The sequence below is a fragment of the Streptomyces sp. NPDC002690 genome (assembly GCF_053592415.1).
Genome location: NZ_JBSFVR010000026.1, coordinates 1 through 42393, shown reverse-complemented (window position 1 = coordinate 42393; position 42393 = coordinate 1). Strand labels below are relative to the sequence as shown.

The window sequence follows — 42393 nt, the reverse complement described above, 5'->3', positions numbered from 1 at the left end:
GCCGTCCCCAACGCCGTCTTCTACGACGACGAGGAAGCCGGCCGCACCCAGGTCCGGTTCGCGTTCTGCAAGCGGACGAGCGTGCTCGAAGCGGCGATCGACAACCTGTCCCGCCTGCGGAAACGCTGACAGCTCCGAGGGCCGTCCTGCTGCCCACAAGGCAGTCGGACGGCCCGCAAGGCTGTCGTCGGGCGACTCGCAGGACTGTCAGGCGGCCCGCAGGAACGCCGAGTGCGCCGCCTTGCCGAGGTAGGTGAAGCGGGTGGTGCCGGCGAGGTGCTCGTCCAGCGCTTCCTTGATGCCCGGCCACTTGTCGTCGCCGAAGTCGTCGAGGACGACGATCGCGCCCGGGGCGGCGATCTCCTCCGCCCATTCCAGGTCCTTGGCCACGCCCTCGGCCGAGTGGTCCCCGTCCACGATGATCACGCCGTAGCTGCGGTCCGAGACGGCCGCGCGGGTGTCGGGGTCCTCGGAGTAGCCCCGCTGGATGCGGGCGGCCACGCCCGCCGGTCCGGCCAGGGCGAGGTTGGTGCGGACGGCCTGCTCGTCGACCGGGGCGCCGGACGGGTCGGGGCGCTCCTTGGTGCCGGGCTGGAGCTGCACGCCGGCGAACGGGTCGACGATGGTCACGCTGGGGCTGCGCCCGTCACGCTCCATCATCCGGATCAGCCCCGCGGAGAACATGCCGTACAGCGTGCCGATCTCCAGGATCTCGTCGTTCGGCGGGTCGAGCAGGGGAATCGTCCCGAGCTTGGCGCAGATGTTCATGGTGCCGCCGGCGATCCGGCCGACCCCGAGCGACTCCAGCGCCACCAGCAGCCGGAACGCGGTGGCGACATTGCGGGCGGCGGCCTTCCGGTCGCCGGCGAGTGCCGCCACCTCCGACTGCATGTGGTTCAGCGGGCCGGGGCTCACCATCCGCGAGGCGCCGCGGCTGCGGTCGTCGAGCAGCAGGTCGAGAGTGAGCTGCTGGCGCTTCACCAGGTCCGCCGTCTCACCGAACTTGTCCCGCCACGCGGCCTCTCCGACGGCCGAGGAGCGGATACGCCGGTCGATGCGCTGGTCGATGAGGTCCGCGATCGGACGCAGCAACCGCCGGGAGGCCGAACTGGTAAGCAGGGACTTGCTGTTCATGACCGGAAGACCTCAATTCGTCGTAAACCTGATGAGCGTGACGCGGCCCGGGGGAAGACAGGCTAGGTCGGCACATGCGGTACGGGAGTGAAACGAGGCCGAAGGGAACGAGAACAGGCAACGAACCCGGCATGGCGGAATCGGGCGGTCCCGGGCTTCGGCACCCGGCACCCGGCACCCGGCCGGCCTCGCGGTGCGGCGGAAGGTGCGGCGGAACCAGTGGCGGTCGCGCGGCGCTCGTACGGCGCCGGGTGCGGCACTCGCGCGGGTCCTGCCGGACAGGTGATGCCGGACAGGTGACGCCGGACAGGTGATGCCGGGCCGGGGAGAAGCTCACCCGCCCCGGCCGGGCGTCGTGCGTGACGCGTGGGAGCGTCGTGCGGGTGCGTCCCGCGAGCGGAGCCGAAGCCGGTCAGCCCTCGGGCGTCTCGTCCGCGGACTCGTCGGCCCCGTCGGACTTCTCCTCGGCCGGCGCGAGGCCGAGGTGCTCGACGAGCCACTTGTCGAACTCGATGGAGGCGCGGACCCAGCTCACCGTGGAGGAGACGAAGTGCTCCAGGCTGACGCCGGTACCGATGAGCATCTGCGCCTCACCGATCAGGCGGACCGAACCGGCCTCGCCCTCCTCGCCCTCGTGGGAGTGCGTGTAGACCTTGGGCCACAGGGTGCGGCGGTTCCAGTCGTCGATGGCGTCCAGCAGGACGGCCCGCTGGTCCAGGTCGTGCGGGCGGTCGTAGAACGTCCGCACCGAGAAGACCTGCTGCTCGCCCTCGCCCCGGAACATGAAGTACGTGCGGAACTCTTCCCACGGCGCCGCGAGGTCGCCCTCGTCGTCGACGACGAACTTGAGCTCCATCTGCTCCAGGAGCTGCTTGACGAGGTCCTGGTCAGGGACGACGGGGCCCTCCGGTCCTGCCGCCTGCGGTTCGGGCTGGCCCCCGAAATTAGGAATCGAGGACGGATCGATGCTCACCGTTATTTCCCTTCGTGCGGTTGTACGCCATCCTCCCCCATGGCGGGCGGGGAATGGCAACCCCCGGCAGGGTCGATCCGCTCCCGGCGGACAACATGATCCGCCTCTCGCGCGAACGGGGAACGCTTCGCCACCGGCCGGCGTCTTCCAGGGCCGGAGCCGGGACGGACGCACGGGAGACACATCGTGGACGAACCGCAGGAAGCCCGGAAGTCTCACAGCATCCGGGAAACGCCGAAGGACCAGGAATCGCAAGGCCCCCGGAGACAGCAGGAGCGTCACCCGTCCCCTCCGGCGCCCCGGCGGCATCCGTGGATATGGGCGTCGCTGCTGGTTCTGGTGGGCGGCACGGGCGCGGTCATGCTCTGCGCGGTCGGCTGGTTCGTCTTCGCCGCCATGACCGGCGCGTTCTTCGTCGTTACGAACGCGGGGACGGAGGTCTCCTGCGACGAGGCGATGGCGTTCGCCCGGAGGGAGCTCCCCGTCGGCGCGTACGACCGGCGGTGTGAGACCCGGGGAGCCCTGGACACCGAGTACGACGTCCGCTTCCGCACCACCGCGCGGGAACTGACCGGCTGGCTGGACTCTGCCTTCCCCGACGCCGCGGACACCGGACTCCGCGCGAAGTACTGCGACGAGGACGTCGACGCCTGCGCGCATCTGGAGCTGGCCGACCCGCCGCCCGACGGGGCGGTGGCCGCCGACGTGACGGTCGTGTACGAGGACGGCGGATCCGTCCTCGTACACTTCAGCCCCTTCAACGTCTGATCGACGTCCGAGCGACGTTTCAGGGGCACCGGACGATGCCCGTGCCGTACCCGGCGGCACCGGACGATGCCCGCGCCGTCCTCAGCGCGCCCTCCCCACGATCAGGCCGGTGTCCGCGCCGGGTTCGCCGTCCCCGAACACGTCCACGCGTACGGTGTCGCCGTCCGTGATCTCGCCCGCGAGGATCTCCCGTGCGAGCTGGTCGCCGATCGCCGTCTGGATGAGGCGGCGCAGCGGCCGGGCGCCGTAGGCCGGGTCGTTGCCCTTCTCGGCGAGCCAGGCCAGTGCGGCCGGGGTGACGTCGAGGGTGAGCTGCCGGTCGGCGAGCCTCTGGGCGAGGCGGCCGATCTGGAGCCCCGCGATGTGGGCGAGTTCGTCGCCGGTGAGCGCGGAGAAGACGACCAGGTCGTCCAGCCGGTTCAGGAACTCCGGCTTGAACGAGGCCCGTACGACCTCCAGCACCCGCTCCTTCTTCGCCTCGGGCTTGAGCAGCGGGTCGACCAGGAACTGACTGCCGAGGTTGGACGTGAGGATCAGGATGGTGTTGCGGAAGTCCACCGTCCGGCCCTGGCCGTCCGTGAGCCGGCCGTCGTCCAGCACCTGGAGCAGGATGTCGAAGACCTCCGGGTGGGCCTTCTCCACCTCGTCCAGCAGGACGACGCTGTAGGGGCGGCGGCGGACCGCCTCCGTGAGCTGGCCGCCCTCCTCGTAACCGACGTAGCCGGGCGGGGCGCCGACGAGCCGGGCGACGCTGTGCTTCTCGCTGTACTCGCTCATGTCGACGCGGACCATGGCCCGTTCGTCGTCGAAGAGGAAGTCCGCGAGCGCCTTGGCGAGTTCGGTCTTGCCGACGCCGGTGGGGCCGAGGAAGAGGAACGAGCCGGTGGGCCGGTCCGGGTCGGCGATCCCGGCCCGGGTGCGGCGTACCGCGTCGGACACCGCGCGGACCGCCTCGCCCTGGCCGATCAGGCGCTTGCCGAGTTCGTCCTCCATCCGCAGCAGCTTCTGGGTCTCGCCCTCCAGCAGGCGGCCGGCCGGGATGCCCGTCCAGGCGCCGACCACGTCGGCGATGTCGTCGGAGCCGACCTCGTCCTTGACGAGGGTCTCCTTGGGCGTCTCGGCCGCCACCTGCTCAGCCTCGGTAGCGGCCTCCAACTCGCGTTCCAGGCCGGGGATCTCTCCGTAGAGCAGCTTGGACGCGGTGTCGAAGTCGCCGTCACGCTGGGCGCGTTCGGCCTGGCCGCGCAGGTCGTCGAGGCGTTCCTTCAGCTCGCCGACCCGGTTGAGGCCCTGCTTCTCCTTCTCCCAGCGGGCGTTGAGACCGCGCAGCTCCTCCTCCCTGTCCGCGAGGTCGCGGCGGAGCTTCTCCAGCCGCTGCCGGGAGGCGGGGTCGGTCTCGTTCTTGAGCGCGAGTTCCTCCATGTGGAGGCGGTCCACGGCGCGTTGCAGCTCGTCGATCTCGACGGGCGAGGAGTCGATCTCCATGCGCAGCCGGGAGGCGGCCTCGTCCACGAGGTCGATCGCCTTGTCCGGGAGGAAGCGGGAGGTGATGTAGCGGTCGGACAGGGTCGCGGCGGCCACCAGCGCGGCGTCCGCGATGGAGACCTTGTGGTGCGCCTCGTAACGCCCCTTGAGCCCGCGCAGGATCGCGATGGTGTCCTCGACGCTGGGTTCGGCGACCAGGACCTGCTGGAAGCGGCGCTCCAGGGCGGGGTCCTTCTCGATCCGCTCGCGGTACTCGTCGAGCGTGGTCGCGCCGACCATCCGCAGCTCACCGCGGGCCAGCATGGGCTTGAGCATGTTGCCCGCGTCCATGGCGGAGTCCCCGCCGGCTCCGGCGCCGACGACGGTGTGCAGCTCGTCGATGAAGGTGATGACCTTGCCGTCGCTCTCCTTGATCTCGGAGAGGACGGTCTTCAGCCGCTCCTCGAACTCGCCCCGGTACTTGGCGCCCGCGACCATCGCCCCGAGGTCCAGGGAGACGAGCCGCTTGTCGCGCAGCGACTCGGGCACGTCGCCCTTGACGATGCGCTGGGCGAGCCCTTCGACGACGGCGGTCTTGCCGACGCCCGGCTCACCGATGAGGACCGGGTTGTTCTTCGTACGGCGCGACAGCACCTGTACGACGCGGCGGATCTCCTGATCCCGGCCGATGACCGGGTCGAGCTTGCCCTCGCGGGCCGCCGCCGTGAAGTCCGTACCGAACTTCTCCAGGGCCTTGTACTGACCCTCCGGGTCGGGTGTGGTCACCCGTCGCCCTCCCCTGCTCTTCTCGAACGCGTCCAGCAGCTTCTTCGCACTGGCCCCCTGGGCACCGAGGATCTCACCGGTCCGGCCGCCCTTCTCGGCGACCGCGATCAGCAGGTGCTCGGTCGAGACGTACTCGTCACCGAGGTCCTTGGCCCGCCGCGCGGCGTCGCTGACGACGGCGAGCAGCTCACGGTCGGGCTGCGGCGGCGCGACGGTGGAACCGGTGACGCTGGGCAGCGCGCCGAGCAGCCGCTCGGTCTCCCTGCGCACGGCCGCCTGGTCCGCCTCCACGGCGGCCAGCAGATCGGTGATGTTCTCGTTGTCTTCACCCGCGAGCAGCGCGAGCAGCAGGTGTGCGGGGGTGAGATCGGGGTGTCCGTCCTTCACGGCCCTGCTGGTGGCCGCGGTGAGGGCGTCCCTGCTCTTGTTCGTCAGCTCGGCGTCCACGTGCGCTGTCTCCTCCTCGACGATCGCGTCCTGCCCAGGCACGTCACCTGGCCCATGATTCGACCAACGTGCACAAAGTTGAGTCTATTCCACTCAAGGCAAGGATTCGAGAGTACCGGGCCCCGTGAAGGCACTCGCCGGGGCACGCGGAGGCGCGCGGGGGCAGCTCCTACGCTTCACCCCATGGCCCTCGACGTGCGCGACCCCAGCCCCGAGTACCTCGCCTTCTGGCGCGAGTACCACCTCTGCACCCTGACCACTCTCCGCCCGGACGGCACCCCGCACGTCGTACCCGTCTGCGTGACGTACGACCCGGAGGCGGGGCTGGCCCGCATCATCACCGACGGCGGCAGCAGGAAGGTGGCCCACGTCCGGGCTGCGGGCCCCGAGGGGGCGCGGGTCGCGGTCTGCCAGATGCACCGCGCCCGCTGGGCGACCCTGGAGGGTCGCGCGACGATCCGCACGGAGCGGGAGGTCGTCGAGGACGCCGAACGCCGTCACACCGAGCGTTACGGCCGCGAGCCGAGGGTCAATCCGACGCGTGTCGTCATCGAGATCGCCCTGGACCGGGCCCTCGGCCGGGTCTGACGGCGACGAGAGCGCCCCCATCGCGGCCGGGCCGGCGCCGGGCCGGCCAGGAACGCGCCCGCCACAAGCACAGCGGCGCCACCGTGTCAGGTCACGGTGGCGCCGCTGTGTGGGGGACGCGCTTGAGCGATGTGGTGGTTCGGGGGATCGCTCAGGCGCTTCGGGGGGTGGCGGAGATGGTCTCGAGGTCGAACAGTTCATGGTCGCGCTGGTCCAGATTGACGAAGATCATGCCGTACCTCACCGCGCAGCGCACGGGCTGTGGGGCGCCACGTGGCCTGCGCAGACAGCGGTAGGCGCGAATCTCTTCGCCCTCCTCCATCACGACGACTACAGGCTCTCCGAGCAAGGTGACCATCAACGAGTCACCCGGGCCCGGCAGAGCGGTGAGCAGGTCGACGAAGTGCCACCCCGAGCGATAGGCCGAGGCCATCTCGCGCCGGAAGATCCGGTCGTCCGGCGGGGTGGTCATGCGTCTGCGGAAGCCGGGAGCGCGTCCCAGCCGATGTCACCCTGAACCTTGTTCAGCGAATCCCAGCCGATGTCGCCCTGGACCTTGTTCAGCGAGTCCCAGCCGATGTCACCGGGCGCCGCCGCCTGCACGGTCCAACCGATGTCACCCTGAGTCTTGTTCAGCGAGTCCCAGCCGATGTCCGCCTGGACCGCGTCCCAACCGATGTCACCCTGGACCTTGTTGAACGAGTTCCAGCCGATGTCCGCCCGGACCGCGTCCCAGCCGATGTCACCCTGAACCTTGTTCAGCGAATCCCAGCCGATGTCGCCGGGCGTCGCCGAAGCTGCGCTGTTCCAGCCAATGTCCCCCGGGACAGCAGCCGCCTCACTGTCCCAGCCGATGTCGCCCGCGCCCACCAGCCCGAAACCCAGGGCCGCGACGAACGAGGCGGCAAGCACCGAGCGAAGCATTCGCTTATCCATAGTCGGCTTCGTCCTCACTTGTGGATTCATCTCCCCCGCTCCTAAGACGATGTCTCACACGACCCTGTGAACACCACAGACTCGATGCATCATGTTCTTGCATGTTCAGGAACCTGGGGGGTGGAGAAATGATCACAAGAGACACGAAAACGACACATCCTCACGGGATCACCGAACTGTGCGAGGACGGCAAACGTCTCTACTCGGGCGCACTGCGCTCCGGACGGATCGCGCGCGACGAGGTCGAACCGGCCCCGTGCCTGATGGAGTTCGCCCTGCTGCACGCCGACCCCGACGACCCGGACTGGCTGCGCCCCGTACCGCCCTCCACCGCACTCGCGCAGCACGTGAATCCCCTGGAGCGCGAGATACAGGAACGCAGACGCCACTCGGTGCGGCTCGCCCAGTCCTTCGAGCCCTTCATGGACATCAGCGCGCAGGGACCGCCGGCCACCCACGCCATCACCGTGCTGGAAGGCGTGACCCGGATCAACGGCGCCCTGGACATCGCCACCGCAGAATGCCGCACCGAGGTCCTCACCATCCAGCCCGGCGGCGGACGGAACGAGGACCGGCTCGGAAAGGCCCTGGAGCGCGGCCTCTCCGTCGTCCACCGCGGCATCCGCATGCGGACGCTGTACCAGCACACGGTTCGCTACAGCCCCAGCACCCTGGCCTACGCGGAGCGCATCGCCGACGCGAAGGTGGAGATCAGGACGTCCGAGGAACTCATCGAGCGCCTCATCGTCTTCGACCGCACCGTCGCCTTCATCCCGGCCCAGGACGACCGCCAAGTCGCCCTGGAACTACGCCACCCAGGGCTGGTCGCCTACCTTGCTTCGGTCTTCGAGCAGTTCTGGACCCGGGCCACACCGTTGCTGGAGGAGATCCGGTACGAGCCCACGCCGGACGGCATCAGCGCCGTCCAGCGTTCCATCGCCCAACTCCTCGTCGAGGGGCACGTGGACGACTCGATCGCCCGCCGGCTGGGGATGAACGTACGGACCTGCCGGGCGCACATCGCGAAACTCGCCACCACCCTGGGCAGCAGCAGCCGAGCCCAACTCGGCTTCCTGATAGCCCAGTCGGGCATCCTCAGCGAGGACTGACACCCGACGCGCCGCGGACAGGGGCCGCGGACCGCGATCACCCACGCACGGAAAGGGCCCGCCACCGGTATCACCGGGTGACGGGCCCCACGGACCGGACGGGCGGCACACGTCGGTCCGCCGTCAGTCCTTCGGCCGCTTCGGCCGCCAGACGACCAGCGCGCTGGTCTGCTGCACGTCCTGGTACGGCACGAGGTCGCGCCGGTACGAGGCGTGCACCTGGGCCTCGGCCTGCCGCATGGCGACCGCCGCCCCGTCCACCGTGGCGGACAGCTCGGCGACGCGCTGCTGGAGCGCGGCGACCTGGTTCTCCAGCTCGATGATGCGCTTGATGCCGGCCAGGTTGATGCCCTCGTCCTGGGACAACTGCTGCACGTTGCGGAGCAGTTCGATGTCACGGGCCGAGTAACGCCGTCCACGGCCGGCCGTGCGGTCCGGGGAGACCAGACCGAGGCGGTCGTACTGACGGAGTGTCTGCGGGTGCAGGCCCGAGAGCTGGGCCGCGATCGAAATCACGTACACCGGGGTCTCGTCGGTCAGTTCGTACGGGTTACGTCGGCGGCCGTCCATCTCAAGCTCCCTTCGCGGCCTGGAACAGGTCGGCCCGCGGGTCCTGGACCGCGGTCGCCTTGCGGTAGGCCTCCAGCGCTTCTCTGGCTTCGTCGCCCAGCTCCGTGGGCACCGCGACCTCCACGGTGACGAGGAGGTCGCCCCGGGTGCCGTCCTTACGCACGGCGCCCTTGCCACGGGCGCGCATCGTACGCCCGTTCGGGGTACCCGCGGGGATCTTGAGGGTGACCGGAGGGCCACCGAGGGTGGGGACCTTCACCTCGCCGCCGAGTGCCGCCTCCGGGAAGGTGACGGGCACGGTGACGGTGAGGTTGTCGCCCTTGCGGCCGTAGACCGGGTGCGCGTCCACGTGGACGGCGACGTAGAGGTCGCCGGCCGGACCGCCGCGCTCGCCCTGGCCGCCCTTGCCGCGCAGCCGGATGCGCTGCCCGTCCAAGACGCCCGCCGGGATGCGGACCTGCATGGTGCGGGCGGACTTGGCGCGTCCGCTGCCCTTGCAGACCTCACAGGGGTTCTCGGCGATCAGGCCGCGGCCCTTGCAGTCCACGCACGGGTCGGTGAGCGAGAACCCGCCACCGCTGCCGCGCGAGACCTGTCCCGTACCGACGCAGGTCGGGCAGACCCGGGGGGTGCCGTTCTTGTCGCCGGTGCCGGAGCACGCCTTGCAGGGTGCCTGGCTGGACATCCGCAGCGGGACCGTGGCCCCGTCGACGGCCTCGGTGAAGCTGAGCGTCACCTCGGTCTCGATGTCCTGGCCCCGGCGCGGCTGCACGCGCGTACCGGCGCCGCCGCCGCGGTTGAACAGCCCGCCGAACACGTCGCCGAGGCCGCCCCCGCCGCCGAATCCGCCGCCGCCCTGGCCGGCGGGGCCGCCCTGGGCACCTCCGAAGAGGTCCCCGAGGTCGAAGCCTCCGGGGAAACCGCCTCCGGCACCGGGACCGGGCCGGAACCCGCCGTTGCCGAAGAGGGCGCGCGCCTCGTCGTACTCCTTGCGCCGCTTGGCGTCCCCGAGGACGTCATTCGCCTCGGAGATCTCCTTGAAGCGCTCCTCGGCCTTGGCGTCACCCTTGTTGGCGTCCGGGTGGAACTCGCGGGCGAGCTTCCGGTACGCCTTCTTGATCTCGGCGTCGGTGGCGTCCTTCGGGACGCCGAGGACCTTGTAGTAGTCCTTCTCGACGAAGTCCTTCGTGCTCATCGACGTCCCTCCTTCCGGACGATCGGCCGTGGGCCTCTCACCCTGGACATGTCCGGCTCACGGGGAGCGCTGTCGCTCCCCGGTCCGCACCGGTCCCCGCGAAAGGCCCTGGCGGCCGGCCCTGGGGCCGGCCGCCCGGCCGGTCGGTGTGCGACCGAGTGGTCCGACGTGATGTCAGACCTCCTCAGTGCCACCGCTCTCCTCGTCGTCTGCCTTCTCTTCCTTGCCCGCCGCGGGCGTGGCGCCCGGCTGCGGCTCCGCGACGGCGACCCGCGCGGGGCGGATGGTGCGCTCGCCGAAGCGGTACCCCGGCTGCAGGATCGCCACGCAGGTCGTCTCCGTGACGTCCGGCGCGTAGCTGTGCATCAGGGCTTCGTGGATCGTCGGGTCGAAGGGCTCGCCCTCCTCGCCGAACTGCTGGAGACCCAGCTTGGTGACGATCGACTCCAGGGAGTCGGCCACCGACTTGAAGCCGCCGACGAGCTCGCCGTGCTCGCGGGCCCGGCCGACGTCGTCGAGGACGGGGAGGAGCTCGGTCAGGAGGTTCGCCGAGGCGATCTCCTTGACCGTGACCCGGTCCCGCTCGACGCGGCGACGGTAGTTCTGGTACTCGGCCTGCAGCCGCTGGAGGTCCGCGGTGCGCTCGGAGAGCGCCGTGCGTACCTGGTCCAGCTGCGCGGTCAGGCCTGCGGTCTGGTCAGCGTCCCCGGCCGGGGCCGCCTCCTCGGAGGCGGCCTTCGGCTCGGCGTCGTCGGAGGTGGCGCCGGAAGGGACGTCGGGCTTCTCTTCGAAGTCCGGGGTCTCCTCCGTCACACCGCACCGCCCTTGCTGTCCTTCTCGTCGTCCACGATCTCGGCGTCGACGACGTCGTCGTCGGCCGGACGGGCCTGCTCGGCGCCGGGCTCACCGGCGGCCGCACCATCGGCCTGGGCGTTGGCGTACATCGCCTGGCCCAGCTTCTGGGAGACGGCGGCGACCTTCTCGGTGGCCGTGCGGATCTCGGCGGTGTCCTCGCCCTTGAGCTTCTCCTTCAGCTCGCCGAGCGCGGTCTCCACCTCCGTCTTGACGTCGCCGGGGACCTTGTCCTCGTTGTCCTTGAGGAACTTCTCCGTCTGGTAGACGAGCTGCTCGCCCTGGTTGCGCGTCTCGGCGGCCTCACGACGACGGTGGTCCTCGTCGGCGTACTGCTCGGCCTCTTCGCGCATCCGGTTGACCTCGTCCTTCGGCAGCGAGGAGCCACCGGTGACGGTCATCTTCTGCTCCTTGCCGGTGCCGAGGTCCTTGGCTCCGACGTGCATGATGCCGTTGGCGTCGATGTCGAAGGTGACCTCGATCTGCGGCACGCCGCGCGGGGCCGGCGGCAGGCCCGTCAGCTCGAACATCCCGAGCTTCTTGTTGTACGCCGCGATCTCGCGCTCGCCCTGGTAGACCTGGATCTGCACGGAGGGCTGGTTGTCCTCGGCGGTGGTGAAGATCTCGGACCGCTTGGTCGGGATCGTCGTGTTCCGCTCGATGAGCTTGGTCATGATGCCGCCCTTGGTCTCGATACCGAGGGACAGCGGGGTGACGTCGAGGAGCAGGACGTCCTTGACCTCACCCTTGAGGACACCGGCCTGGAGCGAGGCGCCGATGGCGACGACCTCGTCCGGGTTCACGCCCTTGTTGGCGTCCTGGCCACCGGTCAGCTCCTTGACGAGCTCGGCGACGGCCGGCATACGGGTCGAGCCACCGACGAGAACGACGTGGTCGATCTCGGAGAGCGCGATGCCCGCGTCCTTGATGACGTTGTGGAACGGGCTCTTGCACCGGTCCAGCAGGTCGGAGGTCAGCTGCTGGAACTGGGCGCGCGTGAGCTTCTCGTCCAGGTGCAGCGGGCCCTCGGCGGACGCCGTGATGTAGGGCAGGTTGATCGTGGTCTCGGTCGAGGACGAGAGCTCGATCTTCGCCTTCTCCGCGGCCTCGCGGAGACGCTGGAGAGCCATCTTGTCCTTGGACAGGTCCACGCCGTGGCCGTTGGCGAACTGCTTCACCAGGTGGTCGACGACGCGCTGGTCCCAGTCGTCACCACCGAGGTGGTTGTCACCGTTGGTGGCCTTCACCTCGACGACACCGTCGCCGATCTCCAGGAGCGACACGTCGAAGGTGCCGCCACCGAGGTCGAAGACGAGGATCGTCTGGTCGTCCTTGTCGAGGCCGTACGCCAGCGCGGCGGCGGTCGGCTCGTTGACGATGCGCAGGACGTTGAGGCCCGCGATCTCACCGGCCTCCTTCGTCGCCTGACGCTCGGAGTCGTTGAAGTACGCCGGGACGGTGATGACCGCGTCGGTCACCTTCTCGCCCAGGTAGGCCTCGGCGTCGCGCTTCAGCTTCTGCAGGATGAAGGCGCTCATCTGCTGCGGGTTGAAGCTCTTGCCGTCGAGGTCGATCTTCCAGTCAGTGCCCATGTGGCGCTTGACGGAGCGGATGGTCCTGTCGACGTTGGTGACGGCCTGACGCTTGGCCACCTCGCCGACGAGCACCTCGCCGTTCTTCGCGAAGGCGACGACGGACGGCGTGGTCCTGGCGCCTTCGGCGTTGGTGATGACGGTGGGCTCGCCGCCTTCGAGAACGCTGACGACGGAGTTAGTCGTGCCCAGGTCGATGCCGACCGCACGTGCCATTTCGATTCCTCCTGAAGAACTACTTGAGCGGATCTGACTCAAGGATGCATGACACCCGGCGAAGAGTCAACGGACCTGAGTCAAGCCGACTCAACTTAAGTGCCGATCCTTGGCGCCAGGCGATGAATGTGCAGCTCAGCGCAGTGCACGGGCCTCTCGACCACCGGGCGGCCACCCCACGCACCCCACCCGCCGCGCGGCCCCTGCCTTCGGGCGGGCCCCGGGACGCTCCGGCACGGCACCTGGCGCACCACCGGCGAGACACGCGGGGAGCGGCGCGCGCCGCTCCCCCCGTCCCACCATCGCACCGTGGGATTGTTCTGTCACAAAATGCCGAGAGCCGGTCAAAACGCACCGGTCCCGGACTCCACCGAACTCCGAAACCCGGGCGGGCGCGATGCGGAACGCGAGGCAGCGGCGCTACAGACAGAGCGGCGGCGCATGGTGGCAGTCACTCCAGGCGGCCCGGCCGGTCCGACCCCTGGACCCCGCACCGCGCGGGGTCCGGCCTCCGGCCCCCACGCCGGGCGCCAGGCCCGTCCCGCCGCCCGGGGAGGTACGGACACCGGCACGGCAACCCGTACGCCCACCGGCACCGGCCCGGCTCCCCGTACGCCCACCGGCACCGCCCCTGCCCCTCGACGGCGGGGCCAAACGGCTGCTGGACGTGACCCTCGGCTCGGCTCTGCTGCTGCTGGCGGCTCCCGTCCTGCTGGCCGCCGCGCTCGCCCTCGCCGTACGGCACGGCTCCGGCGCGGTGGTCGACCGGAGCACCCGGGCCGGCCTCGGCGGGCGCACCTTCGTCCTGCGGTCGCTGCGTACCCGGCGATTCCGGCTCGACGTGCTCTCCCGGCTGGTGCACGTCGTCCGCGGGGAGTTGTCGCTGGTCGGGCCGGCACCGCTCCCGCCGGACGACCCCCGGCTCCTGGACGGCGGGCCGCGCCGCTGGCGGCTGGAGCTGCGCCCCGGACTGACCGGGCTCGCGCAGGTGCGCGCCCGCTCGGGGATGCCCTGGGACGAGGCGGCCCTGCTCGACCTGCACTACGCCCAGACCCTGACCCGGAGCCGTACCCAAATCCAGCGAATCGGGCTCGATCTGGCAATCCTGGCGGAATCCGTGCACACTCCTGTGCGCGCGACCCTCCGTGGAATGACCCGGCGGGCCAAGGGCGGCCTGAGCGACACAGATCACCGGCTGCCCGGCTACAGCCCACTGGAATAAGTGGATAGGGTCAGCACAGACTGATTAAGTTACTGCTTAGTAGTGTCAAAATCCCACCCTCGCAGGCCCGAGGAGCCCTTACATGCAACTCGCCGCGATCATCGTGTCGCTGGTGCTGACCGTGGTCGGCGTTGCGCTCATTTCCCGAGCCGTCGCGCAGATCTACCGGTTCGTCCGCCTCGGACAGCCGGTCCCCGCGGGCAGCCGCACCGACGACCCCAAGAACCGCACGATCACCCTGGCCAAGGAGTTCGTCGGCCACACCCGGATGAACCGGTGGGGCATCGTCGGCGTCGCGCACTGGTTCGTCGCCGTCGGCTTCCTGACCCTGGGCCTGACCATCGTCACGGCCTACGGACAGCTGTTCAAGGCCGACTGGGTGCTCCCGGTCCTCGGCGGCTGGCTGCCGTACGAGGCGTACACGGAGTTCATCGCCCTCGCGACGACGGTGGGCATCCTCGTCCTCATCGCGATCCGCCAGCTGAACCTGCCGACCCGTCCGGGCCGCAAGTCCCGCTTCGCGGGCTCCAAGATGGGCCAGGCGTACTTCGTCGAGGCGGTCATCCTCGTCATCGGCCTCGCGATCATGACCCTGCGCGGACTCGAAGGCGCGCTGCACCACGTGGACGGTTACGAGGCCGCGTACTTCGCCTCGTATCCGCTGGTCGCCGCGTTCAAGGGCCTGAGCCTGGGCACGCTGCAGAACCTCGTCTACCTCACCGCGATGATCAAGCTCGGCGTCACCATGGGCTGGGCGATCACCGTCGGCCTGAACACCAACATGGGTGTCGCCTGGCACCGCTTCCTCGCCTTCCCGAACATCTGGTTCAAGCGGAACGCGGACGGAGCCGTCGCGCTCGGCGAGCTCAAGCCGATGACCAGCGGCGGCAAGGAGATCGACTTCGAGGACCCGGGCGAGGACGACGTCTTCGGCGTCTCCCAGGTCGAGCAGTTCTCCTGGAAGGGCATCCTCGACTTCTCCACCTGCACCGAGTGCGGTCGCTGCCAGTCGCAGTGCCCCGCCTGGAACACCGGCAAGCCGCTCTCCCCGAAGCTGCTGATCATGTCCCTGCGCGACCACGCGCACGCCAAGGCGCCGTACCTGCTGGCCGGTGGCGGCAAGGACGCCGAGGGCAACGAGAAGGCGACCGAGGAGCAGCTCAAGGACGTCCCGGCCGCGGCTCTCGCCGAGGCCGAGCGCCCGCTGATCGGCACCGCCGAAGAGAACGGTGTCATCGACCCGGACGTCCTCTGGTCCTGCACCACCTGCGGTGCCTGCGTCGAGCAGTGCCCCGTCGACATCGAGCACATCGACCACATCGTCGACATGCGCCGCTACCAGGTGATGATCGAGTCCGCGTTCCCGTCCGAGGCGGGCACGATGCTCAAGAACCTGGAGAAGAAGGGCAACCCCTGGGGGCTCGCCAAGAAGCAGCGCGTCGAGTGGACCAAGGAGGTCGACTTCGAGGTCCCGATCGTCGGCAAGGACGTCGAGGACCTCACCGAGGTCGACTACCTCTACTGGGTCGGCTGCGCCGGCGCCCTGGAGGACCGGGCGAAGAAGACCACCAAGGCCTTCGCCGAGCTGCTCCACATCGCGGGCGTGAAGTTCGCGATCATGGGCGGCGACGAGAAGTGCACCGGTGACTCCGCCCGCCGCCTGGGCAACGAGCCGCTGTTCCAGCAGCTCGGTCAGGAGAACGTCGCGATGCTGAACATGGCGTTCGGCGAGGATGACGACGACGACTCGACCAAGAAGGCGAAGGCGACGAAGAAGATCGTCGCCACCTGCCCGCACTGCTTCAACACCATCGCCAACGAGTACCCGCAGCTCGGCGGCGAGTACGAGGTCATCCACCACACCCAGCTGCTCCAGCACCTGGTGGACGAGGGCAAGCTCGTCCCGGTGACCCCGGTCGAGGGTCTGATCACGTACCACGACCCCTGCTACCTGGGCCGTCACAACAAGGTCTACACACCGCCGCGCGAGATCATCCGAAGCGTTCCGGGCCTGCGGAACGAGGAGATGCACCGCCACAAGGAGCGCGGCTTCTGCTGCGGCGCCGGCGGCGCGCGGATGTGGATGGAGGAGCGGATCGGCAAGCGCATCAACAACGAGCGTGTCGACGAGGCCCTCTCCCTCAACCCGGACATCGTCTCCACCGCCTGCCCGTTCTGCCTCGTCATGCTGACCGACTCGGTCAACGGCAAGAAGAACGACGGCAAGGCCAAGGAGTCGATCCAGGTCGTGGACGTCTCGCAGCTCCTGCTGGAGTCCGTGAAGAAGCCGGTCGAGCCGGAGCCCGAGCCCCAGCCGGAGCCCGAGCCGGAACCGGCCGCGTAACGCACCACCACCCGCACAGCGAGAAGCGGTCGGACCTGCCTCGGGGGCAGGACCGGCCGCTTCTCGCGTACCTGACGCATCTCAGGCACCTCACGCACCAGCACCCGGAATTCACCCGTACGGGGACGGCCCGTATACCCGTACGGGATGTCACAGCTCAGCCGCAAAGCCGTCCCGGTCCCCCCGCTCCCGCACCGGGCGCCCCGGGGACCAGGTACGTTCGATCACGTGGCTGGATTCAGGATCGGACGCGGCCGGGACAACCGCACCCCGCAACAACCGCAGCAAGCGCGGCAACCGCAGCAGCGGCAGTCGTACGGAGGGCAGGCACCACAACCCCCGTACGGCGCCCAGCAGTGGCCGCAGGCAGGCGGCACCCCCGCCCCGCCGCAGTACGGCACGCCCCGCGCGGACCCGTACGGCAACGGCGGCGGCTACACCAGCGCGCCCCGCGGCTACGAGGCCCGCGGCCCGCAACAGCCGGGCGGACAGCGGCCGGGCGGACAGCAGCAGCACGGCGGGCAGCAGCCGGGCGGGCACGGCGAGCCGGAGTACTTCGGCGACCCGTACCAGGAGGCGCCGCGCCACGACCCGTACGCGAACAACCCGGGGCACACGCAGGCGTTCAGCATCGGCGACGACCCGTACACCGCCGGCGGCACCTACCAGGCGGGCACCGCCCCGGCCCAGCCGGCCGGACCGCGCCTGGCCTGGAAGGACCTGCTGTCGGGGATCGTGCTGCGCCCGGGCGCGACGTTCTGGCAGATGCGGGACTACCCCGTCTGGGGCCCCGCCCTGATCGTCACCTTCGTCTACGGACTGCTGGCACTGTTCGGCTTCGACCAGGCCCGCGAAGAGGCCATCAACGCCACCATCTCCACGGCAGTCCCGTACGTCCTCTTCACCGGGCTCGGCTTCGTCGTCGGCGGCCTGGTCCTCGGCGCGGTGACCCACACCCTGGCCCGCCAGCTCGGCGGCGACGGAGCCTGGCAGCCCACCGTGGGCCTCTCCATGCTGATCATGTCGATCACGGACGCGCCCCGGCTGCTCTTCGCCCTCTTCCTGGGCGGCGAGAACTCGTTCGTCCAGATCGTCGGCTGGATCACCCTGCTGGCCGCCGGAGCGCTCTTCACCTCGATGGTGAGCAAGTCCCACGACCTGCCGTGGCCCAAGGCCCTGGGCGCCTCGGCGATCCAGCTGATCGGCCTGCTCTCCATCCTCAAGCTCGGCACGATCTGAGCCGCGTCACGCGTACGACGAAGGGCCCCGACCGCTCCCCTTGGGTACCAGCGGTCGGGGCCCTTCGTCACATCTCCGGGAAGCCGGGGGTCAGGAGTCGAGAACCTGCCCCGTACGCCGCACCACAGGCTTCTCGACGCTCCACGGGAAGTTGATCCAGCGGTCGGTCTTCTTCCACACGTACTCGCACTTCACGAGCGACTGCGGCTTCTCGTAGATCACCGCGCTGCGCACCTCGGCGACGTGGTCCAGGCAGAAGTCGCGGACCAGCTTCAGCGTCTTGCCGGTGTCGGCGACGTCGTCGGCGATCAGGACCTTCTTGCGCGTGAAGTCCACGACGTTCGGGACCGGCGCCAGCATGACCGGCATCTCCAGGGTGGTGCCCACGCCGGTGTAGAACTCCACGTTCACCAGGTGGATGTTCTTGCAGTCCAGCGCGTACGCCAGACCACCGGCCACGAACACACCGCCCCGCGCGATGCTCAGCACCACGTCGGGCTCGTACCCGTCGTCGGCGACCGCCTGGGCGAGCTCGCGCACGGCGCCCCCGAACCCCTCGTAGGTCAGGTTCTCCCGGTCCTCCGCGGCTGCCATGCCCGTCATCTCGGCGTCCTTCGTGTCAGACCTGGGTGCGGTGGAAGTTCAGGTACGAACGCGAGGCCGTCGGACCGCGCTGCCCCTGGTAGCGGGAGCCGTACCGCTCCGAACCGTAGGGGAACTCCGACGGCGAGGTCAGCCGGAACATGCACAGCTGCCCGATCTTCATCCCCGGCCACAGCTTTATCGGCAGCGTCGCCAGATTCGACAGCTCCAGCGTCACGTGCCCCGAGAACCCGGGGTCGATGAACCCGGCGGTGGAGTGCGTCACCAGCCCGAGCCGCCCGAGCGAGCTCTTGCCCTCCAGCCGCGAGGCCAGGTCGTCCGGCAGCGTGATGACCTCGTACGTCGACGCGAGAACGAACTCACCGGGGTGCAGGATGAACGGCTCGTCCCCCTCCGGCTCGACCGTCCGGGTCAGGTCGGGCTGCTCGACGGCGGGGTCGATGTGGGGGTAGCGGTGGTTCTCGAACACCCGGAAGTAGCGGTCCAGCCGCACATCGATGCTCGAAGGCTGAACCATCGACGGATCGAACGGGTCGATACGGACCCGACCGCTGTCGATCTCGTTCCGGAGGTCTTTGTCAGAGAGAAGCACGATCCGAGGATACGCAGAACGCGCGAGCCCGCCCCAACCGGACCGCACCCGCGCGCCTGCCCCACCACCGATGACGGCCTCCGTCGGCCCTTCCGCCGACCTGCCGCCGACCCTTTCACCGGCTCTGTTCACCGGTCTCTGTTCACCGGTCTCTTTTCACCGGTCTCTTTTCACCGGAACGCCGCACCGTCCCCGGAATCCCTCAGGACTACGGCTCCGAACTACGGCTCCGGACTACCGGCTACCCTTTCCTGCTGCCGGGCCCGGCTACCGCCGGCCCGGCATCACCGGGACCGAGCTGCGCAGCCGCGCGCACCGGGGGCACCGGATCAGCCGCCCGGGCCCGATCCGGTCCGACCCGAGCTGCTGCATCGGAAACGTCGAGGTGGCGAACACATGCCCCTCCGCGCAACGGACGACGGTGCGCTCCGCCAATTCCCCCGACCCCACTGCTGCCACTGCCTTCAACGACTCCATCAAGTCCCTTCCCCAACCAACCGGCCTCGAACGAGAAAGCCACACATTAGGGGATGAACAGGACCCGCTCCACACGCCGCTCCGCTCCAACCTACGCCCCCAACTCCCGCCCACCGCACACCCGTCAACCCCACCCCCTCGCTCCCCCCACCCCACACCACGACAAGCCCCCCGAAACGCCGAAAGGGCCCGCGACGGATTCGCCGGGGCCCTGCCATGAGGTACAGTGTGCGAGCATGCACAGCCGATCATCGGCGCTGCTCGCGGGTGTAGTTTAATGGTAGAACATGAGCTTCCCAAGCTCAGAGCGCGAGTTCGATTCTCGTCACCCGCTCCACCAGAAAGCCCCAGACCAACGGTCCGGGGCTTCTTTGCTGTTCTGATGACGCGGATCACGTCCGCGCGGCCACCGCAGGGCCGAGCAGGTCGAGTGCTTCGTCCCAGCGAAAACGGTCCGCCCCGCCACCCGCCTTGGGCCGGTGGGGTTCGTAGGAACCGATCAGGATGCCCATCGCACGCAGCTTCCGCAGGCTCTCGGCGTACGCGGGACGGACGACCTGGGCGGAGTCCCGTCGACCTCTACAGCGGCAAGTACCAGGCGGCCACGGGCCCACAGCCCTCCGCGTACTGGCGCGACCTCCCGCCGGCCGGATCGGCGGAGTCGTGATCCTCACCGGCCCGGCCATCGCCGCCGCACGGGCCGACGGCGCCCTCACCATCGAGCCCTACGATCCCGCGCACCTCTCGCCGAACGCCTACGACTGGCGGCTCGGCGACACCCTGCGCATCTGCGACGGCGACCTCGACGCGGCCTCCCGCACCCCCAGCCGCGAGATCGCCATCCCTCCGGAGGGCTACGTCCTCGTCCCCGGCGTCCTGTACCTCGGCGTCACCCACGAGAGGACCGGATCGGAGACGTACGCGCAGTTCCTCAACGGCAGCCGGAGCATCGGCGCGCGCGGGATATGGGTCCACGTCTCCGCCCCGCTCGGGCACCAGGGTCACGCCATCCGGTGGACCCTGGAGATCCGCGCGGCCCGTCTCGTACGGATCTATCCGCTCATGGTCTTCGGGAAAGTCACCTTCCACCAGACCTTCGGCACGGCGGCGAGCTACCAGCAGCTCGGCCTCAAGTACCGCTCCAGCGCGGGGATCGAGACCTCCCGTCTCTACGAAGAGATGCAGGGAGGCCAGTCGTGAATCCCATGGTCGCCACAGCCCTCGACCTGCCCGCCGGCAGCCCCGGCGGAAGCGTGGAGCTCTTCCTGGACCTCTACACCGGCAACCGCCCCGGCATCCCGGCCCAAGCGTTCATGCTCGCCCCCGAAGGCGCCACTCCGCACCGCCGACCCGGCCTGGAGCTGCTGTCCGTACGAGGAAAGTGTCTGGACGGCCCCGCCTTCGGCAGATACGTGGCCGAACTCCGTACGGCCCTCCGGCAGGCGATCGACCCGTCCAGGATCGACATCCTGCACCTGCAACACCCCGCCTTCAGAGCAACCCCAGCACTGATGCGGGCCCTGCCGGCCCACGCGAGGATCGCCCTGGTCCACGGCACCGACCTGCTCTTCGCCGAAGGCCACCGCGACCAGCTCCGTGTCCTGCGCGAGACCGCGCGGGCATCCGACGCGATCGTGGTCCCCACCCACGCCATGACCGACCGCCTCCTCAAGCTGGCCCCGAAGATCGACCGCCGGAAGATCGTCCACATCCCCTGGGGAATCCCCGACCACCTCATCACCAGCCCGCCCGCACGAACGACGAGCACCCCGGCGAGCCACCTGCGCCTGCTGTACGCCGGTCGGCTCACGCCCGAGAAGGGCGGCGAAGCCCTCATCAAAAGCCTCGCCCCCGCGCAGGGGATCGAGCTGAGCATCGCCGCGCCGCAGAGCGAATACCAGTCGCTGGCACCCCTGTTCCGGCGAGCCGGCATTCGAGCCCGCTACCTCGGCTGGCTCCGCCGACCACAGCTGTGGAAAACCTTCGCGGACCACGACCTCCTCGTCATGCCGTCCACCACCCTGGAGGCCATGGGCCTGGTCGCCCTCGAAGCCCAGGCGTGCGGACTCCCCGTCCTCTACCAGCCCGTGCCCGGACTGAACGAGGCACTCGGCGCCTCCGCGGCACCCACCGACTTCGGCCGCCCCGGAGCCGTAGCCCGAGACCTCCAGCGCATGCGTACCTCCAGCAGCGTCCTGCCCGCACTGCAGGCAGCAGGTCTCGCCAACGCCCGCCGGTCCCCGCTCTCCTCAACCCAAGCCGCTCTCCACGCGCTCGGCCGCCAAGTGCTCAGCTAGGACGCCGCGTCGAACCATCGGCTGCTGCGGCGGCGTCCCTACCCTGGGCGACGGAGACCCCACGGCAACGAAAAGGGAGACCATGATCGACCGCATTCAAGCCCTGCTGGACGAAGGCGTCCGCAACAAGGTCTACCCCGGTGCGGTCTGGGCCGTGGGGGACTCCACCGGCATCCTCGCCAGCGGCGCCTCGGGCGTCCTCGACCCGGACGAACCAGAACACCGGATGCGCCTGGACACCGTCTTCGACGCCGCCAGCCTCACCAAGATCCTCGCCGTCTGGTCCTCGATCGGGGCGCTGTGGGAGGACGGCCGCCTCGACCTGGACGCCCGGCTGGGCTCGTACTGGCCCGATGTCGCAGAGTACGAGCTCGGGCGGGTCACAGCGCGGCAGTTGCTGACCCACACCGCCGGCGTCCCCCTCCGCGCCCAGCTGAAGAACCAGTACGGCACGGACCACACCAACATCCGCAGAGGCGTCCTGCGCGAACCACTGCACCGGCCACCGGGCGAGGCCGTCGAGTACACCGACCGCGCTGCCCTGATCCTCGGCTTCCTCGCCGAACACCTCTCGGGCATGCCACTGGACCAACTCGCCACCGAACGGACCTGGCGTCCCCTCGGCATGAACACCACCCGCTTCGGCCCGCTCCCCGCAGAACTCGTCGCCCGCAGCGCCCCCACCGAGCTGGACCAAGACACCGACACCCATCTCAAGGGCACCGCCCACGACTTCTCCGCCCGGCTGTTGGGCGGAGTCTGCGGCATCGCTGGGGCCTTCACCGTCGTTGAGGACCTAGCGGGCTTCCTGCGGCACATGCTGGACCCTGCGAGCAGCGGCTGCACCGTCAGCTTCGGTGCCGGCTGGATCGCTCGGTCGCTCACCGTTCAGACCGAGAGTCTCGAACCCGCCCGCGGATTGTGCTGGCACCCTGCCCTCAAGACGGGCGATGGTGACGATGTATGGGTCCACTACGGGTTCACCGGCACCGGCATGTGGATCTCCCCTGCCATCAGCCGTTGGGCCGTCTTCCTCACTAACAAGGTCTACTACACGCGCGACCGGCAGCCCTTGGCCGACATTCGAGATACATTTCGCGAACTGGCATTCACAAGGATCGAGGCATGTTCCTAAGCGAGCGATCCGCACCATGAGCAGTCAGCCAAGCGAGCCCTTCGTGAACACCACGTCGAGAAGGTAAACCACTACCTCGGCACCCGTTCCCCTATGGAGCCTGAGGCCATCAGCCCGCGCTTCAGCTTTGCCGACGCGCGGTCTCAACTTATCCGTCTGCGGACGTAGCCAAAGACTTTCGCGCTTCCTTCAGGTAACGGTCCATCGCCACCCTGATGTCGTGGGCGTAGTCGCCGCCGAAGCCAACCGGTCTACCATCGTCGTGCGTGTCTCCCCCACTCATGTTCCAGAGAACAGCTTCATGATGCAGTTCACTGAAGGCTTTCACAGCCTTGTTGGCAGCGTCGCTGACCGCCTCGGGGCCCTCCAAGCTCACTGCTGCTAGGGCACGTTGCAACACGGGTTGATGTTGGCCAGTCGTATGCTCGATAAACCCTCCATCGACCTCCCCTGCCCCTTCCTCTCGCAACTCGGCAAGCGCGTTGAGAGCTTCCCGGCACGCCAGCAAGAAGTCGCTGTACGTGCGCTTCCGGGTTTCTCTGAGCTGAAGTTGAGCCTCGGATCTCGTCTGCCGCTTGGACTGCTGATACGTAATCCAAGTGCCGACCAGCGAAACGGCACCAGCGATACCGCCCGCAAGCACAGCCGAAGTTCCAGCATCCATGGCACCCCTCCTACGCGACCACTTGGAATGCGGACGTCCCAGAGTCCCAAGACTCTTGTACCAGTGGAAAGGTTGCAAGAGCTCGTAACACGATCTTGCTAAATCGTCCTGGTAGGCCGTTACCGGTGTGCTGATCCGGCTGTTCGTGAGGGTGTGGGTACTCGACCGTGGATCGTGGACGATGAGTTGTGGGCACTGGTCGAGTCGTTGCTGCCGCCGTGGCCGGAGCGGTCTCCGGGGCCGCGTCCGGTGTCGGACCGGCTCTGCCTCCAGGGCATCCTGTTCGTCCTCTAAACGACATAGCCTGGCAACTCCTGCCCCTGGAGCTCTGGTTTGGCTCGAGACAGACCTACTGGCGCCGGCTGGACCGGTGGCAGCAGGCAGGAGTCTTCGACCAGTTGCATCGGGTCCTGCTCGCCGAGCTGAATGCGGCCGGTGAACTCGACTGGTCACGTGCGTGTGTGGACGGTTCCCACATCCGCGCGAAAAAAGGGGGCGCCGACACCGGTCCGTCGCCGGTCAACCGGCGGAAGACAGGCAGCAAACACCACCTGATCTGCGACGGACGCGGCACCCCACTTAGAGTCATCACGACCGCGGCCAACGTCAATGACGTCACCCATACGCCGGCCCGGGTCGACGGCATCCCACCCGTCGCAGGCGACCCGGCCGGCCTCGCCGACGACCAGATGCCCTTCTCGGCGACAAAGGCTACGACTCCAACCCCAACCGCGACGAGCTCCGTCGCCGACGAATCCTGCCCGTCACCTCCCGCAAGGGATCACCCAACGTCAAAGGCATCAGCAAGCTGCGATACGTCGTCGAGCAGACCTTCGCCCTGCTCAAACGACTCGCCGTCCGCTGGGAACGCCGCACCGAACTCCACGACGCCTTCATCTCTCGCCTGCAGCCTCATCTGCTACCGACGCCTCAAGAAGACCCGACCATGATCGTGCTACGAGCTCTTAGCGGGATGATCCATTCGGTCGCCCCAGAAGAGCCTGCTTCTCTTCCTCTGTCATAAAGGTCAGATTGAAGAGGTGCTCGACGGCGGCGTGAAAACTCACCTGGAGCCTGTTAGCCACGAAGGCTACCCCCTCTACCGTGCTAACAGAATCGGGACTTGCCGAGATCGCCTCCTGCAACAATGGGGTAGGCATCAGAAACATTGCGGCGAAAGCATTTGCCCGGCGCTCGATATTCACAGGAGCCCAAGGCCCACTCGCGATCGCTAGACGCTTTCCCCTATCTCGATCATACAACAAGTGACAAAGCTCGTGAGCGATAGAGAATCGGTTCACCCGAACCGAGTTCCCTCGCACATATGAGGAATTCAAGGCGATCGTGGGTACGTGCTGCGGACCGACCAAGCTACAGCCGCGAACATTCACGTCAGCGAGCCGAATAGACTTCTGCTGAATACCAAGAGAATCGACAAATTCCTCGATGTCCACAAAACCGACGGACTCGATTTCATCATGAAGGGTTTCCGCCAACTCGTAACCTTGCTCCCATGCAGGTGAGCGCAAGGAAACAGAGACTCCCTCCGAATACTCCTCCAGAAGGGAGTGAACTTCTCCAGATCCGTCATACTGCTCAATCAATAGAGCAGCTAGGCTCTCGACGTCCGGGGCAGAAATGGTCGGGGAAACACTGCCAAAAAGTAGTGCCGCCTGGCAAGATCCAGTCACCACCAGAGGGGTCTTTCCTTCGATAGTCAAAGCGGCCTGAGCAGCAGGAGAATTACCCAGTGCGCTACGAACTCGTTCCCACGATTCCCCGATCCTTCCCCCGACCTCTTCGGCCACCCCCGGCCCCAGAGAGGGCAGCCGCAAGCCCGCCAGCCAGCTCAATCGGGCACTATTTTCGGCAGGCACCTTCAGTGACGCCAGCGCGGTCTTTACCTTCTGAATTCGAGCGCTGTCCGGGTGTTGTGCGTACAAGTAATCTACTGCCGCAGAAGCAACTTCGAACAAAGGATTTGCGACATCCTTTGGAGGCAAGAGGGCAGCGCCACCACTGAAGCTGAACGCAAAATCGGATTCTGTGCCTGCCAAGGGCTCATCATCCCAGCTGACCTCAACGGTGTCGCGAACTCTACGCAAAACAAGGTTTGGCAGGAGGCCGCCAGCCCGTGCGGACCGGAGTGCGTGGCGCGAGCGCCAGTCGTACCACTCCTCTTCCCAAGCAAGAATTGCTTGCTCAGTCGCAAGTGGCGGCGCGTTTCGGGTTCGATCAAGCGACGTGACGGCCGTCGATTCTAGATTCCTATTTGGCAACCGCTCTTCATGAAGGAGAGGATTCCAAGCATCAGCCAACCACTCAAGGAAAGGAAGTAGATACCAATGCGAGCTTTGAAGGACTTCACCCTGGTCAACATGGGCGCAAATATTTTGTCCGGCAACCCAAATCTGGAGAGCCCCCCAGGAGGAACTCTCTTCAGGTTCAGCCGCACTGCCTCGATCAGGGTCAGGCATAAAAGAAAGACGAATTGCAAACGCATCCGTAGCTCCACTAAAGCGTTCCCACGTTACAGCCACGTTAATTTCGCCTCCTTCTCGCCTGCCGCACTGTCCTACGTTGGACCTTCGCCTCTTCCACCCACTTGGCGACCAGCTTGGGGGGAACTTCGTCCCAACTCACAGGGTAGCCATGCCACAGGTTGCGTATCGCATCATGACACTGAGCCTCGAACGCCCGTGTACCGTCAGTCGCATAGCGCTGGCGTCCCACCTGATCGCTCACCTTCAGCAGCGTTGGGCCGTCCGCATCACGCGGACAGATCGAGCCACGTCGACCGGGCTGTGGCACGGGCTTGTGCTTCCGGTTGGCCTCGTACGTCGGCTCCGCGCGCTGATCTTCGTCAGTCGTTTGCTCGTCCATAGGTCAACCCCCGCCGCCGATCCCTGGCACCTCTCACAGCATGGCAGAGGGCAGGTAAACGTGTGTAGGGCGACGCTGCACAAGCAACACCCTAGGGCAACTTTGCCCCACTACCACACCTTTCTGGCGCCAGATAGACAGCGTGTGGGAGCCAGCGCGAGCTGGTCCACGCCAAAAGCTGAGAGGCAAAGCCAGGACTGCCTGCTTGCCAAGCGGCCCTGTGGGGGGCGGCGTCTGCGCGCCCGCTCCGGAGGTCTGTCCGTCACGGAGCGGGCGCGCACCACCTACACACCACCTATGCACCACTTATGCACCACCTAGGGCGGACAGCCGCGGTCAATCACGGTGATGCCCTCAGACTGTCTGTGTCGCCACAATAGGACCGTCAGGGCAGTGATTAGAGGCTGGAGGATGCAGCTTCCCAGGCTCAGAGCGCGAGCTCGATTCTCGTCACCCGCTCCAGTCATGTCACACGAGAGCCCCCGGCCGGTCAGCCAGGGGCCTTTTCGCTGCGCGGGCCACAGGGCTCACGGCGTGGCCGCCACCCTCGGCGTTGCCAGGGTCGAGGGCTTCCTCCCAGCGGAAGCGGTCCGCGCCGCCACCCGTCTTGGGGCGGTGCGCGCAGCTTCCGCAAACTCTCGGCGTACGCGGGATGGGCAGCCTGGGCGGAGTTCACATAGGGCAGGGCGGCGGTCGGGATGCCGAGGCCGTACGACTAAGGCCCTGCGGGGTAGCGATGACGCCCACGCCCCACCCGGCTTCCTGGGCCGCACCGATCAGCCGGCCCACACCATCAGCGATGCCCGAGCCGCACACGCCGATGTAGAGAAAGGGCTTCTTGGCCTGCTGGTCGGGATACTCGTTCACGCGGGGACTCCCAGTTGACGGCTGAACAAGTGCAGTTCGGGCAGCGTACGGCGACGGTCACGGGCAGCCACGTCCGCGACGAGCTCCCGGATTGCCGGGCGGCGGACGTCCTGGGCCGCGCAGCTCTCGGCGATGCGAAGCGCCTGGTAGCCCTGGTCGAGCCGGCCCTGCTGGCTGTACGCGCGGGCCGTCTCGACCCAGAGAGCAGCCCGTCGCTCGGGGGCGGGAATGTGCCGCCGCATGAGCGGGCGCGCGGCCTCCAGAGCGAGCCCGGCGTCACCGAAGGCCACCGCGGCGCTCACGCCGTGGAGGCTGACGTTCGTCGGGCTGAAGTTGGCCCAGGCATCGGAGTGGTCGAGCGTGGCGAAACGAGAGACCTCCTTGGCCTCCGTGAGGAAGTCGCGGGTGGCCGAGCGGTCACCCGCGCTGCTCGCGGCGGTGACGCCACGCAGCAGACGCAGGCCGAGCGCGGCCAGGTAGCGCGGGGGCCGCTGGTCGTAGGCGCCGGTGAGCTGGTCGGCAGTGTGCCGGACCGGGGTGATGGCTTGGGACGTGTGCTTCTCGCGGGCGAGCAGGTGTGCGTGGACGCGAACGCTGGAAGCCAGGACGACCGGGTCGCCGCTGCGTTCCGCCTCGGCCATCGCGCGCCCGACCGCCACCCACGCGTTGCCCGGATCGCCGAGCTTAAGAAGCAGACTGGCAGAGGTCTGGTAAGCGGTGGCCAGCAGAGCCGTCGCCTCGTCCGAACCAGGCGCCGCGTGACGGAGATCCGTGATCAGAGCGGGGAGAGTTCGCTCCAGATCCGTGTAGTCGCAGGCGTAGAGAAGACGACGAACGTCCGAAACACGTTTGCCGAGTTGGGAGAGGTCTTGCGTCTCGCCCCCTGCCGGAGGGAACGGCCCGGGGAGGAGTGCGTGCACAAGCGCGCCGTAGCCGTGGGACGAGGAAGGTTGCGCTGCGAGCGTGGCCAAGCTGGTGGCAAGGAACGTACGGCGATGCATGTCATCTGTCTCGGCGTGGGAGTCGCTGGCATCGGGAACGTCGGCCAGGCCGACGGAGGATAAGGGGACACCCAACTTCCGTGCGATGGAACGCAATACCTGGGAGTCCTCGGTGCCCTTCCCCTGTTCAAGTCGGCTCACCTTCGACTGGTGATAGCCGAGCGCGGCAGCAACGTCCGTCTGGGACCGCTTGGCGAGCACGCGCGCGGCGGAGCACCTCGCCGAGCCGTCTCGCCACGTCGTGCGCATCGGTCATCTGTGCCACGGCCCCTTTCGGCGCGCCCGATCCTGCCTTCTCAACCGAGCGTAAGTCACCGCGCACTTGGCGGTCATGCAGCTTCTGCATAAGCCATGCGGAGCGGGCAGCCGGGCAATCCCGCTCACCGCCCCGGACGGTTCTCTGATCAGGCCGCACACGACCGGGAGGCACTCCTGTGGAACGCTTCGCTTCAGCTTTTCCGTAGCCGGCACGCCGTACGCCGTCACGGACTCCAGACACCGGGTCGTCGCGGGGGTTCGTGACTGGCGGCTGGATGGGAGGACGTGGCGCTGGTAACCGACCTGCTGACCAACGCCGTGCGTCATGCCGGATTCGGCCCCATCTCGGTGGCCGCGGAGCTGAACGACGGCCGGGTGCGCATCGAGGTCTGCGACTCCAGTCCCGTACTTCCGAAGGCCGGCCTGCCCGGTGCGGATGACGAGAGCGGACGCGGCCTGCTCATCGTCGCGGCGCTGGCCGCCCGCCACGACGTCGAGGCGACCGCCTCCGGGAAGCGGTGCTGGGCCGAGATCACGGTGCCGGCGCCGCCCGCATGTCCCGACGCGGCCGTACACGCCCTGCTTCCAAGGAGATGACCATGCCCCTCACTCAGATCTGTCGTCGGTGCCCTTGATCACCGTGCCGACCAGGTAGAGAACGGCCAGGGCCCAGGTGATCAGGGTGCCGGTGCAGCCGCGTCGGCCCACAGTTTCGTCAGTGCGGGGAACCGCTCCCGCAGGGCGGGCAGTATGACGGCGGCGGCCTGCCGGTAGGTGACGTCGCCTGCGGTCACGTGGATCATCAACAGCAGGCTGAGGGTTTCACGGATCAGTTGCCGGCGCCTGTCGTTCCAGATCGGTGACCTGGGGCGAAGGGGCGGATGTTGGGCATGTTGGAGCGGATCGGGGCTCCGTCATCCGGGTGAGGAGCCTGCGGCACCTAGCCGTTGACGCCAAAGACCGGCGGTCGTACCGTCGCCGGGCAGAGATGTGACCATCGTTCATGAACGAGGACATGGGGTGGGGTCGTGGGGCAGCGCAGGGTCGTGGTGTCGGGTGGCGGTACGGGGATCGGGCGGGCGGTGGCCGAGGTCTTCGCGGCGGACGGCGACCACGTCGTCCTCATCGGCCGGCGCGAGGAGCCCCTGGAGAAGGCCGCCGGAGAGCTCGACGCCGCGCATGGCGCGGGAACGGCCTCCTGGGTCGCCGCCGATCTGAGCGATCCCGGCCAGGCCCGCAGAGCCGTGGAGTTCTGCACCGCGGGCGGCGCGCAGGTCGACGTGATCGTCGCCAACGCCGGTGGCAACGTCGCACCGGCCCACGACGGCACCCTCGAAGGCGTCGCGGACAGCTTCCGCCGCAACTTCGAGGCCAACGTGCTCACCGCCGTGCTGCTCACCGAAGGATTGCTGCCGCACCTCACCCGGCCCGGCGGCCGGATCATCCAGATGTCGTCCATCGCCGCGCTGCGCGGCCCCGGTTCGTACGGCGGCTCCAAGGCCACCGTCAACGCCTACACCGTCGACCTGGCGCAGAAGCTCGGCCCGCAGGGCATCACCGTGAACGCGGTCGCTCCAGGCTTTGTCGCCGACACCGAGTTCTTCGGCGACCGGGCCACGCCCGAGTTCGTCGCCGCCCGGGCCAAGCAGTCGCTGACGGGCCAGGCGGGCCGCCCCTCGGACATCGCCGCCGCGGTGCACTATGTGGCGTCGCCTGAAGCGGCGTTCATGACGGCGCAGATCGTGCATGTGAACGGGGGAGCAGCACTGGGGCGGTGATGGCCCGTCATTGGTTCGCAGCCGTCCCGCGCGCGACCGGCCCGACTCCACACTCGTTGCGCCGGCATGGGGATCTCTCCCAAATGGCCTGCGGGCAGGAGTCGTACGAGGACCGCCGCGAGGCGGCCTGAACCACCCTCCACATGACGGAGCCGAACCGGGGCCGTTCGCGGGGGAGGACTAAACCGCGCCGTTGGGTGGCACGGTCCGGCCATGAGGATGATCAACGTGGTGGCGGCTGCGGTCGCCGGCAGTTGTCTTGTGGTCGCGCCGGCGGCCGAGGCGTCGGCGGTGCGGCACTGGGACAAGAGGGTGAAGTGCCAGCGGGCGGATCCGGAGGGGCGCGTCATCCCCACGCGTTACGGCAACGGCGAGCTCGGCCGGAACCACTTCTCCGGCAAGCACAACATCAAGAAGTGCCGGGTGGTCGACGCAGCCTTGGCCGGAAGGGTGGACAGGAAGAGTGGAGGGAGAATCAAGTACTACGGAGTCGCCCGAAACGGTACCAAGCTGGTAAATATCGTTGTCGTTGTCCAGTACGCCCGCCGCACTGCCGACGGCAAGTACGACGCTGGTACGGGTAAGAAGGTCAAGCTTGCCCCCGTCTAGGGCCGTCTCCAGTTCCTTGGCAAGGGCTGCATTCGCCCATACCCTGCCCGAGGCATCGGTCACCTGCAGCGCCGGGCGACGCCGCAGGTCGGCGATGATGGTCCGCAGGTACGGCTCAGTTCCCTGCTTGACCAAAAAGCCTTCGGCCGGGCCAACACCTTAGGCTTTGTGTACACGCTCGGCGTTGGCGAGCCCTACTGAAGCCTTTCAGTCCCTGGCGACGCCATCGAGTTCATTGATCTTGGGAAGGGTCTCGCTACGCCCCAGTTCGTCACGGCCGAACCTCGTCTCAGAGGTGGCGGCCGGAAGATTGTTCTTCGAAATCCAAGACCCGTCGCCATCCCTCGCCCGGACCGGCAATTCGATGTCATCGATCTTGGTCTTGACGCTGAGGCGATGCCCGTCAGACCGGCAGTACTGGTTGAACCACGTTTTGTCGGGATCATTGGCCTTCTGTACGAACTCGTCCTGCTTTAAAGCCGCCGGGTCCGTGACCGCCCAGCGGATTGTGAGCGCCACCCGCTCCCGGTGCGTCGGAGTGGGGACCACCGGAACCGGGGGCGTCCGGATGGAAGCCGCTCGTGTATGGGTTGTCCGGCCGGGAGGCCGGAGGCAGGTCGCCGTGGTCGCCACGGGGCTGGTTGAAGTCGTTGCCGGGCATTCCGTTGCGGACGTGACCACCGGGGGCGACGTGATCACCGCTCCGCCCGTCGCCGCGTCATGGACGACGATGTCCGCCCAGGCTGTCGGCACGTCCCCCGGCCCGCCACTCTGATGGAATTCGTACAGGTCATGGCGTCGACAGGCCGCAAGGCACGGGGTGTGCAGTTCGAACGCCGCCCAGGCGCCTGGGCCCGCTCTCGTCAATCTACTGAATCAGCAGTCCGGTTGATCCACCTGCGTGAACGGAACCTCGCCCCCGCAAGGGCGCTAGCGTGGCCGACCCGGCCGGCCCGGAGTCCCCGGGCGGGCGAAGACAGGGAGAGGAGCGTCGGTCCCATGCGCGTATCCGTCATCGGTTGCGGTCACCTGGGCATCCCGCACGCCGCCGCCATGGCCGAGATCGGCCACGAGGTCATCGGCGTGGACCTGGACCAGGCGAAGATCGACCGCCTCAACGCGGGCGAGAGCCCCATCTACGAGGAGGGCCTGCCCGAACTCCTCGCCACGCACACCGCCTCGGGGCGGCTGCGGTTCACGACCAGCCTGGCCGAGGCGGCCGAGTTCGCCGACGTCCACTTCCTCGCGGTGGGCACGCCCATCGACGCGGACGGGCGCAGCTACGACACCGGGCAGGTCTTCGGCGTGGCCCGGGCCCTCGCCCCGCACCTGACCCGCCCGACCGTCGTCATCGGCAAGTCCACGGTCACCGTGGGCACCGCGCGCGACCTCGGCGCCCTCCTGGCCCGGCTCTCCCCCGCCGGTGAGGACGTGGAGGTCGTCTGGAACCCCGAGTTCCTCCGCGAAGGTCACGCCATCGACGACACCCTGCGGCCCGACCGGATCGTCGTCGGCGTCCCCTCCGCCCGGGCGGAGGACGTCGTACGGCAGGTCTACGCGCCGCTCCTGGCGAACAGCATTCCGCTGTTCGTGACCGACCCCGCCACCGCCGAGCTCCTCAAGGGTGCCGCCAACGCGTACCTCGGCATGAAGATCTCCTTCATCAACGGCGTCGCCGACATGTGCGACGCGGCGGGGGCCGACGTCCAGCAGCTGATCGAGGCCATCGGCGTCGACCCGCGCATCGGCCGCGGTGGTCTGAACGCCGGTCCCGGCTACGGCGGCGGCTGTCTGCCCAAGGACGTCCGTGCCTTCACCGCCTCCGCCCGCGCGCTGGGAGCTACCGAGGCCGCGACCATGCTGCGCGCGGCGGAGGAGGTCAACGAGTCCCGGCCCGCCGCCGCGCTGAAGCTCATCGAGCAGACCCTCGGCCGACCGGTCGACGGCGTACGCGTCACCGTCTGGGGAGCCTCCTTCAAGGCCGGCACCAACGACGTCCGCGAATCACCCGCCCTCGCCGTCGCCGCCCTCATGCACCAGCGCGGCGCCACCGTCACCGTCCACGACCCGCACGCCAACCCCACCGCACTGCACCGCAACCCCGAACTCGACTACGCCGACACCCTCGACACCTCCGTCCACGGCGCCGAACTCATCGTCCTGGCCACCGAATGGCCCCACTTCCGCGAGGCCGACCCCAAGGCCCTCGCCCCACTGGTCGCGGACCCGGTCCTCGTCGACCTCCGCAACCTCATCGACGCCGACGCCTGGCGCATGGCCGGATGGACCGTACGCCAGCTCGGACGACCCGCACAGGAATAACCGAACCCATCAAGTCGGCGGTCCGACACTGAACCGCGACGCAGCGCCGGGCCGCTCACTCACGCGGGCAGAGAACGACGCGTAGTCGGCCAGGTGCGCTCCGCCGGAAACTCCGTGTCCGTACGGTGCGAGTCGTCCTAGCCTGAGTCCATGAGCGAGGACGAGTGGGCAGGAGTGCGGGAGCGGGTGCTCCGACTCGGTGAACTTCCGGGCGCGGGCGATGTTTTCGGGGCGCGGGGGCATGGCTTCGACCTCGGGCCGGTCATGAGCGAGGAAGAACTCCGGTCGCTGGAGGCGGACTTGGGCGTCGGCCTACCCGCGCAGTACCGCAGCTTCCTCCTCCACGTGGCACGAGGGGGCGCGGGCCCCTACTACGGCCTGATGACCCCGGGCTCGGCCGACGGCGGGTGGCGGTGGAGCGGTACCGGGCTCGCCTACCCCGCGCAGCCGACCACCGCCGAGTTCGCCGGACGGCCCTTCGTGGCCGAGGCGCTGGCGGGTGAGCTCGCCGCCCTGGAGGCGCGGGAGCCCAAGAGGGATTCGTACGCGGACGACGAGGAGTTCGGTCCCGCGTACTCGGCCTGGGACGCACGCTGGGAGGAGCTGCACGACGCGCAGGAGGCGGGCGCGGTGTTCCTCAGCGAGCAAGGATGTGGCTACGCCTCGCTCATGGTCATGACGGGTCCGCACCGAGGGGCCGTCTGGGATGACCTGAGACCGATGGACCGCGGGATCGTGCCTACGGGGCAGGACTTCGCGCAGTGGTATCGAAGCTGGCTCGAAGACACCGAGCAGCGGCTCGGAGCCAGGGTGGGCTGAGCACCAGGCGTTCCTGCGGGGGCCACGAAGCGCACTGGCCCGCCGTACTGCCGACGGCGAGCCCGGTGCCCCCGCCCGAGCCCGCCCAAGCCCGCCCGCCCGAGCCCGCCCGCCCCACGGCCCACGGCCGGCGGCCGGCGGCCGGGAGCTTCTTCGTGCCCGTCGGTCCGTATCAGGGGCTGGCACCCTGCCGACGCCCCCGCCGTACGAACCGACGCCCGTGGCACGGCATCATGCGGGCATGGTCACCATTCATCTGAAGTACGAGATCGACGCTGAGAAGCTGGAGGACTTCGAGGAGTACGGGCGCCGCTGGGTCCGGCTCGTCAACCGGTTCGGCGGGACGCATCACGGCTACTTCCTGCCGAGTGAAGGCGACAGCGACATCGCCTACGCGTTGTTCTCCTTCCCCAGCCTGGCCGCGTACGAGCAGTACCGCACGGACAGCATGTCCGACCCGGAGTGCCGGCAAGCGTTCGAACTGGCTCGTGAGACCCGCTGCATCAAGCGCTACGAGCGCCGGTTCCTGAGGCCGCTGGACGGCCTGTCCTAAGAGGTGTCCGAGCGGTCGAAGCCCCCACCCCGTCGGGGCCGACCCCTCGCCGTCGCGGACGGTCGGCTGCTCCTCCGGCGGGGCTACCGGAACAGCCGACCGTCCGTACCTCTCCGAGGCGGGCGGACCGCCCGAGCTGCCGGATCCGCAGGCCGTCCCGACCGGTCCTCGTGCTCGGTGCGGGAAATGGCGCAGCCCGCCACCGTTCCTCGGAACCGATGCCGCTGGGACAGAAACCGGACATGTCCAGCATCATTTCAAGATTGCCTCGGCCCTAGTGTCATCGGTGAAAGCAGGAAGCACCGCAACCGAATCGCCGCTGGAGATCATGATGCGTTCGCGCCTCGCCGCCCGTTCCACTCGTCTCTTCCTCGCCGCCGCAGCCGTGGCCGCTCTCGCCGCCACTTCCACCGCATGCAGCCCCGACGACGCCGAGGGCGCCGCCAGTTCCGCGGCTTCCTCCGCCGAAGGCGCCGGCCCCTCCTCCGGCGCGAGCGACCCCGCCGACGCGACCGGCACCAGCGGTTCCGGCACCGACGCGTCCGATTCCAGCGGCTCGGGCTCCAGCGGCTCGGGCTCGTCGAGCGACACCGGTGGCAAGGCCACTGCCTCCGGCGACGGCGAGGGCGCCGGCGACAAGAGCGGCTACGGGCAGTCCTGCGGCACCAACGACCTGGACTTCACGGTCACCGCGAAGTCCCAGGCCGGCGGCTACTACCTCGTCACCGCCAAGGCCAAGTCCGGTATCACCTGCTATCTGGACGTCAACACTCCCAGCGTGTCCTTCGGCTCCGGCGCGGACGGTGTCGCGTCCCCTGTCGGGCAGGGCGGCGAAGACCCCATCAAGCTCTCCGGATCGGCTGTCGCGTACACCGGTATCAACCCGAAGACCACCGACGGCGAGGGCGGCAAGGAGTTCGAGAACGTCATCATCGCCACCACCGACGACGATCCGGACCCCGCCGAACTGGCGCTCCCCGACACCGCCACCGTCGACAAGCCGATCGTCACCAACTGGTCCACCGACCCCACCGAGACCGTCCCCGTCATCGTCTGACGAAGTCGGCGTACGGCCCGGTCGAGGGACGTCCGAGGCCGCAGGCACCACGGATTCCCGAGCGCGGACGGCACGCCCGCCTCTCCTGACGTGGACAGCACGTCCGCCTCTCCTGACGCGCTCCATGAAAGCCCCGGGCCACCCGTCCCGGGGCTTCTTCGGTCCATGGCGGGGCCACCCCGAAGGGCCCTCCCCCGTCACCGCCCGCGTTCGGCCACCCCTTTCACGGCCTCGGGAACAGCCACCACCGCCCGTACGGTTGCACCGGGGTAGGGCCGACACCGTGCGGGTCGGGAGAACGGGGACCACGGGGTCCTCCACCCGCCCGGGCCCCGGCCCATGAGCGTGGTGCGTGCCCCACGCATGCGAACCGCGACCGACATCTGCAGAAGGACTGTTCCATGACCGACCGGCCCCTGACCCTCATGGCGGTGCACGCGCACCCCGACGACGAAGCGACCAGCACCGGAGGGGTCCTCGCGCGGTATGCGGCGGAGGGAATCCGTACGGTGCTCGTGACCTGTACCGACGGCGGTTGCGGGGACGGGCCCGGGGGCGTCAAGCCGGGCGATCCGGGGCACGACCCGGCGGCGGTCGCCTCGCTGCGCCGCCAGGAGCTGGAGGCGAGCCGCGACGTGCTGAAGATCAGCGATCTGGAGACGCTGGACTACGCCGACTCCGGGATGGTCGGGTGGCCGAGCAACGACGCCCCCGGTTCCTTCTGGCGGACCCCCGTGGCGGAGGGCGCCGCACGGCTCGCGGACCTCATGCGGCACTACCGGCCGGACGTGGTCGTCACCTACGACGAGAACGGCTTCTACGGCCACCCCGACCACATCCAGGCCCACCGCATCACCATGGCCGCGCTGGAGATGACCGAGCTGACACCGAAGGTGTACTGGACGACGATGCCGCGCTCGGCAATGCAGCGGTTCGGGGAGACCATGCGCGAGTTCGGGGAGGACATGCCGGAGCCGGACCCCGCCGAGGAAGCCGCGATGGCCGAGATCGGCCTCCCGGACGAGGAGATCACCACCTGGGTGAACACCACCGCGTTCAGCGGCCAGAAGTTCGACTCACTGGCCGCGCATGCCAGTCAGGGCGAGAACATCTTCTTCCTCAGGATGGGCAAGGAGAAGTTCGCCGACCTGATGGGCGTGGAGACCTTCGTACGCGTCAAGGACGCCACCGGCGCGGCCTTGCCCGAGACCGACCTCTTCGCCGGTCTGCGCTGACCCGCCCGTCCGGCCCCGCGGCGCCGGGGGAAACCGCCGGCCCGGGGGAAACCGCCGGGCCCGGGGAAACCGCCAGGCCGGGGAAACCGCCAGGCCGGGGGCCCGGGGCGCCGTCACCGGCCCCCGCGTTCCCCGGTCCGGCGGGATGCCGAAGAATGTGCACATGGCTGATGCTGGACAGTTCCGCGAAGGGCTCACCGCACGGGCGGCACGATTCGACCGGGCGGAAGCGCGACGGACCGCCGGCCTGGCGGAAGAGGAGAGGCAGAAGGCACACGCCGCGTTTCCGCTGGGAGGCTGGGAAGACCTCGACCTGCGCCGGTACGCGTGGGAGCCCGCGAGCCTCGCTGAGGAAGAGTCCTCCTTCTGCCGGCTGATGGAGTACGGCACCGACCACGTCGGCCATATCCGCGGTGGGAGCTCGGCGAAGCACATCGTGTACCGGCTCCGCTCGGGCCGATGGCGCGTCCTGCCCAGCGGACTGCGCGGGCTCGGTGCGGATGCGGCCTGGGGCAGGGTGCGCTCCGAGTTCGTGCGGGCCTTCGGTGCCGCGTCCAGGAGCGACTACAAAGCCCTGGAAGATCTGGATTTGCTGTCCTACGGCCAGGCGCTGACCACCAAGGCACTGGCTGTCTACTTCCCGGAGGATTTCCTGCCCGTATTCTCCGCAGCGCACATCCGGTACTTCACCGAGTTGCTGGGCGGCAAAGCGCGTGCGCACTCCTCCGGTGTCCACATGTGGCGGGCCAATCGGGAGCTGCTCGAACTCCTCGCTGAATACCGGGAATTCGATGGATGGAGCCCGCACGAGAAGGTGGCCTTCCTGTACCACTTCCACGATCCGCGCCCGAAAGACCGGGTGATCTGGAAGATCGCGCCCGGGAAGCAGGCGGAACTCTGGGACGACTCCTTCCAGCACCGTCGCATCCGGATCGCCTGGGACGAGGTCGGCAGCCTGGGGCAGTACGAGAGCGACCAGGAGCTCAAGGCCACGCTGGACCAGAACTGGCCGCAAAGTACCGGCGGAAATCTGCGGCTCGCCCGGCAGATGCTGGCCTTCCGCGATCTGGAGCGCGGCGACCGGATCGTCGCGAACCGCGGAAAGTCGCAGGTGCTGGCCGTGGGCACCGTGGAACTCGGTTACGAGTACAAGGCCGGCCTGCCGACTCACTGCCACACGGTGGGCGTGCGCTGGGACACCTCCTTCGCCCAGAGTTTCGAGACCCCCCGGCACGCCTGGCAGCAGACGCTCGCCAAGGTGCCCGCCCCCCTGGTGCGGGAGATCTGGCAGGAGCGGACCCGCGGCGCCGCGGTCGAAACTCCGAACCCGGCGAGTGCGAAGGGGAAGGCCGACGAGACCGGCGCCCCGGAGAGCGACTCGGCGGAGGAAGCCGTAGCGCTCGCCCATGAGTTCCCCGATGACGTGAAGACCGTACGGGCCCTGCTGAAGCACAAGGGGCAGGTCATACTCCAGGGACCTCCCGGCACCGGGAAGACCCGGCTGGCCCTCAACGTCGCCCTGGCCCTCGCCGGGCGGGAGGAGCTGATCGAGGCGACTCCGGCGGAGCGGGCCGCTGTCCTCGCGGAGCTGTCCGCGCTGCCCGAGATCGTGCCCGGGGAAAAGTCGGCGCGCGCCGCACGGCTCACGATGGTGACCTTCCATCCGTCCTACGGGTACGAGGACTTCGTCGAGGGCTTCAGGCCCGACACGGCGACGACCGGAGCCGGGCTCCATCTGCAGCTGAAGGACGGGGTCTTCCTCCGCGTCTGTGACACCGCGGTGAAGTCCCCGGGCGAGACCTTCCTGCTCATCGTCGACGAGATGAACCGAGGTGATCTCCCGCGCATTCTCGGCGAGTTGATCACCCTCCTGGAGCCGAACATGCGGGGTTCGGTCTCCATCACCCTGCCGACCAGCGGCCGTCAGCTGACCGTCCCGCCGAACGTCCACATCATCGGCACCATGAACTCCGCCGACCGGAGCGTGAGCCACATCGACTCCGCGATCCGACGCAGGTTCGCGTTCCACAGCGTGCCGCCGGATCTGGACGCTCTGGACGGGGAGGTGGAAGGGCTCGGGCTGGCCTCCCTGCTGGAGGGGCTGAACGAGCGCCTCGACGAACATTTCGGCCCGGACCATCTGCTCGGCCAGTCGTTCCTCTTGGCGGAAGACCGTCCGCTCGCCACCGTCGAGCAGCTCCACCACGCCTTCCACAACGACATCGTGCCGCTCGTGACGGACTACTGCCTCGGCCGTCCTGTGATGCTGCAGAACATCCTGGGCGAGCTGGTGGACGACGCGGGCCGGATCGTCCAGACGAATCCGCAGGACCTTCCGGGAGTGCTGGCCAAGGAGTTCGTCACCGCCGAAACCGCCGACGAGGGCGGCACCCCGGCAGTGTCCACCGGGCCCGGGGAGTAGCCGGATGCCACACGGAGCCGCGCAGAGGGAGGTGACGCTCGACGAGTACGAAGGCACAAGCGTGCCGAAGTCCGATCTCAGCTCCGCCGACCTGCAAAGGCTGCGCTCACTCAAAGCAGTTGGCGTGACGAAGGGACCGAACACCTATCTCCTCACCGCGCGGACGCGCGTCGGCGTTCTGGAGCTCAGCCGCATCCGGCTGATCCTCCGCCCCAAACTGCCGATCGCGGGGAACCGGCTGATCGACTGGCTCTCGTACGCCAATGGACAGGACAGCACCGTCGACGAGGAGTTGCGCAACTGGCCCATCGGCAAAGACGGTTACGCGGCTCTAGTGCCGGCAGCCCTGCTGCACGAGTGCCGTCTGCTGGTGCGTCGCGGCCTGCGCCGTGAGTACGTGCCCCGGCAGCGCGTGGACACCGCGCTACGGGGACGGCTGAACGTCGAAGCACAGGCCACCAGGTGTTTCGGCGCGATCGACCGGCTGCATGTCAGGACCTTCGAGTACGAGGACGGGGGCTGGGAGAACCTCGTGTGCGCAAGCGCCCTGGTCGCTGCGGCACGAAAGGTGACCGAACCACGCCTGAGACATCAACTGGATTCCTTGGCAAGCGACTTCCCGGATCCCCTTGCGCCCCGGGAGGCACTACGCCTGCTCGCCCGCGCATCGTACAACGCGCTCAACGACCATTACCGGCCCGCCCACGCCTGGGCGCGCATGCTGCTGGGCGGCGGCGGGCCCAACGATCTGCTGGACCCGTACGGCTTCGAAGCGCAGGGGCTGCTGCTCAAGCTGGACGACCTCTGGGAGAGCGTGGTCCGGCGGATGGCGGTGGATGCGGCGACCGCGGCGGGCGGCCGGTGGGCGCAGGCCGAGGGCGACCGGATCTGGACTCACGGGAGACACCCGAAGCCCAAGAGCAAGGACGACCCTCCGTATTTCCGGCCCGACGTCCTGCTGTCCTTCACCTCGCCCGGGACGTCACCCGCGCCTTCCCCGTACCTGGCCGTGGACGCGAAGTACAAGAACTACGCGAAGAAGAACGTTTCCGTCGAAGACCGCCATCAGCTCCTCACCTACATCGCCGGCTACACGGACCCGACGAATCCTCTCGCCCTGCTGGTCCACCCCAATCCGGAAGGGGAGTCCACCCACCGGCTGGACTTTCCGGGACCGCGCGGGCTGGTGGGCCGCATCCTGGTGCTCGGCCTAGACACCCGCGCCGAACCGAAAACCGCGGCGGAACCGCTACGGAAGGCGATAGTCGACTTCGCCGCGCACGTCTCCGACCTCCAGGCCCGGGAGCAAGGGCAGGGGCAGTAGCAGCCCGGGGGACGGTGACCGTTCGGCCGCCTCCGCGCCCCCCGGGGGGCGTATGCCATTGGACAGGCCCTTGTTCGCCCGCGCGTCGCCCGGCACCGGGATCTGATCCGCCGGCCGTGAACCGTCGGCGGCGGACGCGGCGAGCGCCGCCGTGCCGTCCCGAGCCCCGCCACCGGGTGGGCTTGCGCCCGGTGGCGGGGCTCGGAGGCTCCGGACCAGTCAGTCAGCCAGGCAGGCAGATCGGCTCAGGTCAGATCGGGTCAGATCGTCGGCGTGTCGTCGACGATCTCCTTGTGCGGCTCGACGATGAACTTCCAGCCCTCGCTGGGCTCCAGGAACCGCACGCGGGTGGGGTAGATGTCCAGGGCACGCCGGTCGCGGTTCTGGCCGTTGGCGCCCTTCCGCGCCCGGGCCGGCTCCTCGTACAGGTCGACCTTGACGTCCGGCACCGCGACGACTTCCTCGCTCCAGCGCTGGACGACGCCCGCGCCGAACGCTTCCCGGGCGGAGGAGTAGAGGGCGTCCAGGGACTCCTTGTTCCCGGCGGGTACGAAGAGGGCGAGGTTCAGCAGGACACCGGCGCTCTGCAGGACCTCGATCGCCTCCCCCGCCTCGTCGGCGATCCAGATACCGCCCTCGTCAGCGTTCTCCGGGAGGACGTGAACCTCCTCGCCGAAGACCGTCTTCGCGACGAAGGACCCGCCTTCGAAGTCCTTGCCCGGCGCCGTGAGGAAAGCCGGGGCGTAGCAGTCGAGAGGAAGACCATCCACCCCTGCCGGAACAAAAATACTGTCCTGGATTCCCAAGCCTGAAATCTCGTCGGCCGTAAGACGTCGAGCCGTTACCTTCTCGGTGTTCACGCCATTCCCCTTTTACTCGCGGGCGCTCAGTGAATTCATTAATACTCTACCACGACAATGATCAACTAGGGTTCGTTTCACCTCACTTCGAGCAGGTGAGGGTGGTTCGATTCCCGCCCGCACCGAAGCGTCGAAAGGGCTCCGCATTTACGGAACATGGCATCGCCCATTCGGGACGGACCACCCACACCGGCGCAGTTCTCCGTAACCGAACTCCAGCGGGAATTCGATGGCCGGCTGACCGGACAATTCGGGGGTATCCCAGAATTCGCGATGCGGCACCCACGCCGCGCCGAGAGCTTCCCGCGCCGCCGGGAAGGGAACCGGAGGCGGGACGCCGCGGACCCGGCGGAACTCTGGCCTCACGTCTCCGGTGGCAATAGCCTGGCGACCATGTGGGGGCGGAGATCGTCGTGGCAACGGCACGGGACGTCTCTCGCCGTGCGGCGTCGTCGACTCGACCGGCTCGCGCGCCGGACACGGCGAAGGCTGCCGCCCTCCCCGGCGGAGCCTCGGTCCGCCCGCCGCCGCATGCGGCTGGGGCTGGGGATCGTGGGCGCGGCATGGGCGGTGGTGGTCCTCGTCGACGCGGGGCTGGTCCGGGCCCAGGTGCTGCATGGGACGGACACCTGGATCGCCACCGGAGCCGGACTCGTCGCCGGGGTGCTGGCTCATGAGATCTGGTTCGGAGGCTGGGGCACACCGCACGTCGCCACCGTCGACGGGCGGCCGCTTCTGTCCGCCCGGACGCTCACCGGCGTCCGCACGATCGAGCTGGACGCTCTGAGCAGTGTCCGCCGGTTCTCCGCGTTCAACCGATCCGGCGGGACGCTGGACGAGTTGCACCTAAGGGATCGGTACGGGCTGCGCTTGACGATCGGCCACGACACGCGGGCGGAGGTCGCCGTACGCCGCGCCGTCGTGAGGGCGGATGCCCGACCGTCCGGCGCACAGGTCGAGGTGACCCGGCATGCACGTGGCCGACTGGGGCTGAATCCACAGTCGGCCGTGCCCGGTTCCGTGCATGCGCTCTTCGGTGTAGGGCTCTCGCTCGCGGTGCTTCTGCTGCCCGCACTGGGCAGCTACACCGTCGCCTGCTTCCTGGCGTGCCTCGTCTCCCGGCGAGGCTGTACTGTCGTAAATCTGCCTGGCCCCGCCGCGACTTCGAGTCCTGGGGCCGGCGGCGACTCTCCAGCGAAACC

At 68.6% G+C, this 42393-nt stretch carries 38 protein-coding genes, 1 tRNA gene and 4 pseudogenes; 22 read left to right on the top strand and 21 right to left on the bottom strand.

The genetic code is table 11. The annotated features are described in order from the left end of the window. Positions 1-207 precede the first annotated feature (207 nt). Positions 208-1134: a class I SAM-dependent methyltransferase gene (locus ACWD3D_RS06390; RefSeq protein WP_451459767.1), complete on the bottom strand. Its 927-nt coding sequence runs from the start codon at positions 1132-1134 to the stop codon at positions 208-210. A gap of 412 nt (positions 1135-1546) precedes the next feature. Continuing rightward, positions 1547-2107: a YbjN domain-containing protein gene (locus ACWD3D_RS06385; protein WP_451459766.1), complete on the bottom strand. Its 561-nt coding sequence runs from the start codon at positions 2105-2107 to the stop codon at positions 1547-1549. 186 nt (positions 2108-2293) lie between these two features. Here ACWD3D_RS06385 and ACWD3D_RS06380 point away from each other — a divergent pair, with 186 nt between their 5' ends. After that, positions 2294-2875: a hypothetical protein gene (locus ACWD3D_RS06380; RefSeq protein WP_451459765.1), complete on the top strand. Its 582-nt coding sequence runs from the start codon at positions 2294-2296 to the stop codon at positions 2873-2875. Between the two features lie 81 nt (positions 2876-2956). Here ACWD3D_RS06380 and clpB read toward each other — a convergent pair whose 3' ends face one another. Then, on the bottom strand, positions 2957-5572 hold the full coding sequence (gene clpB, locus ACWD3D_RS06375; protein ID WP_451459771.1) for an ATP-dependent chaperone ClpB: 2616 nt from the start codon (positions 5570-5572) through the stop codon (positions 2957-2959). Between the two features lie 183 nt (positions 5573-5755). On the opposite strand from clpB, the gene ACWD3D_RS06370 reads away from it, so the two are divergent. Then, entirely contained in the window at positions 5756-6160 is a 405-nt protein-coding gene (locus ACWD3D_RS06370; RefSeq protein WP_451459764.1) for a pyridoxamine 5'-phosphate oxidase family protein, read from the top strand. 151 nt (positions 6161-6311) lie between these two features. Here ACWD3D_RS06370 and ACWD3D_RS06365 read toward each other — a convergent pair whose 3' ends face one another. After that, complete coding sequence (locus ACWD3D_RS06365; RefSeq protein WP_451459763.1) at positions 6312-6632, bottom strand: (2Fe-2S)-binding protein; 321 nt, start codon at positions 6630-6632, stop codon at positions 6312-6314. Then, the gene (locus tag ACWD3D_RS06360) at positions 6629-7084 is read right to left on the bottom strand and encodes a hypothetical protein (RefSeq protein WP_451459762.1); all 456 of its coding nucleotides are present in this window, start codon (positions 7082-7084) and stop codon (positions 6629-6631) included. Before ACWD3D_RS06360 ends, ACWD3D_RS06365 begins: the two co-directional genes overlap by 4 nt. 140 nt (positions 7085-7224) lie before the next feature. Here ACWD3D_RS06360 and ACWD3D_RS06355 point away from each other — a divergent pair, with 140 nt between their 5' ends. Continuing rightward, positions 7225-8205 carry a helix-turn-helix transcriptional regulator gene (locus tag ACWD3D_RS06355; protein WP_451459761.1) on the top strand — a complete coding sequence of 327 codons (981 nt, stop codon included), beginning with the start codon at positions 7225-7227 and terminating at the stop codon, positions 8203-8205. A 123-nt stretch (positions 8206-8328) separates the two neighbouring features. Here the strand turns inward: ACWD3D_RS06355 and ACWD3D_RS06350 are convergent, their stop codons facing one another. The 4 genes from ACWD3D_RS06350 to dnaK form a co-directional block, all read right to left on the bottom strand. Next, a complete protein-coding gene (locus ACWD3D_RS06350; protein ID WP_387375671.1) occupies positions 8329-8775 on the bottom strand; it encodes a heat shock protein transcriptional repressor HspR in 447 nt (148 codons plus the stop codon). A 1-nt stretch (position 8776) separates the two neighbouring features. After that, positions 8777-9970 carry a molecular chaperone DnaJ gene (gene dnaJ, locus ACWD3D_RS06345; protein ID WP_451459760.1) on the bottom strand — a complete coding sequence of 398 codons (1194 nt, stop codon included), beginning with the start codon at positions 9968-9970 and terminating at the stop codon, positions 8777-8779. 174 nt (positions 9971-10144) lie between these two features. Next, the gene (gene grpE / locus ACWD3D_RS06340) at positions 10145-10783 is read right to left on the bottom strand and encodes a nucleotide exchange factor GrpE (protein WP_451459759.1); all 639 of its coding nucleotides are present in this window, start codon (positions 10781-10783) and stop codon (positions 10145-10147) included. Further along, entirely contained in the window at positions 10780-12630 is a 1851-nt protein-coding gene (gene dnaK / locus ACWD3D_RS06335) for a molecular chaperone DnaK (protein ID WP_451459758.1), read from the bottom strand. Before dnaK ends, grpE begins: the two co-directional genes overlap by 4 nt. A 667-nt stretch (positions 12631-13297) precedes the next feature. Here dnaK and ACWD3D_RS06330 point away from each other — a divergent pair. The 3 genes from ACWD3D_RS06330 (at position 13298) to ACWD3D_RS06320 (ending at position 17435) form a co-directional block, all read left to right on the top strand. Next, entirely contained in the window at positions 13298-13852 is a 555-nt protein-coding gene (locus ACWD3D_RS06330; protein ID WP_451459757.1) for a sugar transferase, read from the top strand. Between the two features lie 82 nt (positions 13853-13934). Next, positions 13935-16196 (top strand): (Fe-S)-binding protein, encoded by a 2262-nt coding sequence (locus ACWD3D_RS06325; RefSeq protein WP_451459756.1) that lies wholly within the window; start codon positions 13935-13937, stop codon positions 16194-16196. 228 nt (positions 16197-16424) lie between these two features. Next, a complete protein-coding gene (locus tag ACWD3D_RS06320; protein ID WP_451459755.1) occupies positions 16425-17435 on the top strand; it encodes a Yip1 family protein in 1011 nt (336 codons plus the stop codon). A 90-nt stretch (positions 17436-17525) separates the two neighbouring features. On the opposite strand, the gene ACWD3D_RS06315 is transcribed toward ACWD3D_RS06320, so the two are convergent. The 3 genes from ACWD3D_RS06315 to ACWD3D_RS06305 form a co-directional block, all read right to left on the bottom strand. After that, positions 17526-18029: a phosphoribosyltransferase gene (locus ACWD3D_RS06315; RefSeq protein ID WP_451459770.1), complete on the bottom strand. Its 504-nt coding sequence runs from the start codon at positions 18027-18029 to the stop codon at positions 17526-17528. 25 nt (positions 18030-18054) lie between these two features. Then, entirely contained in the window at positions 18055-18630 is a 576-nt protein-coding gene (gene dcd / locus ACWD3D_RS06310; protein ID WP_266706996.1) for a dCTP deaminase, read from the bottom strand. A 267-nt stretch (positions 18631-18897) separates the two neighbouring features. Continuing rightward, complete coding sequence (locus tag ACWD3D_RS06305) at positions 18898-19107, bottom strand: hypothetical protein (protein ID WP_451459754.1); 210 nt, start codon at positions 19105-19107, stop codon at positions 18898-18900. 263 nt (positions 19108-19370) lie between these two features. Between ACWD3D_RS06305 and ACWD3D_RS06300 the strand changes: the two genes are divergently transcribed. After that, a tRNA-Gly gene (locus tag ACWD3D_RS06300) sits at positions 19371-19444 on the top strand. Positions 19445-19499: 55 nt separating this feature from the next. Here ACWD3D_RS06300 and ACWD3D_RS06295 read toward each other — a convergent pair. Continuing rightward, positions 19500-19676: pseudogene (locus tag ACWD3D_RS06295) on the bottom strand (flavoprotein); the annotation flags it as partial. Positions 19677-19770: 94 nt separating this feature from the next. Here ACWD3D_RS06295 and ACWD3D_RS06290 point away from each other — a divergent pair. From ACWD3D_RS06290 to ACWD3D_RS06280, 3 genes are all read left to right on the top strand, one after another. Then, entirely contained in the window at positions 19771-20307 is a 537-nt protein-coding gene (locus ACWD3D_RS06290; protein WP_451459753.1) for a dCTP deaminase, read from the top strand. 5 nt (positions 20308-20312) lie between these two features. Further along, on the top strand, positions 20313-21404 hold the full coding sequence (locus ACWD3D_RS06285; protein WP_451459769.1) for a glycosyltransferase family 4 protein: 1092 nt from the start codon (positions 20313-20315) through the stop codon (positions 21402-21404). An 82-nt stretch (positions 21405-21486) separates the two neighbouring features. Further along, positions 21487-22539 (top strand): serine hydrolase domain-containing protein, encoded by a 1053-nt coding sequence (locus tag ACWD3D_RS06280; RefSeq protein WP_451459752.1) that lies wholly within the window; start codon positions 21487-21489, stop codon positions 22537-22539. A 148-nt stretch (positions 22540-22687) separates the two neighbouring features. On the opposite strand, the gene ACWD3D_RS06275 is transcribed toward ACWD3D_RS06280, so the two are convergent. Beyond that, a complete protein-coding gene (locus tag ACWD3D_RS06275; RefSeq protein WP_451459751.1) occupies positions 22688-23203 on the bottom strand; it encodes a hypothetical protein in 516 nt (171 codons plus the stop codon). Between the two features lie 153 nt (positions 23204-23356). Between ACWD3D_RS06275 and ACWD3D_RS06270 the strand changes: the two are divergent. Next, positions 23357-24153 (top strand): annotated as a pseudogene (locus ACWD3D_RS06270) (IS5 family transposase). 15 nt (positions 24154-24168) lie between these two features. Here the strand turns inward: ACWD3D_RS06270 and ACWD3D_RS06265 are convergent. The 4 genes and pseudogenes from ACWD3D_RS06265 to ACWD3D_RS06250 form a co-directional block, all read right to left on the bottom strand. Continuing rightward, complete coding sequence (locus ACWD3D_RS06265) at positions 24169-25743, bottom strand: ImmA/IrrE family metallo-endopeptidase (RefSeq protein ID WP_451459750.1); 1575 nt, start codon at positions 25741-25743, stop codon at positions 24169-24171. 811 nt (positions 25744-26554) lie between these two features. Next, positions 26555-26953 (bottom strand): annotated as a pseudogene (locus ACWD3D_RS06260) (hypothetical protein). Beyond that, on the bottom strand, positions 26950-27873 hold the full coding sequence (locus ACWD3D_RS06255; RefSeq protein WP_451459772.1) for a heavy metal transporter CzcB: 924 nt from the start codon (positions 27871-27873) through the stop codon (positions 26950-26952). Before ACWD3D_RS06255 ends, ACWD3D_RS06260 begins: the two are co-directional and overlap by 4 nt. 198 nt (positions 27874-28071) lie before the next feature. After that, positions 28072-28203 (bottom strand): annotated as a pseudogene (locus ACWD3D_RS06250) (helix-turn-helix domain-containing protein); the annotation flags it as partial. Positions 28204-28497: 294 nt separating this feature from the next. Here ACWD3D_RS06250 and ACWD3D_RS06245 point away from each other — a divergent pair. Then, positions 28498-28809: an ATP-binding protein gene (locus tag ACWD3D_RS06245; RefSeq protein WP_451459749.1), complete on the top strand. Its 312-nt coding sequence runs from the start codon at positions 28498-28500 to the stop codon at positions 28807-28809. Between the two features lie 80 nt (positions 28810-28889). On the opposite strand, the gene ACWD3D_RS06240 is transcribed toward ACWD3D_RS06245, so the two are convergent. Beyond that, complete coding sequence (locus ACWD3D_RS06240) at positions 28890-29015, bottom strand: hypothetical protein (protein ID WP_451459748.1); 126 nt, start codon at positions 29013-29015, stop codon at positions 28890-28892. Between the two features lie 225 nt (positions 29016-29240). On the opposite strand from ACWD3D_RS06240, the gene ACWD3D_RS06235 reads away from it, so the two are divergent. Both ACWD3D_RS06235 and ACWD3D_RS06230 read left to right on the top strand, forming a co-directional pair. Continuing rightward, on the top strand, positions 29241-29990 hold the full coding sequence (locus ACWD3D_RS06235; RefSeq protein WP_451459747.1) for an SDR family NAD(P)-dependent oxidoreductase: 750 nt from the start codon (positions 29241-29243) through the stop codon (positions 29988-29990). Between the two features lie 213 nt (positions 29991-30203). Then, the gene (locus ACWD3D_RS06230; RefSeq protein WP_451459746.1) at positions 30204-30599 is read left to right on the top strand and encodes a hypothetical protein; all 396 of its coding nucleotides are present in this window, start codon (positions 30204-30206) and stop codon (positions 30597-30599) included. A 207-nt stretch (positions 30600-30806) separates the two neighbouring features. Here the strand turns inward: ACWD3D_RS06230 and ACWD3D_RS06225 are convergent, their stop codons facing one another. After that, positions 30807-31118, bottom strand: a complete 312-nt coding sequence (locus ACWD3D_RS06225) for a hypothetical protein (RefSeq protein ID WP_451459745.1) — start codon at positions 31116-31118, stop codon at positions 30807-30809. 480 nt (positions 31119-31598) lie between these two features. On the opposite strand from ACWD3D_RS06225, the gene ACWD3D_RS06220 reads away from it, so the two are divergent. From ACWD3D_RS06220 to ACWD3D_RS06190, 7 genes are all read left to right on the top strand, one after another. Next, on the top strand, positions 31599-32921 hold the full coding sequence (locus ACWD3D_RS06220) for a UDP-glucose dehydrogenase family protein (RefSeq protein ID WP_451459744.1): 1323 nt from the start codon (positions 31599-31601) through the stop codon (positions 32919-32921). Positions 32922-33071: 150 nt separating this feature from the next. Further along, complete coding sequence (locus tag ACWD3D_RS06215; protein WP_451459743.1) at positions 33072-33740, top strand: SMI1/KNR4 family protein; 669 nt, start codon at positions 33072-33074, stop codon at positions 33738-33740. Positions 33741-33981: 241 nt separating this feature from the next. Further along, positions 33982-34293, top strand: coding sequence for an NIPSNAP family protein (locus ACWD3D_RS06210; RefSeq protein ID WP_387371154.1), 312 nt, complete (start codon positions 33982-33984; stop codon positions 34291-34293). A 331-nt stretch (positions 34294-34624) separates the two neighbouring features. After that, the gene (locus ACWD3D_RS06205; protein ID WP_451459768.1) at positions 34625-35350 is read left to right on the top strand and encodes a hypothetical protein; all 726 of its coding nucleotides are present in this window, start codon (positions 34625-34627) and stop codon (positions 35348-35350) included. A 401-nt stretch (positions 35351-35751) separates the two neighbouring features. Beyond that, a complete protein-coding gene (locus ACWD3D_RS06200) occupies positions 35752-36585 on the top strand; it encodes a PIG-L family deacetylase (protein WP_451459742.1) in 834 nt (277 codons plus the stop codon). A 163-nt stretch (positions 36586-36748) separates the two neighbouring features. Next, positions 36749-39007 (top strand): McrB family protein, encoded by a 2259-nt coding sequence (locus ACWD3D_RS06195; protein ID WP_451459741.1) that lies wholly within the window; start codon positions 36749-36751, stop codon positions 39005-39007. Positions 39008-39131: 124 nt separating this feature from the next. Further along, positions 39132-40331, top strand: coding sequence for a 5-methylcytosine restriction system specificity protein McrC (locus tag ACWD3D_RS06190; RefSeq protein WP_451459740.1), 1200 nt, complete (start codon positions 39132-39134; stop codon positions 40329-40331). 260 nt (positions 40332-40591) lie between these two features. Here the strand turns inward: ACWD3D_RS06190 and ACWD3D_RS06185 are convergent, their stop codons facing one another. Then, positions 40592-41191 (bottom strand): hypothetical protein, encoded by a 600-nt coding sequence (locus ACWD3D_RS06185; protein WP_451459739.1) that lies wholly within the window; start codon positions 41189-41191, stop codon positions 40592-40594. Positions 41192-41722: 531 nt separating this feature from the next. On the opposite strand from ACWD3D_RS06185, the gene ACWD3D_RS06180 reads away from it, so the two are divergent. Further along, on the top strand, positions 41723-42393 hold a 671-nt coding region (locus ACWD3D_RS06180; protein WP_451459738.1), incomplete at its 3' end, for a hypothetical protein.

Excerpts from the sequence above, each read along its gene's own strand:
- ACWD3D_RS06390 (WP_451459767.1), bottom strand. The coding sequence starts at position 1,134 with ATGAACAGCAAGTCCCTGCTTACCAGTTCGGCCTCCCGGCGGTTGCTG.
- ACWD3D_RS06370 (WP_451459764.1), top strand. The coding sequence starts at position 5,756 with ATGGCCCTCGACGTGCGCGACCCCAGCCCCGAGTACCTCGCCTTCTGG.
- ACWD3D_RS06365 (WP_451459763.1), bottom strand. The coding sequence starts at position 6,632 with ATGACCACCCCGCCGGACGACCGGATCTTCCGGCGCGAGATGGCCTCG.
- ACWD3D_RS06360 (WP_451459762.1), bottom strand. The coding sequence starts at position 7,084 with ATGCTTCGCTCGGTGCTTGCCGCCTCGTTCGTCGCGGCCCTGGGTTTC.
- ACWD3D_RS06355 (WP_451459761.1), top strand. The coding sequence starts at position 7,225 with ATGATCACAAGAGACACGAAAACGACACATCCTCACGGGATCACCGAA.
- ACWD3D_RS06350 (WP_387375671.1), bottom strand. The coding sequence starts at position 8,775 with ATGGACGGCCGCCGACGTAACCCGTACGAACTGACCGACGAGACCCCG.
- dnaJ (WP_451459760.1), bottom strand. The coding sequence starts at position 9,970 with ATGAGCACGAAGGACTTCGTCGAGAAGGACTACTACAAGGTCCTCGGC.
- dnaK (WP_451459758.1), bottom strand. The coding sequence starts at position 12,630 with ATGGCACGTGCGGTCGGCATCGACCTGGGCACGACTAACTCCGTCGTC.
- ACWD3D_RS06325 (WP_451459756.1), top strand. The coding sequence starts at position 13,935 with ATGCAACTCGCCGCGATCATCGTGTCGCTGGTGCTGACCGTGGTCGGC.
- ACWD3D_RS06315 (WP_451459770.1), bottom strand. The coding sequence starts at position 18,029 with ATGGCAGCCGCGGAGGACCGGGAGAACCTGACCTACGAGGGGTTCGGG.
- ACWD3D_RS06305 (WP_451459754.1), bottom strand. The coding sequence starts at position 19,107 with ATGGAGTCGTTGAAGGCAGTGGCAGCAGTGGGGTCGGGGGAATTGGCG.
- ACWD3D_RS06285 (WP_451459769.1), top strand. The coding sequence starts at position 20,313 with ATGGTCGCCACAGCCCTCGACCTGCCCGCCGGCAGCCCCGGCGGAAGC.
- ACWD3D_RS06280 (WP_451459752.1), top strand. The coding sequence starts at position 21,487 with ATGATCGACCGCATTCAAGCCCTGCTGGACGAAGGCGTCCGCAACAAG.
- ACWD3D_RS06275 (WP_451459751.1), bottom strand. The coding sequence starts at position 23,203 with ATGGATGCTGGAACTTCGGCTGTGCTTGCGGGCGGTATCGCTGGTGCC.
- ACWD3D_RS06240 (WP_451459748.1), bottom strand. The coding sequence starts at position 29,015 with ATGATCCACGTGACCGCAGGCGACGTCACCTACCGGCAGGCCGCCGCC.
- ACWD3D_RS06230 (WP_451459746.1), top strand. The coding sequence starts at position 30,204 with ATGAGGATGATCAACGTGGTGGCGGCTGCGGTCGCCGGCAGTTGTCTT.
- ACWD3D_RS06220 (WP_451459744.1), top strand. The coding sequence starts at position 31,599 with ATGCGCGTATCCGTCATCGGTTGCGGTCACCTGGGCATCCCGCACGCC.
- ACWD3D_RS06215 (WP_451459743.1), top strand. The coding sequence starts at position 33,072 with ATGAGCGAGGACGAGTGGGCAGGAGTGCGGGAGCGGGTGCTCCGACTC.
- ACWD3D_RS06210 (WP_387371154.1), top strand. The coding sequence starts at position 33,982 with ATGGTCACCATTCATCTGAAGTACGAGATCGACGCTGAGAAGCTGGAG.
- ACWD3D_RS06205 (WP_451459768.1), top strand. The coding sequence starts at position 34,625 with ATGCGTTCGCGCCTCGCCGCCCGTTCCACTCGTCTCTTCCTCGCCGCC.
- ACWD3D_RS06200 (WP_451459742.1), top strand. The coding sequence starts at position 35,752 with ATGACCGACCGGCCCCTGACCCTCATGGCGGTGCACGCGCACCCCGAC.
- ACWD3D_RS06195 (WP_451459741.1), top strand. The coding sequence starts at position 36,749 with ATGGCTGATGCTGGACAGTTCCGCGAAGGGCTCACCGCACGGGCGGCA.